The sequence below is a fragment of the Brachybacterium alimentarium genome, assembly GCF_002332425.1.
Lineage (GTDB): Bacteria > Actinomycetota > Actinomycetes > Actinomycetales > Dermabacteraceae > Brachybacterium > Brachybacterium alimentarium.
On the sequence record NZ_NRGS01000017.1, the window covers coordinates 1 to 56,193 of the forward strand.

General features: G+C 70.7%; 51 protein-coding genes and 1 tRNA gene (1 of these 52 only partly in view). 22 read left to right on the forward strand and 30 right to left on the reverse strand.

Annotated elements, in window-relative coordinates:
• From CIK71_RS10175 to CIK71_RS10190, 4 genes are all read left to right on the forward strand, one after another.
• Positions 1 to 1,388: GMC oxidoreductase (locus CIK71_RS10175; RefSeq protein WP_096165478.1), on the forward strand; the 1,388-nt coding region annotated here is incomplete at its 5' end.
• Positions 1,389 to 1,533: 145 nt separating this feature from the next.
• On the forward strand, positions 1,534 to 3,105 hold the full coding sequence (locus CIK71_RS10180; protein WP_096165480.1) for a DHA2 family efflux MFS transporter permease subunit: 1,572 nt from the start codon (positions 1,534 to 1,536) through the stop codon (positions 3,103 to 3,105).
• 241 nt (positions 3,106 to 3,346) lie between these two features.
• Positions 3,347 to 5,242 (forward strand): DNA helicase RecQ, encoded by a 1,896-nt coding sequence (gene recQ / locus CIK71_RS10185; RefSeq protein WP_096165482.1) that lies wholly within the window; start codon positions 3,347 to 3,349, stop codon positions 5,240 to 5,242.
• A gap of 147 nt (positions 5,243 to 5,389) precedes the next feature.
• Positions 5,390 to 6,475 carry a hypothetical protein gene (locus CIK71_RS10190; RefSeq protein WP_141393714.1) on the forward strand — a complete coding sequence of 362 codons (1,086 nt, stop codon included), beginning with the start codon at positions 5,390 to 5,392 and terminating at the stop codon, positions 6,473 to 6,475.
• Between the two features lie 190 nt (positions 6,476 to 6,665).
• Here the strand turns inward: CIK71_RS10190 and CIK71_RS10195 are convergent, their stop codons facing one another.
• From CIK71_RS10195 to CIK71_RS10230, 8 genes are all read right to left on the reverse strand, one after another.
• The gene (locus CIK71_RS10195) at positions 6,666 to 8,030 is read right to left on the reverse strand and encodes an RNA polymerase sigma factor (RefSeq protein WP_096165486.1); all 1,365 of its coding nucleotides are present in this window, start codon (positions 8,028 to 8,030) and stop codon (positions 6,666 to 6,668) included.
• On the reverse strand, positions 8,027 to 8,395 hold the full coding sequence (locus tag CIK71_RS10200) for a YciI family protein (RefSeq protein WP_096165718.1): 369 nt from the start codon (positions 8,393 to 8,395) through the stop codon (positions 8,027 to 8,029). The genes CIK71_RS10195 and CIK71_RS10200 overlap by 4 nt, the downstream gene beginning before the upstream one ends.
• 174 nt (positions 8,396 to 8,569) lie before the next feature.
• The gene (locus tag CIK71_RS10205; RefSeq protein WP_096165489.1) at positions 8,570 to 9,715 is read right to left on the reverse strand and encodes a metallophosphoesterase family protein; all 1,146 of its coding nucleotides are present in this window, start codon (positions 9,713 to 9,715) and stop codon (positions 8,570 to 8,572) included.
• Between the two features lie 30 nt (positions 9,716 to 9,745).
• Positions 9,746 to 10,969, reverse strand: a complete 1,224-nt coding sequence (locus CIK71_RS10210) for a heparan-alpha-glucosaminide N-acetyltransferase domain-containing protein (protein WP_096165491.1) — start codon at positions 10,967 to 10,969, stop codon at positions 9,746 to 9,748.
• Between the two features lie 162 nt (positions 10,970 to 11,131).
• Positions 11,132 to 12,850 (reverse strand): ABC transporter ATP-binding protein, encoded by a 1,719-nt coding sequence (locus CIK71_RS10215; RefSeq protein ID WP_096165493.1) that lies wholly within the window; start codon positions 12,848 to 12,850, stop codon positions 11,132 to 11,134.
• The gene (locus tag CIK71_RS10220) at positions 12,847 to 13,872 is read right to left on the reverse strand and encodes an ABC transporter permease (RefSeq protein WP_096165495.1); all 1,026 of its coding nucleotides are present in this window, start codon (positions 13,870 to 13,872) and stop codon (positions 12,847 to 12,849) included. The genes CIK71_RS10215 and CIK71_RS10220 overlap by 4 nt, the downstream gene beginning before the upstream one ends.
• Position 13,873: 1 nt before the next feature.
• Positions 13,874 to 14,968, reverse strand: a complete 1,095-nt coding sequence (locus tag CIK71_RS10225) for an ABC transporter permease (protein WP_096165498.1) — start codon at positions 14,966 to 14,968, stop codon at positions 13,874 to 13,876.
• Positions 14,965 to 16,608 (reverse strand): ABC transporter substrate-binding protein, encoded by a 1,644-nt coding sequence (locus CIK71_RS10230; RefSeq protein ID WP_096165499.1) that lies wholly within the window; start codon positions 16,606 to 16,608, stop codon positions 14,965 to 14,967. The genes CIK71_RS10225 and CIK71_RS10230 overlap by 4 nt, the downstream gene beginning before the upstream one ends.
• 215 nt (positions 16,609 to 16,823) lie before the next feature.
• Here CIK71_RS10230 and CIK71_RS10235 point away from each other — a divergent pair, with 215 nt between their 5' ends.
• Positions 16,824 to 17,783 carry an SMP-30/gluconolactonase/LRE family protein gene (locus tag CIK71_RS10235; protein ID WP_096165501.1) on the forward strand — a complete coding sequence of 320 codons (960 nt, stop codon included), beginning with the start codon at positions 16,824 to 16,826 and terminating at the stop codon, positions 17,781 to 17,783.
• 54 nt (positions 17,784 to 17,837) lie between these two features.
• Here the strand turns inward: CIK71_RS10235 and CIK71_RS10240 are convergent, their stop codons facing one another.
• The 3 genes from CIK71_RS10240 to CIK71_RS10250 all read right to left on the reverse strand — a co-directional run bounded on the left by CIK71_RS10240 (position 17,838) and on the right by CIK71_RS10250 (position 20,422).
• Positions 17,838 to 18,797 (reverse strand): prenyltransferase/squalene oxidase repeat-containing protein, encoded by a 960-nt coding sequence (locus CIK71_RS10240; protein ID WP_096165502.1) that lies wholly within the window; start codon positions 18,795 to 18,797, stop codon positions 17,838 to 17,840.
• Positions 18,798 to 18,892: 95 nt separating this feature from the next.
• Positions 18,893 to 19,267, reverse strand: coding sequence for a DoxX family protein (locus CIK71_RS10245; RefSeq protein ID WP_096165504.1), 375 nt, complete (start codon positions 19,265 to 19,267; stop codon positions 18,893 to 18,895).
• Between the two features lie 174 nt (positions 19,268 to 19,441).
• Complete coding sequence (locus CIK71_RS10250; protein ID WP_096165506.1) at positions 19,442 to 20,422, reverse strand: NYN domain-containing protein; 981 nt, start codon at positions 20,420 to 20,422, stop codon at positions 19,442 to 19,444.
• 619 nt (positions 20,423 to 21,041) lie between these two features.
• Between CIK71_RS10250 and CIK71_RS10255 the strand changes: the two genes are divergently transcribed.
• Complete coding sequence (locus CIK71_RS10255) at positions 21,042 to 22,643, forward strand: HNH endonuclease signature motif containing protein (RefSeq protein WP_158541988.1); 1,602 nt, start codon at positions 21,042 to 21,044, stop codon at positions 22,641 to 22,643.
• A 10-nt stretch (positions 22,644 to 22,653) separates the two neighbouring features.
• On the opposite strand, the gene CIK71_RS10260 is transcribed toward CIK71_RS10255, so the two are convergent.
• Positions 22,654 to 23,010 carry a cupin domain-containing protein gene (locus tag CIK71_RS10260; protein WP_096165508.1) on the reverse strand — a complete coding sequence of 119 codons (357 nt, stop codon included), beginning with the start codon at positions 23,008 to 23,010 and terminating at the stop codon, positions 22,654 to 22,656.
• Between the two features lie 59 nt (positions 23,011 to 23,069).
• A complete protein-coding gene (locus tag CIK71_RS10265) occupies positions 23,070 to 24,005 on the reverse strand; it encodes a LysR substrate-binding domain-containing protein (RefSeq protein WP_096165509.1) in 936 nt (311 codons plus the stop codon).
• Positions 24,006 to 24,016: 11 nt separating this feature from the next.
• On the opposite strand from CIK71_RS10265, the gene CIK71_RS10270 reads away from it, so the two are divergent.
• The 7 genes from CIK71_RS10270 to CIK71_RS10300 are packed head-to-tail and all read left to right on the forward strand — an operon-like array spanning position 24,017 to position 29,779.
• Positions 24,017 to 25,090, forward strand: coding sequence for a YeiH family protein (locus tag CIK71_RS10270; protein ID WP_096165511.1), 1,074 nt, complete (start codon positions 24,017 to 24,019; stop codon positions 25,088 to 25,090).
• Positions 25,091 to 25,125: 35 nt separating this feature from the next.
• Positions 25,126 to 25,572, forward strand: a complete 447-nt coding sequence (locus tag CIK71_RS10275; protein WP_096165512.1) for a TOBE domain-containing protein — start codon at positions 25,126 to 25,128, stop codon at positions 25,570 to 25,572.
• Positions 25,569 to 26,369 carry a molybdate ABC transporter substrate-binding protein gene (modA, locus tag CIK71_RS10280; protein WP_096165514.1) on the forward strand — a complete coding sequence of 267 codons (801 nt, stop codon included), beginning with the start codon at positions 25,569 to 25,571 and terminating at the stop codon, positions 26,367 to 26,369. Before CIK71_RS10275 ends, modA begins: the two co-directional genes overlap by 4 nt.
• Positions 26,366 to 27,136 carry an ABC transporter permease gene (locus CIK71_RS10285; RefSeq protein ID WP_096165515.1) on the forward strand — a complete coding sequence of 257 codons (771 nt, stop codon included), beginning with the start codon at positions 26,366 to 26,368 and terminating at the stop codon, positions 27,134 to 27,136. Before modA ends, CIK71_RS10285 begins: the two co-directional genes overlap by 4 nt.
• Complete coding sequence (locus CIK71_RS10290; protein WP_096165517.1) at positions 27,133 to 28,191, forward strand: sulfate/molybdate ABC transporter ATP-binding protein; 1,059 nt, start codon at positions 27,133 to 27,135, stop codon at positions 28,189 to 28,191. The genes CIK71_RS10285 and CIK71_RS10290 overlap by 4 nt, the downstream gene beginning before the upstream one ends.
• A gap of 27 nt (positions 28,192 to 28,218) precedes the next feature.
• Positions 28,219 to 29,166: a cation diffusion facilitator family transporter gene (locus CIK71_RS10295; protein ID WP_096165520.1), complete on the forward strand. Its 948-nt coding sequence runs from the start codon at positions 28,219 to 28,221 to the stop codon at positions 29,164 to 29,166.
• The gene (locus tag CIK71_RS10300) at positions 29,159 to 29,779 is read left to right on the forward strand and encodes an endonuclease III domain-containing protein (RefSeq protein ID WP_096165522.1); all 621 of its coding nucleotides are present in this window, start codon (positions 29,159 to 29,161) and stop codon (positions 29,777 to 29,779) included. The genes CIK71_RS10295 and CIK71_RS10300 overlap by 8 nt, the downstream gene beginning before the upstream one ends.
• On the opposite strand, the gene CIK71_RS10305 is transcribed toward CIK71_RS10300, so the two are convergent.
• Complete coding sequence (locus CIK71_RS10305) at positions 29,774 to 30,610, reverse strand: alpha/beta fold hydrolase (RefSeq protein WP_199586349.1); 837 nt, start codon at positions 30,608 to 30,610, stop codon at positions 29,774 to 29,776. The two genes, CIK71_RS10300 and CIK71_RS10305, sit on opposite strands and share 6 nt — an antisense overlap.
• Before the next feature lie 81 nt (positions 30,611 to 30,691).
• Here CIK71_RS10305 and CIK71_RS10310 point away from each other — a divergent pair, with 81 nt between their 5' ends.
• Genes CIK71_RS10310 through CIK71_RS10320 form a run of 3 tightly spaced genes read left to right on the forward strand, consistent with a single transcriptional unit; the run spans position 30,692 to position 33,516 of the window.
• Complete coding sequence (locus tag CIK71_RS10310; protein WP_096165527.1) at positions 30,692 to 31,168, forward strand: MarR family winged helix-turn-helix transcriptional regulator; 477 nt, start codon at positions 30,692 to 30,694, stop codon at positions 31,166 to 31,168.
• Between the two features lie 24 nt (positions 31,169 to 31,192).
• The gene (locus CIK71_RS10315; RefSeq protein ID WP_096165529.1) at positions 31,193 to 32,497 is read left to right on the forward strand and encodes an acyltransferase family protein; all 1,305 of its coding nucleotides are present in this window, start codon (positions 31,193 to 31,195) and stop codon (positions 32,495 to 32,497) included.
• Positions 32,494 to 33,516, forward strand: coding sequence for an NAD(P)H-dependent flavin oxidoreductase (locus CIK71_RS10320; RefSeq protein WP_096165530.1), 1,023 nt, complete (start codon positions 32,494 to 32,496; stop codon positions 33,514 to 33,516). Before CIK71_RS10315 ends, CIK71_RS10320 begins: the two co-directional genes overlap by 4 nt.
• Here CIK71_RS10320 and CIK71_RS10325 read toward each other — a convergent pair.
• Positions 33,491 to 34,366, reverse strand: a complete 876-nt coding sequence (locus tag CIK71_RS10325; RefSeq protein ID WP_176485610.1) for a helix-turn-helix transcriptional regulator — start codon at positions 34,364 to 34,366, stop codon at positions 33,491 to 33,493. The genes CIK71_RS10320 and CIK71_RS10325 overlap by 26 nt on opposite strands.
• 101 nt (positions 34,367 to 34,467) lie before the next feature.
• On the opposite strand from CIK71_RS10325, the gene CIK71_RS10330 reads away from it, so the two are divergent.
• Positions 34,468 to 35,508, forward strand: coding sequence for an aldo/keto reductase (locus tag CIK71_RS10330; protein WP_096165532.1), 1,041 nt, complete (start codon positions 34,468 to 34,470; stop codon positions 35,506 to 35,508).
• Positions 35,509 to 35,595: 87 nt separating this feature from the next.
• Here CIK71_RS10330 and CIK71_RS10335 read toward each other — a convergent pair.
• From CIK71_RS10335 to CIK71_RS10390, 12 genes are all read right to left on the reverse strand, one after another.
• Positions 35,596 to 35,668 (reverse strand) — tRNA-Ala (locus CIK71_RS10335).
• A gap of 54 nt (positions 35,669 to 35,722) precedes the next feature.
• Positions 35,723 to 36,376 (reverse strand): histidine phosphatase family protein, encoded by a 654-nt coding sequence (locus tag CIK71_RS10340; protein ID WP_096165534.1) that lies wholly within the window; start codon positions 36,374 to 36,376, stop codon positions 35,723 to 35,725.
• The gene (gene rsfS, locus CIK71_RS10345) at positions 36,373 to 36,750 is read right to left on the reverse strand and encodes a ribosome silencing factor (RefSeq protein WP_096165536.1); all 378 of its coding nucleotides are present in this window, start codon (positions 36,748 to 36,750) and stop codon (positions 36,373 to 36,375) included. The genes CIK71_RS10340 and rsfS overlap by 4 nt, the downstream gene beginning before the upstream one ends.
• Entirely contained in the window at positions 36,747 to 37,448 is a 702-nt protein-coding gene (locus CIK71_RS10350) for a hypothetical protein (protein WP_096165538.1), read from the reverse strand. Before CIK71_RS10350 ends, rsfS begins: the two co-directional genes overlap by 4 nt.
• Positions 37,441 to 38,049 carry a nicotinate-nucleotide adenylyltransferase gene (nadD, locus tag CIK71_RS10355; protein ID WP_096165540.1) on the reverse strand — a complete coding sequence of 203 codons (609 nt, stop codon included), beginning with the start codon at positions 38,047 to 38,049 and terminating at the stop codon, positions 37,441 to 37,443. The genes CIK71_RS10350 and nadD overlap by 8 nt, the downstream gene beginning before the upstream one ends.
• A 5-nt stretch (positions 38,050 to 38,054) precedes the next feature.
• The gene (locus CIK71_RS10360; protein ID WP_096165542.1) at positions 38,055 to 38,240 is read right to left on the reverse strand and encodes a hypothetical protein; all 186 of its coding nucleotides are present in this window, start codon (positions 38,238 to 38,240) and stop codon (positions 38,055 to 38,057) included.
• An 88-nt stretch (positions 38,241 to 38,328) separates the two neighbouring features.
• On the reverse strand, positions 38,329 to 39,600 hold the full coding sequence (locus CIK71_RS10365; RefSeq protein WP_096165543.1) for a glutamate-5-semialdehyde dehydrogenase: 1,272 nt from the start codon (positions 39,598 to 39,600) through the stop codon (positions 38,329 to 38,331).
• A gap of 43 nt (positions 39,601 to 39,643) precedes the next feature.
• On the reverse strand, positions 39,644 to 40,807 hold the full coding sequence (gene proB, locus CIK71_RS10370) for a glutamate 5-kinase (RefSeq protein ID WP_096165545.1): 1,164 nt from the start codon (positions 40,805 to 40,807) through the stop codon (positions 39,644 to 39,646).
• Positions 40,808 to 40,809: 2 nt separating this feature from the next.
• Positions 40,810 to 42,345 (reverse strand): GTPase ObgE, encoded by a 1,536-nt coding sequence (gene obgE, locus CIK71_RS10375; RefSeq protein WP_096165547.1) that lies wholly within the window; start codon positions 42,343 to 42,345, stop codon positions 40,810 to 40,812.
• Between the two features lie 98 nt (positions 42,346 to 42,443).
• Positions 42,444 to 42,698 (reverse strand): 50S ribosomal protein L27, encoded by a 255-nt coding sequence (gene rpmA, locus CIK71_RS10380; protein WP_096165549.1) that lies wholly within the window; start codon positions 42,696 to 42,698, stop codon positions 42,444 to 42,446.
• Between the two features lie 36 nt (positions 42,699 to 42,734).
• Positions 42,735 to 43,043, reverse strand: a complete 309-nt coding sequence (gene rplU, locus CIK71_RS10385) for a 50S ribosomal protein L21 (RefSeq protein WP_096165551.1) — start codon at positions 43,041 to 43,043, stop codon at positions 42,735 to 42,737.
• 259 nt (positions 43,044 to 43,302) lie between these two features.
• Positions 43,303 to 46,443, reverse strand: a complete 3,141-nt coding sequence (locus CIK71_RS10390; protein WP_096165553.1) for an Rne/Rng family ribonuclease — start codon at positions 46,441 to 46,443, stop codon at positions 43,303 to 43,305.
• 377 nt (positions 46,444 to 46,820) lie between these two features.
• Here CIK71_RS10390 and CIK71_RS10395 point away from each other — a divergent pair, with 377 nt between their 5' ends.
• The 5 genes from CIK71_RS10395 to CIK71_RS10415 are packed head-to-tail and all read left to right on the forward strand — an operon-like array spanning position 46,821 to position 54,147.
• Positions 46,821 to 48,377, forward strand: coding sequence for a cytochrome ubiquinol oxidase subunit I (locus CIK71_RS10395; protein ID WP_096165555.1), 1,557 nt, complete (start codon positions 46,821 to 46,823; stop codon positions 48,375 to 48,377).
• A gap of 19 nt (positions 48,378 to 48,396) precedes the next feature.
• The gene (gene cydB, locus CIK71_RS10400; protein ID WP_158541987.1) at positions 48,397 to 49,479 is read left to right on the forward strand and encodes a cytochrome d ubiquinol oxidase subunit II; all 1,083 of its coding nucleotides are present in this window, start codon (positions 48,397 to 48,399) and stop codon (positions 49,477 to 49,479) included.
• Between the two features lie 5 nt (positions 49,480 to 49,484).
• Positions 49,485 to 51,194 carry a thiol reductant ABC exporter subunit CydD gene (gene cydD, locus CIK71_RS10405; protein WP_096165557.1) on the forward strand — a complete coding sequence of 570 codons (1,710 nt, stop codon included), beginning with the start codon at positions 49,485 to 49,487 and terminating at the stop codon, positions 51,192 to 51,194.
• A complete protein-coding gene (gene cydC, locus CIK71_RS10410) occupies positions 51,191 to 52,987 on the forward strand; it encodes a thiol reductant ABC exporter subunit CydC (RefSeq protein WP_096165560.1) in 1,797 nt (598 codons plus the stop codon). The genes cydD and cydC overlap by 4 nt, the downstream gene beginning before the upstream one ends.
• Positions 52,987 to 54,147, forward strand: a complete 1,161-nt coding sequence (locus CIK71_RS10415; protein ID WP_096165562.1) for a sensor histidine kinase — start codon at positions 52,987 to 52,989, stop codon at positions 54,145 to 54,147. Before cydC ends, CIK71_RS10415 begins: the two co-directional genes overlap by 1 nt.
• Before the next feature lie 142 nt (positions 54,148 to 54,289).
• On the opposite strand, the gene CIK71_RS10420 is transcribed toward CIK71_RS10415, so the two are convergent.
• The 3 genes in view from CIK71_RS10420 to rnc are tightly spaced (at most 41 nt apart) and all read right to left on the reverse strand, a layout consistent with a single transcriptional unit that may run on beyond the window.
• Positions 54,290 to 54,877, reverse strand: a complete 588-nt coding sequence (locus CIK71_RS10420) for a response regulator transcription factor (RefSeq protein ID WP_096165722.1) — start codon at positions 54,875 to 54,877, stop codon at positions 54,290 to 54,292.
• A gap of 41 nt (positions 54,878 to 54,918) precedes the next feature.
• Complete coding sequence (mutM, locus tag CIK71_RS10425; protein ID WP_096165563.1) at positions 54,919 to 55,893, reverse strand: bifunctional DNA-formamidopyrimidine glycosylase/DNA-(apurinic or apyrimidinic site) lyase; 975 nt, start codon at positions 55,891 to 55,893, stop codon at positions 54,919 to 54,921.
• A gap of 3 nt (positions 55,894 to 55,896) precedes the next feature.
• A protein-coding gene (gene rnc, locus CIK71_RS10430) for a ribonuclease III (protein ID WP_096165565.1) crosses the window boundary here: on the reverse strand, positions 55,897 to 56,193 show its end. The gene runs 456 nt beyond the window's last position; 297 of the gene's 753 nt are visible here — the last part of the coding sequence; its start codon lies off the right edge, out of view; it ends in the stop codon at positions 55,897 to 55,899.

The following is a 56,193-nucleotide window of genomic DNA, read 5'->3' on the forward strand; positions in this document are numbered from 1 at the left end:
GAATGATTCCTTCCCCCGGCAGCGGCGGCACCCGCATGTACGGGGCGCAGGCCTGGCGCTTCGGCCCCAAGGATCTGGCGATGGCCAGCACCTACGGCGTCCCCGAGGGCAGTTCGCTCGCGGACTGGCCGATCACGTACGACGAGCTCGAGCCGTTCTACACGCGTGTGGAGCAGATGCTCGGGGTGAGCGGGGGCCCGTCGACCGACCCGTGGGAGGGCGCGCGCAGCGAGCAGCTGCCCATGGGGCCGCTGTCCCGCTCGCCGCTGGGGTCCCTGCTCGCTGCGGCGGCCGAACGCCTGGGTCTGGGCACCCAGCCGGTTCCGCTGCTGATCAACACGCGGCGCCGCGGCGGTCGAGCGGCCTGCCTCCGCTGCGCCCAGTGCGTCGGCTTCGACTGCCCCGTCGGTGCCCGCGCCGGGAGCCACAACACCACGCTCCCCTCGGCCCTCGCGACGGGGAACGCCACCCTCCTCGGCGACGCCCAGGCCTCCCGCATCGACGTCGGGCCCGACGGTCGCGCACGCTCTGTGGAGCTCGTCGGCGAGCGCGACGGCCGCCGCTGGCACCGCACCGTGCGGGCTGATCTGGTGGTCCTCGCCGCCGGGACGATCGAGAGCGCCCGCCTGCTCCTGGACAGCGCCACCGACCAGCACCCCGCCGGCCTCGGCAATGCCGCCGACCAGGTGGGCCGTCACCTGCAGGGCCATGTCTACGGCGGTGCCAGCGCCCTGTTCGCTGAGCGGGTGGTGGACCTGCGTGGTCCTGGTGTCGACATCTCCACCGCGGACTTCCGCCACGGCAACGAGGGCATCATCGGCGGCGGGATCCTGGCCGACGAGTTCGTGCCCACCCCCTCGAGCACGCAGCGCTACCTGCGCGAGACCGGCCTGGTCGCCGCCGATGCGCCCGTCGGCTCCCCCGAGATGGAACGGGCGATGCTGCGCCTGGGAAAGGTCGTCGGCCCCGTCCAGGAGGTCACCAGCGCTGACTCCCGCGTGCAGGTGAACAGGTCCCGTCGGGACCGCTTCGGCCGGGCGATCGTGCGCCTGTCCGGGAGCCTCCATCGTGAGGATCTTCGGGGCCGGGACCTGCTCTCGTCGCGCGCCGCGGACTGGCTGGCTGAAGCCGGGGCGGTCGACGTGCGGCCGATGAGCCCGATGCGTCTGCCCACGCCGCCCAGCGGCGGACAGCACCAGGCGGGCACCTGTCGCATGGGCACAGATTCGGCGACCTCGGTGGTCGGTCCGGACGGGCGGCTATGGGAGCACCCGAACATCGTGGTGGCCGACGGGTCCACGCACGTCACCAACGGTGGAGCGAACCCCGTGCTGACGATCTATGCGAACGCGCTGCGGATCGCCGAGGGGGTGGTGCGGGCAGGCTGACCGGGTCACGCGGACGCACTACCGCGGACTCATCTCACCGTCCACTGTCCTGCGTGTCACGTCGGGCTCGGTGCCGTGCGCAGCCCGGCGTACCCTTCCCTCGGCGCACCCACCGGAGCGCCGCCCCTCGCGTCGAAGGCCCTCCATGTCATCCACTGAGCACACTGTTCCCGCCGATCCCTCCGCGACCGGCCGTGACCCGCGCCTGGACCGTCCGTGGCCGGCGCTGTGGTCGATCGTCCTGGGCTTCTTCATGATCCTCGTGGACACCACGATCGTCACCGTCGCGATCCCCCGCATGCAGTCCGATCTCGACACCGATCTCACGAATCTGCTGTGGGTGACGAGCGCATATCTGCTGGCCTATGCCGTGCCGCTGCTGATCACGGGGCGACTCGGTGATCGCTTCGGGTTGAAGACGATGTACGTGGCCGGCCTGTTCGTGTTCACCGCCTCGAGCCTGTGGTGCGGACTCTCCGGGAGCGTCGAGATGCTGATCGTGGCCCGCGTGGTGCAGGGACTCGGTGCCGGCATGATGACCCCGCAGACGATGTCCATGATCACCCGCTTGTTCGCCCCGAAGGATCGCGGCCAGGCGATGGCCCTGTGGGGCGCGACCGCGGGCGTCGCCACCCTGGTGGGTCCCATCGTGGGCGGCCTGCTGGTGGACGGGCCCGGCTGGGAGTGGATCTTCTTCGTCAACATCCCGGTCGGCGTGCTCGCGCTGGTGCTGGCCTGGAGGAATGTCCCTCGCTTCTCGCGCCGCGCCCACTCCTTCGACTGGCTGGGCGTGGTGCTCTCCGCAGCGGGCCTGTTCCTGCTGGTCTTCGGGATCCAGGAGGGCAACACCTATGACTGGGGCACGGTCACCGACTCCCTGCAGATCGGCTCCTGGGACACCGGTCTCCCGCTCAGCGTGCCCGGTCTGATCATCGCCGGCGCACTCATCATGGTCGGATTCATCGGCTGGCAGGCGCTGACCCGGAGCGAGCCCCTGGTGCCCCTGTCGCTGTTCAGGGATCGCAACTTCTCGGTCGCCAACGTCGCGATCGCGATGATGGGCGCGGTCGTGCTGACCCTGTCCTTCCCCATCACCCTGTACTTCCAGCGGGTGATGGACATGTCCCCCACCGAGGCCGCGCTGATGACGACGCCGATGGCGCTCGTCTCGCTCGGCCTCGCCCCGTTCGTCGGCCGATGGATGATCACCCACAACCCGCGCTGGATGGCGCTGGGCGGATTCGTGTCCCTCGCCGTCGGGCTCCTCTGGCTCTCCCGGATCATGGAGCCCGGAGCGTCGATCGTGCTGCTCCTGCTGCCCTTCGTGCTCGTGGGGCTGGGCAACGCATTCATCTGGGGGCCGCTGTCGCTCACCGCGACCCGGAACCTGCCGCCGTCACTCGCGGGCGCCGGCTCAGGGGTCTACAACGAGACCCGTCAGATCGGCTCCGTGCTCGGCTCCGCTGCGATCGCGACGCTCATGAACGACCGCATCGCCGCCCGCATCTCCGACACCGTCGGCGAGGCCGGAGGGCAGGTGCCCTCCGGCGGCGAGGGCTCCATGGGTGGCACCCTGCCCGAGTTCCTCCACGCTCCCTTCGCCTCTGCCATGGCCGATGCGTTGCTCCTGCCGGTGGTGCTGTCCCTGGTGGGCGTGGTCGCCGCGTTCTTCATCGGGAAGCCGGTGGACACCGGGGCGTGGGCGAAGGACGAGTGAGCTCCGGCAGGAGCTCACGCCTGCGATGGTCGTGGTGCGTGACCACCGGATCAGCGGTCCTCCTTCGAGCGGGAGACGATCTTCTGCAGACGGGTCGGGATCCGCACTGCACGCTGTGAGCGATCGGTCGCCTCCGACCGCGGTCCGCCCGCCGGCCCCTTGTCCTCCCCTGCCGGCTGACCGTCCACACACCGCCCGCCGATGGTCACGCTCCGTCGGCCGTCCTCCTAGAGTGGGCACCATGGAATCCCTGCGCGCCGCCGACCCGATCTCCGCTCTCCGTGAGGGCGATGCCGAGCAGACGGATGCCGCCCTCCAGATCCTCTCCACCGTCTTCGGATACGACTCCTTCCGGGGCGAGCAGGCCCAGATCATCGAGCAGGTCGCGGGCGGCGGGGACGCCGTGGTGCTGATGCCCACCGGAGGCGGCAAGTCGCTGTGCTACCAGATCCCGGCGCTGCTGCGGAAGGGCACCGGCATCGTCGTCTCCCCGCTGATCGCGCTGATGTCCGATCAGGTCGCCGCGCTCGAGGCCGTCGGCATCCGTGCCGCGTTCCTGAACTCCACGCTCGAGCGCCACGAGGCGCAGGCCGTCGAGCAGCAGCTGCTGGCCGGCGAGATCGACCTGCTCTACATGGCGCCGGAGCGCCTGGTCCTGCCGCGCACCATCGACCTGCTCCAGCGCGCCGAGCTCGCGCTCTTCGCGATCGACGAGGCCCACTGCGTCTCCCAGTGGGGCCACGACTTCCGCCCCGATTACATGGGCCTGTCGGTGCTGGCGGACGCCTTCCCGACGGTGCCGCGGATGGCGCTGACGGCGACCGCCACCGAAGCCACTCACCGCGAGCTCACCGAGCGCCTGCGGATGGAGGGCGCGAAGCATTTCGTCTCCAGCTTCGACCGCCCCAACATCCAGTACCGGATCGAGCCGAAGGCCTCCCCGCGTGAGCAGCTGCTGCGGCTCATCACCGCCGAGCACGAGGGCGAGTCCGGCATCGTCTACTGCCTCTCCCGCAAGAGCGTCGAGACCACCGCGAGCTGGCTGAACGACCGCGGCATCCCGGCGCTGCCGTATCACGCTGGGCTCGACGCCCGAGTCCGCCAGGATCACCAGGAGAGGTTCCTGCGCGCCGAGGGTCTCATCATCGTCGCGACCATCGCCTTCGGCATGGGGATCGACAAGCCTGACGTGCGCTTCGTGGCCCACCTGGACCTGCCCAAGTCCATCGAGGGGTACTACCAGGAGACCGGCCGCGCCGGCCGAGACGGTCAGCCCTCCACCGCGTGGCTGGCCTACGGGATGGGGGACGTGGTCAGCCAGCGGAGGTTCATCGATTCGGGCGAGGGCAACGAGCAGTTCAAGCGCAATGCCCGCTCCCATCTGGACGCGATGCTCGGCCTGTGCGAAACGGTCTCCTGCCGCCGTGTGCAGCTGCTGCGCTACTTCGGTCAGGAACTGGGCACGCCGGCCTGCGGCAACTGCGACATCTGCCTGAACCCGCCGCGGACCTGGGATGCGACCGTTCCCGCGCAGAAGCTGCTCTCGGCCCTGATCCGGCTGGACCGCGAGCGCGGCCAGAAGTTCGGCTCCGGGCAGATCATCGACGTGCTGCTGGGGCGGGAGAACGATCGCTCGCGGCAGTCCCGGCACGACGAGCTCAGCGTGTGGGGCATCGGTGACGAGCTGAGCGAGAAGGAGTGGCGTTCGGTGATGCGCCAGCTGCTGGCGCGCGGCATCGTCGACGCAGAGGGCGAGTACGGAGTGCTGATCCCCGGCACGCAGGCGGGCCCCGTGCTGCGCAGCGAGGAGACCGTCGATCTCGCCGTGGACCGCACTCCGGCCAAGTCGGCCCGGTCCCGCCCGCGGCCGTCCCGGGGCGAGAGCGGCGGCGGTTCCCGTGCCGCTGAGGGGCTGGAGATCGCCGAGCGCGAGCGCTTCGAGGCTCTTCGCGCCTGGCGCACCTCGGTGGCGAAGGACAAGCAGATCCCGCCGTACATGGTGTTCTCCGATGCCACGCTGGTCGCGATCGTCCAGTCGCGCCCGGAGTCCGTCGACGCCCTCAGCGGTATCAGCGGCGTCGGCGCGAAGAAGCTCGCCGAGTACGGCGACGCGGTGCTGGAGGCCCTCGGCCAGTAGCGCGTCGGGCACGCACCGGTCTCGATCCGGCATCGACGGCCCTCCCCGTCCGCGATCCGGATATTCTGGGCACTTCTGTCAGCGAAGTCCCAGGAGCTCCTCGTGTCCCAGCCTCCCGCGTCCCCCATGCCCCAGTACGGTGGCCCGGTGTCGCCCCAGCCACCGTCGCCGACACCGCCGAAGAAGAACCGCACGGGCCTGATCATCGGCATCGTGGCGGGGGCCGCGCTCCTGTTCATCGCCGTGCTCGTGGTGATCGGCCTGATCATCTTCTTCGCCATGCGCGGCGGCGCAGCCAGCACGGACGGCGGCGAGAACGGGGGCGGGGACACGGCCGCCGGCCCGGAGGAGCAGGCCACGACCCTGGTCACCGACTACATGGACGCGCTGGTCGCCGGGGACTCCGCTGCAGCCTTCGACCTCAGCGCCAAGAGCTCGAGCGACATCGAGATGCTGCCGGCCGAGGCGTACGACGCGGCGCTCGCGGCGGCACCGGTGGCTGACGTCTCCGTGGGGGCGCCGGTGATGGACCCTGCAGGGATCGACGGCACCGTGCCGACCACGTTCACCGTGGACGGCGAGGAGGTCTCCTACGATTTCACGGTGAGCGACTACGACTCCGACGAGAGCTTCGAGCTCGACGCTCCTCGCTGGTCCGTCTACGGACCGGACGCCCTGGCCGGTCTCGGCGCCACGATCAACGGCTCCGAGCTGCCCACCGATTCCGGCACCCGCATCGCGATGCTTCCGGGCTCCTACGAGATCGCGTTGGGTGTGGACGGCTTCGCCCCGTCCGAGACCGACCCGCTGGTGTACTCGGACTTCGAGTCGGACCTCGAATGGCCCGAGGCGACCCTGACCGATGACGGTCTGGCCAGCTTCCGTGCCGCCGTGCAGAAGGCCGTGGACACGTGCATCGACCAGGACACCCTCGAGGCGGGCTGCGGTATCGGTGAGCTCCCGGCCGAGACGTCCGACGGCTACACGCTCACCGACGGCACGGTGAAGCGGAGTCTTCCCGAGGACGCTCAGCGCACGATCGACAAGATGTCCGCGACGCCGAGCTACGACGAGCCCACCTATGTCGAGGGTGAGTACATCGGCACCATCGATACGACGATGGACTGCACCAAGGGAGACCAGAAGGGCACCTGCGAGATGTTCATGGGCGGGGGCCTTGGCACTCCGAGCGTGGACATGGCCGATCCCGATCTGCCCGTCACCTGGAGCTGATCGCCGACCCGCACAGCTCGATCTCCCGAGCGGACCAGCACCACGTGCTGGTCCGCTCCGCTGTTCGTGCCTGCATCCGCCAGCATCCCGCAGCATCCCGCAGGGGCATCCCGCAGGGCATCCTCCGTGTCATCGTCGACGGCCCCGCCCCGAGGTTCGGCCGGGCCTGGCACCGTCGGGCCGCCTCCGGTCACCTCACGCGGAGCATCTCGCGCAGCACCTCGGACTCCCCTGCACTGCCCTGCCGGTCCAGCGCCGTCCGGACGGCCGACGCCGCGGCCTCATGCGCACCCAGACGGCCGAGCAGCTCGCCGCGGATGACATGGAACGAGCGATGGGCGTCGAGCTCATCGGCGAGCGGCTCGAGATGGTCGAAGGCGACGGCAGCGCCCTCGGCCTCCGAGACCGCGACGACCCTCCCGAGCTGCACGAGGGCTGTGGGCCAGTGCATCAGCAGCGCGTCGTAGAGCTCGACCACCTCGCACCAGTCGATGTCCTCGTGTCGGGCAGGGACGGCGACGGCGGCCGAGATCGCGGCCTGCACCAGGTACGGGCCGCGCCCGCCCCGGGCGAGGGAACCGATCACCAGGTGATCGGCGCGCTCGATCAGCTCGCGGTCCCAGGCCGTCCGATCCTGCTCCGCCAGCGCGACAGGACGGCCCCGCTCATCGATCCGAGTGCTCGCCCGTGCCTGCAGCAGCAGTGCCTGTGCCAGGAGTCCGCGCGGCTCCGAGTGGTGCGGCAGGAGGTCCCCGAGCACCTGGAGCGTGTGCACCGTGGAGTCGAGCACTGCGGCCTGGGCGTCGGTCGTCCTCGTGGTCTCCCCGTCGCCCGCTGCTCGCGGTCCGGCGTCGCCCCCGGCCTCAGCTTTTCCGCGCATTCCCACGGCCAGGAGCACCGAGAGCACATCGAGGACGTCGAGGACGTCGACCAGCCGACCATCGAGCTCAGCGGCTCCCGGGACCCGGCAGGGAATCCTGCTGAGGCGTATGCGCTTCTTCGCCCGCGTGAGCCGCGCCGCCATCGTCGCCGTCGGGAGGTGGAACGCGGCAGCGATCTGCTCGGTGCTCAGTCCGCTCACCAGACGCAGGGTGAGGGCGATCCGGGAGGTCGGGGCCAGCGCAGGATGCGCCGCGAGGAAGATCAGCCGCAGCCGCTCATCGAGCACCACGGGCGCTGCCTCGTCCTCGATCCGTCGGACCGTCGCTGGCCCGTCGTCGGCCATGGTGCCGGCCATGGCATCGTCTCTGTGGCCCTCCGCGTCCCACACCAGCAGCGGAAGCTTGCGCTGGAGCGTCTGGGAGCGCCGGATCGCGTCGAGCGCGCGGCGCCGGGCCGCCGTGGTCAGCCAGCCGGCCCGATTCTCCGGGATGCCTTCGCGGGTCCAGGCCCTCAGCGCCTGGACGCAGGCCTCCTGGACGCTGTCCTCGGCGAGGTCCAGGTCGCGGGTGAGCGCGACCGTCGCCGCGAGCACCGTGCCCCAGTGGTCACGGTGCGCGGCGGCGACGGCCGCAGCGACGTCATCGGGGACGTCCGCGCGCAGGGCGTCGGTCACGCAGGGACGCTCCCGTGCACGCCCGCCTCGCCGACCGTCATCGGTCGCACCTCGACGCCGCCGCCCTGGTGGATGATCGGGTTGCGCCGTGCCACCGCGATCGCGGCGTCCAGATCGGGCACCTCGATCACGTAGAAGCCCACGATCACCTCGTCCACCTCCACGAATGGTCCGTCCACGAGGCTGTCCGCCCGGATCGAGGTGGTCGCGTCATGATCCTCGAGCGGGCTGCCGAAGATCATCACCCCCTCGTCCAGCAGCTCCTTGCCGTGGGCATCGTGCTCGGCCATCTCGGCCTGCAGCTGCTCGGGATCGGTCGTGGCCTGGCTGGTGGGGTGGTACAGGAACACGGTGTAGCGAGCCATCGGGATCATCCTCCTCAAGGGACGGCGTCTCTCGCCGTCCTCATCCTGATGTCGAACGGGATCGACAGGATCGACAGGACCAGCAGGACCGGCAGGACCAGCAGGACCGGCAGGACCAGCAGGGCCTGAAGGACCAGCAGGACCGGCAGAATCTGAAGGGCCCTGCGGAGGGCCTCAGTGCACCCCGGCCGGGAAGTCCGCCGGCTCGCCGGGCTGCCCGCCCTCGGAGAGGTCGATGCCGTAGTCCGCGGCGAAGCGCAGCTCGGTGCCCGCATAGACCTCCTCGACGCTCTGATCGAGGTGGAAGACGCGAGCTCCGCGCAGGCGGTGGTCCTCGGCGCCGCCCAGTCCGTAGGCCCCGAACCCGGTGCCGGGACCGTAGCCGAGCTGGATGCCGTAGTAGTCGCCCACGTAGGTGTTGATGTGGTCATGCCCCACGAACAGGCCCTTCACGTCGCCGCGCTGCAGCAGAGCGGCGAACATGCCGGAGTTGAAGGGCCCCGTACACTCGTCCTCGTTGCGCTCCCCCACCAGGGAATGCTTCGCGACGGCGCGGTCATGATCGTCCGGCGTACGCGAATCGACGCTCGCGAACCACATGAAGCGGTGCTCCCACAGGGCGATGTGCTGGAACACGAGCCCCGGCACGCGCGCGGCATTCCTGCGCTCAAGCTCCTCGGACGCACGCACGTACCACTGCACCTGATCCGGGCGCAGCCAGTCCCAGGACGGGTAGCCCTCGAAGTCCTGGCCGGCGATGGTCTCGGGCGCGTAGCGGCCGGAATCCAGCAGCCAGAGGGCGAAGGCGTCGCGGGTGCCGTCCGCTGAGCGCACCGGCAGCACCTGGTTGCCGGTTCCGGTCACGTCCCGTGCGCCGACGGTGTTCACGTTGTGCGGATACTGCTGCACGAAGGTCAGGTAAGCGGCCTCGTCCAGGCCGGTGGCCGCGCTCGAATCCTCGTCGTGGTTCCCGAAGGTGAGCGCCCACGCGATCCCGCGGTCCTCCATCGGTCGCACGACGTTGTTGATCGCCTGCTTCGCCTCGAGCGCGGTGGTGGGCGACCCGTCGATGACGTCGCCGTTGATGACCACCACGTCGGGCCGCACGTCGTCCAGCACGGCCTCCTGCAGGGCGATGGTCCGCTGGTCGGTGCGATGGCCGTCCTGGGTGTCGTTGAACTGGACGACGGTGAAGGTGCCGTCGTCATGGAAGGAGAGCTGATTGCGCACGATGCCTTCGCTCGGTCGAGGGGGCCGCTCCGGTGGGGCCGCCGGGGCGGGATCGGCCCCGGCGGTGCCCATCATGCCTGCTGCGGTCATCCCTGTCGCGGTGAAGTCCGCGACGCTGCCTCATGCGGGCACCACCCGTCGGCCGATGCGGGCCAGCAGCGCTTCCAGCGGTCCGCGGCTCCCTCGCCGGGCGAGCACCGCCCCGACTGCGACGACGAGCAGCAGGTGCACGCCGAGCACTCCCATGCCCGCGACGTACCAGGGCATCGTGGTCAGCTCCCCTCCGGAGAGGACGACTGCGGCGATCAGGCCGACGGAGGTGAGCAGCACGTGGAGCACGTACAGGCTCAGCGGCGCGGCCCCGGCGCTGCGCAGGATGCGCGCGGAGCGCCTCACGAAATGCCGTCCCGGAGGCAGCAGCCAGATCGCCGAGGCGATCAGGGCGACGGCGACACCGCCGGTGGCGAGCATGTCTCCCAGCGTCCCGGTGTGGGGCGCCGCCATGTACCAGGCACCCTGGGTGGACGCACCGAGCATCCGGGCGACCAGCGGAAGAGCGTGGCCGAGCAGCGCTGCCAGGACCCCGATCGCGGCGATCCGCCGGGCGGAGCACCGCACCTGCCCGGTCTGCTGGGCGTGCAGGAGACGGCGCATCAGCATCATCCCGAGCACGAGGTACGGCACCCAGGTGATCAGCGGGTACTGGCCGGTCAGAATGATGCCACGCAGCACCCCGATCGGGTCGTCGAGGCTGAGCAGGGTCACGGTGCCGAACTCGACAGGTCCCGGCACGCTCTGCGCCAGGGGATGACCTGCTGCCGCGAGCAGCACCAGGGGCGCCACGAGCGCTCGGCTGGGCACCAGGAGCAGGGGTGCCGTGAGCATCATCGCCAGCCCGAACGGCACCAGCACCACCATCACGGACGAGGGCAGCAGCTCCAGCAGCAGGCCGATCGCCACCACGCAGGCACCGCGCACCAGGACCGAGAGGACGGCCCCACGACGGTCACCGATCTCCAGCCGACGCCGGGTCGCGAGCACGAGGCTGCAGCCTCCGATCACGGCGAACAGGGTCGAGGAGGTGCCCTCGGTGAGCACGTGCGCGACCTGGGCGAGCAGTGCCTGGATCCCGTCGGCGTCGGGCACGAGCGCCAACGGCGCCAGCAGGTGCGCGGTCATCATGCCGACGATCGCGAGCAGACGCACCAGATCGAGGGCTTCGATCCGGGTCGCCGCGCGCTCGTGGGCAGGCTGGTGGTCGGGTGCGCGGGCGGAGTCGCGGACCGGCGCGAGCGCGGTCGCGGAGCCGCCGCGAGGAGCAGGAACGGGCGAGTTCGATGTCATGCCCCCAGCGTTCCGCTGCGGGCGATCCAGCGCGTCGGCGCACGGGTCGATCCTCTGTCCCCCTGCAGGGGGAGAGCGCGGCCCCCTACCAGGTCATACCGCAGTGGGAGCGGAGCGGAATCGATGTTGCCGTCGGCGTCGCGGCCGCCGCCCCGCCCCCGGTCAATCCGTCGCCCCGCGTCCCCACTCGCGCTGGAACGCCTCGCGACGCTTCGCCTGCTCCACCGGGTCCGGTACCGGCAGCGAGGCGATGAGTCGGCGGGTGTAGTCGTGCTGCGGGCGCTGCAGGACGTCGGGCCCGTGACCGTCCTCGACCAGCTCGCCGCGCAGCAGCACCCCGATCCGGTGGGCGAGCGAGTCCACCACGGCCAGATCGTGGCTGATGAACAGCGCCGCAAAGCCCAGGCGCGCCTGCAGGTCTCGGAACAGGTCGAGCACCGTGGACTGGACCGACACGTCCAGGGCGCTGGTCGGCTCGTCGGCGATCAGCAGCTCCGGATCCAGCACCAGGGCGCGGGCGAGGGAGATGCGCTGGCGCTGACCGCCCGAGAGCTCGTGCGGGTACCTCGTCGCGTACGCGGACGGCAGCTCGACGGACTCCAGCAGGGAGCGCACCTGCTGCGAACGCTGAGTCGTCGTCTGGCCCGGCTCGTGCACGACGAGCGGCTCGGCGATGCACTCCTCGATCGTCAGGTGCGGGTTGAACGAGGTGGCCGGGTCCTGGAACACGAACCCGATCCGCCGACGCACGGGCTTGAAGTCCTTCTCCCGCACCCCGTTCATCTGGTGCCCGAGCACCTGGAGGCTCCCTCCAGTGGCCCGCTCGAGACCGGCGATGGTGCGGCCGATGGTGGTCTTGCCGGAGCCGGACTCCCCCACCAGCCCGTACACCTCACCGGCGCGGATGGAGAAGTCCACTCCTTTGACGGCACGGAACGGAGCGCGTCCCAGGCGACCCGGATACTCGATGACCAGGTCCTTCGCGACCACGACCGGGGCAGCGTCCTCGATCTCCTGCTGCTGCTGCGTGCTCAGCGCCGTCCAGGCCGATCGGCGCCCCAGGTGCGGCACCGCGGCGAGCAGCTTCTGCGTGTACTCCTGGCGAGGATTCGCGAACAGCTCCTGCACCCCGGCGCGCTCGATGATCGACCCGCGGTACATGACCGCCACCGAATCGGCGAGGTCGGCGACCACGCCCATGTTGTGGGTGATGAGGATGACCGAGGTGCCGAAACGGTCGCGCACATCGCGCAGCAGCTCGAGGATCTCGGCCTGCACGGTGACGTCCAGGGCGGTGGTGGGCTCATCGGCGACGATCAGCTCCGCCCCCAGCGCGAGCGCCATCGCGATCATGATGCGCTGCTTCTGCCCGCCGGAGAACTCGTGCGGGTAGCGGTCGATGCGCTCTGCCGGATCGGGGATGCCCACGGACTCGAGCGCCGTGATCGCCTCGGCCCGGATCTCCTTCCGGGTGATCTTGGGGCGGTGGGCCTTCAGCCCCTCCCCGATCTGCCACCAGATGGGGAAGACGGGATTCATGGCGCTCGAGGGCTCTTGGAAGATCATCGAGACGTCCTCGCCCCGGAGCTCCCGGAGGCGCCTGCCGCTGAGTCCCACCACATCGGTGCCGGAGACCAGGATCGCTCCGGAATCCTCCGCCGTCTCGGGCAGCAGCCCGAGGATCGAGCGGGCGGTGACGGACTTGCCGGAGCCGGATTCTCCGACGATCGCCAGGATCTCCCCGGGGGCGACGCTGAGGCTCACCCCGTCGACCGCGTGGACGTCGCCGCCGTCCGTCGCGAAGTGGATGTCGAGATCGGTGATCTCCAGGCGGGCCGTGCCCGGTTCCGGGCTGCGGATGTCGCTGCGCGTCGCGCTCATGCCGCCACCTTCTTCTGCGCGCGCGAGCGCTTCTTGCGGGTGCGCAGGCGCGGATCGTTGAGATCGTTGATGGATTCGCCGACGAGGGTCACGCCGAGCACGGCGGCGACGATCGCGAGGCCCGGGAACATCCCGGTCCACCAGATCCCGCTGGTCGCGTCGCTCATGGCGCGGTTGAGGTCGTAGCCCCACTCGGAGGCGCTGGTCGGTTCGATGCCGAAGCCCAGGAACCCGAGGGCGGCCAGCGTGAGGATCGCCTCGGAGGAGTTCAGCGTGAAGATCAGCGGCAGAGTGCGGGTGGAGTTGCGCAGCAGGTGCGTGCCCATGACGCGCCGATGCCCGGTGCCGATCACCTTCGCGGCCTCCACGAACGGCTCGGCCTTCAGCCGCACCACCTCCGCGCGGATCACCCGGAAGTACTGCGGGACGAACACGACGGTGATGGAGATGGCGGCGGCGAGGATGCCGCCCCAGGCGCCGGACTGGCCGCCGGAGATCACGATCGACATGACGATCGCGAGCAGCAGCGAGGGGAAGGCGTAGATCGCGTCGGCCAGCATCACCAGCACGCGGTCCAGCCAGCCGCCCACGTAGCCGGACAGCAGGCCCAGCGCGACCCCGAGGAACAGGGAGGCCACGACGGCGCACACCATCACGGCGACCGCTGTGCGGGTCCCCCAGATCACGCGCGAGAGCACGTCGAAGCCGGTCACCGTGGTGCCCAGCAGGTGCTCGGCCGACGGCGGCTGCTGCCCGCCGAACTTCACGCCGTCGACCCCGGTGTCCGCGAAGCCGTAGGGCGCGAGCAACGGGGCGAACAGGGCTGTGAGCAGCAGGCCGATCACGAGGACGAGCCCCGTGACGAGCATGCCGCGCTGCAGGCCGACGCTGCGGCGCAGGTGGCTGACCACGGGCAGCCGCAGGTACCACGGAGAGCGCGCGGTGGCCGCGACGGTCGCCGATTCGACGGAGAGGTCGTCGGCGCCGCCCTCGCCGGGAGGAACAGGGTTCGAGAGCGTCATGTCAGTACCTCACTCGGGGGTCGATGAGGGCGGCGACCACGTCGACCACGAAGTTCGACAGGGCGACGATGACCGCGAGCATCATGACGATGCCCTGCACGGCCACGTAGTCGCGGGCCTTCATGTACTCCGCGAGCATGTAGCCCAGTCCGTTCCACTCGAAGGTGGTCTCGGTGAGCACGGCTCCGCCCAGCATCATGGCGATCTGCATGCCCATCACGGTGACGATCGGGATCAGTGCCGGTCGCAGGGCGTGGCGGGTGGTCAGGCGGGCTTCGGAGACGCCCCGGGAGCGCGCGGAGTCGATGTACTGCATCTCCAGCGTGCCGATCATGTTGGTGCGCACCAGGCGCAGGAAGATGCCCCCGGTGAGCACGCCGAGCGCGATCGCCGGCAGCACGGCATGGCCGGCCACGTCCATCAGCACGTCCATCCGGCCCAGGCGCAGCGCATCGAGCAGGTAGAACGGCGAGGGGTTGAGGATCGTGCCCATCGTGAGCTCGCCGCGGGTCGAGATCCTCCCTGCCACCGGCAGCCATCCCAGGCCCACGGAGAACACGAGCTTCAGCAGCAGGCCCACGAAGAACACGGGTGTCGCATAACCGAGGATCGCGACCACGCGCAGCACGGCGTCCGGCCACCGGTCACGGGTGCGCGCGGCGATCATGCCCAGAGGCACACCGGCGACCAGTGCGACCACCACGGCGTAGACGACCAGCTCGAAGGTGGCGCCGCCATAGGTCGTGAGGATCTCCGAGACCGGGGTGCGGTCGGTGTAGGACATGCCGAAGTCGCCGTGCAGCACGCCGCCGAGGTAGTCGAAATACTGCACGATCAGCGGCCGGTCGTAGCCGGCCTCGGCGCGTCGCTGCGCGAGCTGATCAGGGGTGAGGCGGCCGCCGAGGGCCGCCGTGATCGGGTCGCCGGTGATCCTCATCAGGAAGAACACGACCGTCATCAGGATGAACACGGTCGGGATGATGAGGAGGAAGCGGACCAGGATGTAGCGGCCGAGACCCCCGCCGGCCCGTCGGCGTGGACGCGCCGCGGGGCTGGCGGGGGTGTTCTCGACCTCGGTGTCGAGACCCGTGGTCACTTGCTGAGCGGCGAGAGACGGAACTTGAACGAGGAGTCCAGGGTGACTCCCTGCACGTCGGCCGTGGAGACGGCGATCTGCGCGCCCTGCAGCAGCGGCAGGGTCGAGATCTCGTCGGACACGATGTCCTGGATCTTCACGAACAGCGCTTCGCGCTCATCGGGGTCCTCGGTGCCGCGCTGCTGGGCGACCAGTTCGTTGACCTCATCGCTGCTGTAGTGGTTCACCAGGAAGTTGTCCGTGACGAAGAACGGCGTGAGGTAGTTGTCCGCGTCCGAGTAGTCGGGGAACCAGCCCAGCTGGTAAGCGGGATACACGTCGGTGGTGCGGTCGGTGGAGTACTGGACCCACTCGGTGGACTGGAGATCCACGATGAACAGCTCGTCGGCCTCGAGCTGGGACTTCACCGCCGCGTACTCGTCGCCTGAGGAGTTCCCGTAGTGATCGGGGTTGTACTGCAGGCTCAGCTTCACCGGGATCTCGACGCCCGCGTCCTCGAGCCGCTTCTTGGCCTTGGCGGCGTCGGGCCCGCCCTCGCCGTCGCCGTAGAGGTCCTGGAACTGGGTGCCGTTGCCGGGAAGGCCCTCGGGGATGTACGAGAACAGCGGGGTGTAGGTGTCCTTGTAGACCGAGGTCGCGATGGCCTGACGGTCGATGAGGTCGGCGGCGGCCTGGCGCACGGCCTTGGACTTCGCCGGGTCGGCGTCCTCCGTCTTCGCGCCATAGGGCATCGTGTCGAAGTTGAACACGATGTAGCGGATCTCGCCGCCGGGTCCGTCATGGACCGCCACGGCGTCGTCCCCGGAGAGGTCCTCGATGTCGGTCGCGGACAGCGAGCGCCAGACGCAGTCGATGTTGCCCTGCTGGATGTCCAGCTTCATGTTGTTCTGGTCGGCGTAGTAGGACATCGACACCTTGGAGGTGGCGGGCGTGCCGAACAGCCCCTTGTAACCCTCGAAGGCCTCATACGAGACCAGCTCGTTGAGCTTCCAGCTGGTGATCTGGTACGGACCGCAGAACGCCTTCCCGGAGACGATCTCGCCATCGGGGAGCACCTCGTCGGCCGGGAAGACCTCGGCGTCGACGATGGGCCCGGCCGGGCTGCACAGGACGTACGGGAAGGTCTGGTCGTTGGGCTCCTTGAGGTGGAACTCGACGGTCAGGTCGTCGACGGCCTCCACCTTCTCGAGATTCCCCAGCAGGCTCGAGGGGCCGTTGGGGTCGGCGATCGCGAGCTGGCGATCGAAGGTGTGCTTGACGTCCTCGCTGGTGAGCTCGTTGCCGTTGGCGAAGGTCAGCCCCTCTTGGAGCGTCACGGTGTAGACGTTCTCGCTCGTGAACTCGGCGGACTCGGCGAGGTCGGGCTCGGGCTTGCCGTCCTCGGAGCCGATCTTCGTGTTCATGAGGTAGCCGTAGACCTGGGTCCATACGGTCGAGGAGCCGTTGTCGTAGGCGGCTGCCGGGTCCAGGGCGGTGGCCTTGTCGGTGGTGCCGACGGTCAGGGCCCCGTCGGCACCGCCTCCGCCGCCGCCCGAGCCGCCGTCGTCCGTGGTCTGGGCGCAGGCCGACAGCAGGACGGGGACCCCGGCGAGCGACAGGAGCATCGTGCGTCGCTTGGGGGTGAACGCGGCATCGAACATGGGTTCCTCCAGGGGAATGGGACTGTCCGCGGGGATCACGGCACTGTGAAGCTGGGACGCCGCCGTGTGTGAGGCAGCGCACCGAGGCGTGCTCAGCAAGGTACCAGCGACACCGAGCCACGTCGCCCTCCACGACGGAAAACGCGATCCCGTCATGGAACCGTGACGTGAGCGGGGGTAGCATCGCTGATCCGCGAGCGATCGAAGGAGATCCCATGCCCGAGCATCCGTCGGCCCCGCACCACCTGGTGGAGGAGGGCGCACGGCTCGAGCGCGTCGCCACGGGCGCCACCTGGGCCGAAGGGCCCGTCTGGCTGCCGCGCCGTCGTGCCGTGCGCTTCAGCGACATCCACACCAACCGGATCCTGGAGTACTCGGAGGAGACCGGAGAGCTCACCGTGGTCAGCGACGACGCGGAGTACACCAACGGCCGCACGCTCGATCTGGACGGGCACGTCGTGGAGTGCTCGCACGGCCGGCGCGCGGTCCAGCGCGATACCGCCGTCGGCCCCGGGGACGCGCACCGCCCGATCACTCTCGTCGAGCGCTTCGGCCGCGCGCGCCTGAACTCCCCCAACGATGTCGTGGTGGCATCCGACGGGGCGATCTGGTTCACCGACCCCGCCTACGGCATCAAGCGCCCCGTCGAGGGCCACGCCGGGGACGAGGAGTACGGGGATCGCTATGTGTTCCGCTATGACGAGGAGGCCGACGTCCTCACTCCCGTCGTGATCGACGTGGAGGCGCCCAACGGCCTCGCCTTCTCCCCCGACGAGTCCCTGCTCTACGTCGCCGACTCCTCACTCTCCCCTGCTGATCCCGACACCACCGATACGGCGCGACCGCGCGACCACTCGATCCACGTGTACGACGTCGTCGAGGGCCGGCACGCGAAGAACGGGCGGCCCCTGGTCGAGGTCTCCCCCGGGCTCCCCGACGGGATCCGGGTCGACGTGGAAGGACGGATCTGGAGCTCGAGCCTGTCCGGCGTGCAGGTGTTCACCCCGGACGGCGAGCGCCTGCTGGACCTCGCCGTGCCCGAGAAGACCGCGAACCTGTGCTTCGGCGGGGACGACGGCCGCACCCTCTACATCGCGGCGTCCTCGAGCCTGTACCGGATCCGCACCACCACGACGGATGCCAGCACGGCCGCACGGGGCAGGGCGAGCCGCTGACCGGGAGGCTCGGCCCTTCCCGGAACTCGTGGGGTGCCTGGCGTCCCTGGGGTATCAGCCCTCGTTCCACCAGCGCAGCACGCGCAGCGCCTCGAGGGTGATCCACTTCGACGGCTCGCCCTCGGGCACGTCGACGTCGAACCACACCTCTCCGGGCAGGACCTTCTGCTGGAGCCACGTGCCGTCGCTCTGCTGCGCCTCGCGCACCATGGAGACCGCCTCCTCCATCCGGGGATCACGACGGCCCGCCAGACGGAAGTGCTCCAGTGCCCGCAGTGCCGAGTAGATGTGGCGCGGCGGGTACAGGAAGTGGTCGACCCACGGGCCCAGCAGCTCCTGGGTGCTGAGCCTCCAGGCGAGATGCCGCTCCAGCAGGTACTCCTCGCCGGAGGCGCGTGCGGCCCGGGTGGCCTTCGTGCCCCCGGTGGTCTGCTCATGGATCAGCAGCGCCCGCAGGGAGTTCAACGTGGAGTGCACGCTCGAGCGCACCGATCCGCTCTCCCATTCGCAGTTCCAGCCGCCGTCCTCCATGCGGTGCTCGACGAACCAGGTCGCGAGCGGCTCGACGTCCGCTCCCAGCCACAGACCGTTGGCGAGGGTCATCGCGTTGATGCAGCAGTCGACCTCGCCCGCCCAGTAGGGCAGCGAACGGTCGTACTCCCAGTGGGAGTTCTCCGCCAGGAGCTCAGCGGTGCCGCGCTCGATCAGCGGCGCAGGATCCATGCCCCATTCGCGCAGCGTGGTCAGCGTCCACGTGGTCGCGGTCCACGGCTGGCCCGGGAGGTTCTGGTTCGCGGGGTCGTCGAAGAAGCCGGCCGGGAAGAACGCCCCGCCCGCCCACTGGCCATCCGGATCCTGCTTCGCCAGCAGTGCAGCACCGAATCCCTCGACGGGGATGCGTGCTCGGGTGGCCTCCCACTGGGATGGCGGGGCATCCAGCAGATCCCGCTCGACCTGCCAGCGCAGCGCGGGGTCGGAATCGAGCAGCCAGGAGATCACATCGGTGGGTGACATACAGCGATCCTGCCTCACCATCGTGCGCGTGGCCAGGATCCGACCGGACGTCCCGATCAGGGGAGATCAGCGCGGATCAGGGGGATCAGAGCGGATCAGACGGGGAACGGTCCGAACCGGGACCACGCGACGAACACGGAGCAGATCGCGAGGAGGATCGAGGGCAGTGCCGCCTTCGGACCGTCGCCGCGACGGATGTGCACGAGCGCGGCGAACACCATCGTGATCGCGAGACCGGCCGCGGCGAGCGGGACGAGGATCGGGGCGACCCCGGACAGTGCCGGCAGCACGAGGCCGAGCGCGCCGAGGATCTCCAGCACCCCGATGCCGCGGATCATCCAGTGCGGGAAGTCCTCGACATATGGCGTGCGCTGGATCTGATCGTCGCGAGCGGTGAGCAGCTTGGCCGCCCCAGAGCCGACGAAGACGGCAGCGAGGGCGAAGGCGAGGATCCACAGAAGCATGTTCATCGGGGCGTCTCCTTCATCGGGGTCTCAAGTATCCCCCGTCCGCTGCGTGCTGTCAGGTGAAGCGACAGGCGGACCAGAGATCAGCCGGACCAGAGATCGGGCAGACCAGAGACCGTGCGGACCAGAGAGCGGGCTCATCGGCCGTGTGGGGCGACGCAGTCCCGTCCGCTGCAGTCAGTCGCGGGCGCGCACCAGCCGCTCGTGGCCGGTCTCCTCGAGCACTGCGATGTCGGAGTTCGCCTTGAGGAACTCGGAGAACGTGCGGTATCCGAGGGTCTTCTCGCTGAACGAGGGGTCCATGCGTCGCATGTGCGACTTCACCGCGGAGCTGTGCAGCCATTCGCTGTCCCCGCGGCCGCCGAGCTGCAGAGCGCGCTCGAGCAGGCGGGTCGCGGCCTCCTGCGGATCCTCGATCTCGTCGTAGCCCTCGTCCTCCACCTCGTCGGCGACGTCCGAGGCGGTCCGTGCGGTGGTCTCCGCCTCCGCGGTGCCGTCGGCGCCCTTCCCCTTGGAGCGTCCCCCGTTCCCGCTGGCTGCCTGCCCGCCGCCCTGACCACGGCGGGTGCGGGTGCGGGTGGGGGCGTCAGGGCGCTCGACGCCCGGGAGGTTGTCATAGGCCTCGAACTCGTCGCAGGCTGCGGCCAGGGACTTCGCGGTGGAGCCCGCGACGCCCATCGCGATCACGTATCGACCCAGCCGCCGGCAGCGCTGCGCGAGGGGCACGAAATCGGAGTCGCCGGCGACGATCACGACGTGGGTGAGATCGGGGGTGCGGAACATGTCCTCGACGGTGTCCACCGCGAGGCGGATGTCAGCGCCGTTCTTGGCGTAGGCGGCCGCGGGGAAGAGCTGGACGAGGTCCACGGCACGGGCCACTAGCTGCGAGCGGTACTCGGCATTGACCGGCGAGGACCAGTCAGCATAAGCACGAGTGAGCATGAGGGATCCGAACGAGGCGGCGTAGTCGATGATCGCGCCCACGTCGACCGTCGCCTTGGCCAGGCGCTCGGCGATCTCCGGCTCGGTGGGGTCGTTCATGATGCGCTGGCGGTCACGGCTGTACGCATTGCGTCCGTGCACGCGGTCGTACCAGGACATGACGATGTTGTCGAAGTCGAGATAGACGGCGACGCGGGGATCAGAGTGTTCGGCCATGGGGCCAGTCTGCCTGGTGTGGCACCCCCGAGGCGACGACAGCGCGCGCGGGCCGGCGGTTGTGGGAAGAGGAACGCGCGAGGAGGAACGACCTGGCCTGGGCTGACGGACTCAGGGAGCCCGGAGGCGGTCGTCGGCGAAAGCCGGCCGTCGTCGGCACACGCGGGAACGACCCACTGAATGCACGACCGTTCACGAATTTCTTCCTTCGCCGCATATCGGGCATGCGTTGTACGGAGAATTATTGACACATTCCCCTTCGGCCTCGGCCGACCTTCATGAATTCGCACCGGGTCACAGTGCTGGAAAGACCCACCGGGGCCACCCTGGACTGCACAAAACGGCGCACTGCACAGAACTCAGTCGGCAGCAGCGCGAGGACTGTGGAGGATCCGTCACACAACCCTTCCTCCACACGCCCCACCTCTCCTCCACATACCGTCGTTTTCCACAGCACCTCCTCCACATTCTGCGGATACCGCTCGGGAACTTTTTCGAGTTGTCCACAGACCTTTCATCACGCGTTTTCTCGCAGTAGTCTCGAGATATTCAGAGAGGTGGGTGCCGGGCGCGGGGCGGTCGGTGTCAGTGAACGGACGGGGGTCAGGGAATGAGCGCGGTGAAGTGCCTCCCGTCATGGGATGACGACGAGGACGACGCGACAGAGCAGCGCTTCCTGAACTCGCTCCCGCTCCGGCTGCGCATCGTGAACGCGCGGTCTCCGTTCACCCGGGACGGACTGCCGCAACGTGCGGACTGCGCGGATGACCCCACGCTGAGCGCCGCCGCGCGACGTGTCTGGGATGCCGAGAACGGCAGCGCGACCGCCCTCGCAGAAAGGTTCCGGGCACTTGCAGAGCTTGTCACCTGCGAAGTCGGCGAGGTCCCCGAGGAGAGCGACCTCGAGGCCGCTCGGGCGTCGATCACCCTGCGCGTCACGCAGGGAGTCGCCCGGTGGGAACTGCTCTCGGCTCACCGTGCAGTGCATCATCTGCCCCGAACGCTGGACCTCCTCTCCGCCGGCGACCTTCCCTCCTGGTGGTTCCAGCGCATGCTGCGCGAATCCGAGAACCTCTCCGACGAGTCCCGTCGTCTGCTGGACATCGCTGTCGCCACGTGGTCGACCGACATCCCCGTCGACCGCTTCATCACTCTGCTCCGCGCTTTGGTCGGCCTCCTCGCTCGCCGGGAAGAGGAGGACCTTGAGGCAGCGCCGCCTCCGCCACGCGAGGTCACGATCGCGCCCGACTCGACGAGCGGCGTCGGCTCCATGACCGCACGGGGTCCGATCCCCGAGATCCTCGCCTACTGGAAGAGACTCGACGAGACCGCCAGGGCGATCCAGGCAGCGCAGCGAAAGGCTCTTCGGGAGGGCACCGAGATCCCGTACGACGTGGATGAACTGGTGACGACGTCCGGCCGTCCGCTCCCGCTGGATCGACTGCGCTACGAGCTCCAGCTCCACGCCGAGTTCGATACCGAGGGGATCAGCGTGCCCACGCAGCGCTTCCGCCTCCACGTCACGGTTCCCGCCCTCACTCTCCTGGGCGCCTCCGATGCGCCCGGTCTGCTCGAGGGCACCACACCGATCCCGCCGGAGATGGCGCGCGAGCTCGCCGGGCGGGAGGGGACCTGGTTCAGGGTGCTCACCGATCCGTGCTCCGGCGCCTTCCTCCCTCTGCCCGCCGATCGTTACCAGCCCACGCCGGCGATGCTCGAACACCTGCGACTGCGCAACGCGACCTGTGCCGTGCCCGGCTGCACGCGGCCCGCGTCCTGGGCTTCCGAGTGCGACCACATCGAGGAGTTCGATCACGAGAACCCCGCGCAGGGCGGTCGCACGGAGCTCGAGAACCTGCACATGCTGTGCTGGCAGCACCACCAGGACAAGACCGCAGGGCTGCTCGATCCCACCAGGATCCCCACCGGCACGCGCGAGGCGGGGCGCACCCGGTGGCGGATCGGACGCGACGGTGACCAGGTCATCGTCGCGGACGATATCGACCTCGCCACCCGGATCGCGGTCGAACAGCTCGAGACGGCCTGGCGGGTCCACCAGTCGCGGCGGAAGTCAGCAGCATCATCGACGCAGGATCCGCCTCCGCACCGGCTCGCCTCGCGGACGTCACCACCCGACTCGCCGGCTCCCCCACCGCCCATCCCGCTCAGACCCGGGATTCCCCCGGGGGACTGGGACCCGAATGACCCGCCTCCGTTCTGAGCAAGCCCGCTCAGCCATCGGTTCCGGTCGCACGGCCTCCGATCTGCAACGCCTTCCTCCGGCGGTGAACGGTCAGATACTCGAGGCCCTCGCCGCCTGCCTGGAAACCACGCACGGTGCGCCGCGACAGCAGGGCGATGTCGCCGGTGCGCAAGGGCTCCTCGCCGCCCTCCGTGAGGAGCACGCCGTCGCCGCGCACCACATGGATGAGGGTGTCGACCTCCGCACCGACATGGGCGGGGATGCTCTCGCCGGCCGGAAGCCGGATCACATTCGAGTCCAGCTCTCGGCCGGGCTCGGCGATGGACCAGGCGGCGCCGCGACGGGGCTCGTCAGGCAGCTCGGAGGTGTTCGTGAGGAGGGGCATGGGTGGGCTCCTTGTCGTGGAGGGATAGTCGTCGAGGACCTGCGAAGGTTCTTCTCTGGTCAACCGTCTGCTGCGGTGGAGGTCGTGGAGACGGTGGCGGCGGTAGTGGCAGTGGCAGCGGCGACGAGATCCGCCGCCGGGCCGCCCAGCCGTCTCGGACCCTTCCACACGGCCGTCAGCGGACGACGCAGCCGAGCACCTGCCACCGGCACCCGGACCAGCTGGCCCGCCTCCAGCTGCGTGCGCACGGCGAGCATGCTCAGCACGGCCGGGCCGGCACCGGATGCCACCGCGATCCGGACCGCGCCGTTGCTGCTGAGCTGCTGCACCGGCGGGGTCGACGCGGCCTGCGGCACCAGCTCCTCGAAGGCATCGCGTGTCCCAGAACCGCCCTCCCGCACCACGAGGGCGGTCGTGGCGAGCTCCTGGATGCTCACCGGCTCCGTGCGTCGGGCCCAGGGATGGTGCGAGGCGACCACCAGGACGAGCTCGTCCTGGCGCAACGACAGCGCGTGCACCCAGCGCGGCACGTGAGGAGTCTCGATGAAGCCGAGCTGGAGCTCGCCGCTGCGGACCTGCTCCAGCACCTGCGTGGAGTTGAGCACGTTCAGATCCACCCGCACACGAGGGCTCGACCGTCGCAGATCGGTGAGCCAGGCGGGCATGAGGTTCTCCGCGATCGTCATGGACGCCCCGACCCGGAGGTCCAGCGTGTCCTCGTCGCGACTGTGCCGCAGCCACGCCGAGAAGTCGCCGGCCGCCTCGAGGAGCTCACGAGCGTGGGCAGCATACAGAAGACCGGCCGACGTCGGCCGGGCACCCCGCGGACTGCGATCCAGCAGGGGCACCCCCGCCTGGGTCTCCAGCTGGCCGATCATCCGGCTGGCATTGGGCTGATACATACCGAGCTTCCGGGCGCCCGCGCCGAGCCCGCCCTCGTCGACGACCGCGACGAAGAGCGAGAGAGCCTGAAGATTCGGAAGCTGATCGGGCATATCAGAAGGATATGCCCTACTCGACTATTGCCGTCTACCAGTGGGGACGCAGCGATGACACCGTTCTTCTCATGGCCCAGACCCTCACCGACGCTCCCCCGTCACTCCGCTCCTCCCTCCTGCCCGGACTCGCACTCAGCATCGGGGTCGCCGTCGTCGCACAGGTGATCGCCCCGTTCATCCCCGGGGTGAGCGCACTGATCATCGCGATCGTCGTGGGCGTGACCCTCGCCAACACCGTCTCCGTGCCCCAGTCCTTCGCGCCGGGCACGGACTTCGCGGCGAAGAAGCTGCTGCGGGCGGGGATCGTGCTGCTGGGCCTCCAGCTCGTGCTCGGCGACATCCTGGCGCTCGGGGCACCCATGCTGCTGGTGGTGGTCTGCGTCGTCGGAGGCGGCATCTTCGGCACCATCGCGCTCGGGAAGCTGCTCAAGGTGGACCCGCGCCTCAGCGTGCTGATCGCCTGCGGCTTCTCGATCTGCGGCGCGGCCGCGGTGGCAGCAGCCGCCGGGGTCACCGACCCTGAGGACGAGCACGAGGAGAACACGATCACCGCGGTGGCTCTCGTGGTCATCTTCGGCACCCTCATGATCGCCGCACTGCCCGCGGCCGCCCTGCTGCTGGGCCTGTCGGACCACGACGCCGGACTATGGGCCGGCGCGTCGATCCACGAGATCGCCCAGGTGGTCGCCGCCGGTGGCGTGCTCGGCGGCGGCGCGCTGACCGTCGCGGTGATCGTGAAGCTCGCCCGCATCCTCATGCTCGCACCGGTGATGGCGGTGCTCGGTGCCCGGGAGCGTTCGCGCGGTGCGGCCGACGCGAAACGCCCGCCCCTGGTCCCGCTGTTCGTGATCGGCTTCCTCGCCCTGGTGCTGGTGCGCTCCGTCGTGCCGCTGCCCGAGCTGATGCTCGATGCCGGCTCGATCCTGCAGACCACCCTGCTCTCCGCGGCGATGTTCGCGCTCGGCACCGGGGTGAAGGTGCGCAAGCTGCTCCATGTCGGGGCCCGCCCCTTCGTCCTGGCGGCGCTCGCCACACTCCTCGTGGCGGCCATCGCAGTGGGAGGCGTGCTGCTGATCGCCTGACTTTCCGCCGCATCTGCGGGCCTACACTGACTGTCATGACGCAGATACGGGTGCGGGATGCAGGAATGTTCCTCGGGGTCAGCGACGACACCGTCCGTCGCTGGATCGAGAAAGGGACACTGGAGGCCGCGGCGGACGCCCGCGGCAGAACGGTCATCGAGGGGACCGAAGTGGCACGAATGGCCCGCGAGCTGGCGGTGACTCCAGAGCTCGCGGGTGGGGCGAGGTCCTCGGCACGCAATCGCTTCGTGGGCATCGTGACGAACGTCGTGATGGACACGGTCATGGCCCAGGTCCAGCTGCAGTGCGGACCGTTCCGCGTCGTCTCGCTCATGAGCAGCGAAGCGGCCCGCGAGCTCGGTCTGGAGCCGGGGAAGATCGCCAGCGCCGTCATCAAGGCGACCCACGTGGTCATCGAGGCGGAACCCGCCGCTGCACCGACCGGCCCGAGCACCCCGAGCACTCCGGAGGGCGCAGCATGAGGGCGCCCCGTCATCGCGCCCGTCCTGGTCATCTCGTCCGTCCCGCTGCGGCGGCGCTGCTCGGCCTCCTCGTCACGGTCGGCGCCTCCGGCTGCGGCACCGGTGACGTGGACGCCGCCGAATCCTCGACACTGGTGGTCTACGCGGCCGCCTCGCTCCAAGAACCCTTCGAGGAGCTCGGCGAGCAGTTCGAGGCCGCCCATGAGGACGTCGAGGTGGAGTTCGACTTCGCCGGTTCCTCCACCCTTGTCGAGCAGATCCAGCAGGGCGCACCGGCCGATGTCTTCGCCTCGGCCGACGAGCCGAACATGGACACGCTCGTCGACGCCGATCTCCAGGCGGCAGATCCGGTCCCCTTCGCCACCAACACCCTGATGATCGCCGTGCCCACAGGGAACCCGGCCGACGTCACCGACCTCGCCTCGCTCACGCACGATGGCGTCAACCTCGTCGTCTGCGCGAAGGCGGTGCCGTGCGGTGCGGCGACCGGACGGGTCGAGGAGTCCGCCGGGGTCGAGTTCGCGCCGGTCAGCGAGGAGCAGTCGGTGACCGATGTGCTGAACAAGGTCACCACCGGAGAGGCCGACGCGGGCCTCGTCTACGTCACCGATGTGAAGAAGGCCGGCGACGAGGTCGAGGGGATCGACTTCCCCGAGTCAGACAGTGCGGTGAACACCTACCCGATCACCGCGATCAGCGACTCCGCACAGCAGGAACTCGGCCAGGAGTTCGTCGACCTGGTCACGAGCGAGAGCGGCCAGCGCGTCCTCGACGGATACGGCTTCGGTCGGCCATGAGGGCCCTCCCCCGCTGGGTGCTGATCCCCGGCCTGCTCGGCGCGCTGTTCGTGCTGCTGCCGCTGGTCGCGATGGCCGCGCGCGTGGAGTGGACCGAGTTCGGACGGCTGATCACGAGCGAATCCTCGCTGGCAGCGCTGCGGCTGAGCCTGCAGACCTCCTTGACCAGCGCCGCGGTCTGCGTGGTGCTCGGCGTGCCGCTGGCCCTGCTGCTCGCCCGCTCGAGCTTCCCGGGGCTGTCGATCCTGCGCTCCCTGGTGCTCATCCCGCTGGTGCTGCCTCCCGTCGTGGGCGGCATCGCCCTGCTCTACACCTTCGGGCGGCAGGGCCTGGTGGGCCGGCACCTAGAGGTCCTGGGAGTGCAGATCGCGTTCTCCACCACCGCCGTGGTGCTCGCCCAGACCTTCGTGGCGCTCCCGTTCCTGGTGATCAGCCTCGAAGGTGCGCTGCGCACGGCCGGCACCCGGTACGAAGCGGCGGCGGCCTCCCTCGGGGCGCGCCCCACCCGGGTGCTCACGCACGTCACCCTGCCCCTCGTGCTGCCCGCGCTCGTCTCCGGCACGGTGCTGTGCTTCGCCCGGGCGCTCGGCGAGTTCGGGGCCACCATCACCTTCGCGGGCAGCCTCCAGGGCAGCACCCGCACTCTGCCGCTGGAGATCTACCTCCAGCGCGAGAGCGACCCGCAGGCCGCGGTCGCGCTGTCCTTCCTGCTCATGATCGTCGCGATCCTCATCATCGCGCTCGCCCGGCGGAGGGTGCCGGCATGAGCCTCTCGCTGCAGGCCGTGGTCCCCGAGCGCGGGATCGAGGTCGAGCTCGAGGTCGCCACCGGCGAGACCCTCGCCCTCGTCGGCCCCAACGGCGCCGGGAAGTCCACGATCCTGTCCCTGATCGCCGGTTCGCTGCGCCCCGCCGACGGGCGGATTGTCCTCGGCGACCGTGTGCTCACCGCCACCGCCACCCGCACCTGGGTGCCTCCGCACGCGCGGGGCGTCACGACCCTCGCGCAGGACGCCGTGCTGTTCCCGCACCTCACCGTGCTCGGCAACATCATGTTCGGCCTGCGCTCCCAGGGGAGGTCCCGCGCCGCCGCCCGCAGCGAGGCGATGCGGTGGCTGCGGGAGGTGGGCCTCTCCGAGCTCGCCGGTCGCCGACCCGCCCAGCTCTCCGGCGGGCAGGCGCAACGGATCGCGATCGCCCGCGCCCTCGCGTCGGACCCTCGCCTGCTGCTGCTGGATGAGCCGATGGCGGCGCTGGACATCGACGTGGCGCCCGCGCTGCGCGAGCTGCTGCGGCGCTTCCTCGGCGAGCGCACCGCAGTGGTGGCCAGCCATGACGTGCTGGATGCGGTGACCCTCGCCGATCGTCTCGCGGTGCTCGAGAACGGGGCGATCGTGGAGCAGGGGCCGACGCTCGACGTGCTCGCCCGCCCCCGCAGCCCTTTCGCCGCACGCTTCGCCGGGCTGAACCTGCTGCGGGGCACCTGGGACGGCGAGGACGCCGTCCTGCCGAGCGGCGAACGCGTCCCGGCCACGTGCGATGGCGCGGTGCCCGAGGGCTGCGAGGTGCATCTCGCGGTGCGCCCGTCGGCCGTCTCGATCCTCACCTCCGAGGCAGAAGGCGCCGTTCCCGGCCCGCGGCTGCGCCGGCAGATCCTCTCGCTCGAACCTCTCGGAGACCTGGTGCGGGTGCGCGCCGACGGGATCGCGGCCGACGTGCCGCCCCAGCAGATCGCCCAGCAGCAGCTGCGTCCGGGACGGACGATCGCGATGGTGGTCACCGAGGACGGCGCCTCCGCATATCCCGTGCGTCCCGTGCGGTGAGGTGCTGACGCGGCGCACAATGGCCCGATGAGCGACTCCTCCTCGGGCAGCGGCCTCACCGTCGTCCTCGCCTTCACCGCCAACCTCCTCATCGCGATCGCCAAGACGATCGTGGCTGTCCTGACAGGCTCCGCCTCGATGCTCGCCGAGGCGGTGCACTCCTGGGCGGACGCCGGCAACGAGGTGTTCCTGCTGATCGGCGAGCGCCGTCAGCAGCGCGTGCCCGATGCGAGCCACCCGATGGGGTACGGACGGGTGGGGTACGTGTGGGCGATGTTCGCCGCGATCGGGCTGTTCGCCGTCGGCGCCGGGGTGTCCGTGTGGCACGGGATCCAGTCCCTGACCGCCGAGGCGGAGGACGGCACCAGCTACACCTGGGCGTATGTGGTGCTGGCGATCGCCTTCGTGCTCGAGGGCATCTCGTTCCTGCAGGCGCTGCGCCAGGCCCGCAGCGGTGCCCGCACCCGCCGCATCGGGGCGCTGCGGCACGTGAGCACCACCTCGGACCCGATGCTCCGCGCGGTCTTCGCCGAGGACGCCTGCGCGCTGATCGGCCTGGTCATCGCGGCATCAGGCCTCGCACTGCACCAGGTGACCGGTGATCCCGTCTGGGATGCGATCGGCTCGATCCTGGTCGGCCTGCTGCTGGGCGTGGTGGCCCTGATCCTCATCTCCCGCAATGCCGCGTTCCTCTCGGGTGAGGGCGGGTCGCCGCGGACGCGCAACCACCTGCTCCGCGTGCTCAGCGAGCATCCCGACATCGAACGGGTCACCTTCCTGCACACCGAATGGGTCGGCGCGGACCGGCTGTTCGTGGTGGCCTCGGTGGACCTGGTCGGAGACCTCGGCGAATCGGCGCTCCAGGAGCGGGTCCAGGCGGTCGAGGACCTCCTGGAGGAGGAGCCGGGAGTGACACGGGCGCTGCTCACCCTCGCCCGTCCGGACAGCACCGAGCAGCTGGTCCCCGATGCATGACCTGCGTTCGCTGCAGCGGGAGCTCCTGCACCGCCACGGGCCCCAGGGCTGGTGGTGGCCCGGCGAGGAGCCCTTCGAGATCGCGGTCGGGGCCGTGCTGGTCCAGCGCAGCCGATGGGAGCAGGCGGCGATCTCGATCCGGAACCTCACCTCGGCGGGTCTGCTCGCACCCGGCCCGCTCGCCGCGGCCGACGAGGAGCACGTGCGCGAGCTGGTGCGCGGCTCGGGCTTCCCCACCGCCAAGCCGCGACGGGTGCAGGCCCTCGCCCGCTGGGTCGCGGAACGCGCCGAGCACGCCCGCGCCCTGGGCGACGCGGCGTTGCGGTCGGAGCTGCTGTCCGTGGAGGGGATCGGCGCGGAGACCGCCGACGTGATCAGCCTGTACTGCTTCGGCCGGCCCGCATTCATCTGCGACGAGTACGCCCGACGGGTGCTTCGCGCGCGCGGCGCTCAGGTCCCCGGCTCCTATCCCGCGTTCCGACGGGCCGTCGCCCCGGCCCTCGAGCGGGGCGCGTTCAGCGTCGCCGAGCTGGCGGAGCTGCACGGGCTGCTGGTCGAGGAGGGGAAGCTGGCATCGCGAGCCGCGGCGAGGGCGCGACCGGGCCCCTCATGACCCGCTGGAGGACAGGAACGCGCGCACGGCGTGGTCGAAAGCGCCCGGGTTCTCAAGGTTCGGATAGTGGGCGGCTCCAGGGACCTCGACGAAGCGGCCGTCGGGGACCGCACCCGCCAGCCGCCTGGCGTTGCGGCGGTGATCCTCGCCGTCCAGGGCGCCGCACACTGCGAGCACCGGGGTCTCCACGGTGGGCAGCCGTTCCCAGGTCCTGCCGACGGGCGTGGGCGGATGCGGCGGGAGCGGGGTGCCGTCCTCCGCGAGACGGAGATGGTTCATGACGGTGTCCCGGGCCATGGTCCCGATCAGCTCCACCACGTCGGGGGCGACCTGATCCAGGGTGCGACGGGGCCCGGCGGTGAAGCGCTGGAGCACGTCGATCCAGGCCTGCAGGTCTCCGCCCTGCTCGGCGGCCCGCCAGTCCGCGAAGGCCTGCACCGCCCAGGGGTCGGAGAACTGCGGCTCGCTGGTGCCGGTGCCGCTGACCACGATCCCGGCGACCCGGTCCGGATGCTCGAGAGCGAGGTCGCAGGCGGTCCCTCCGCCCATGGAGATGCCGATCGCGACGACCTGCTCGATCCCGAGCGCGTCCAGGAAGGCGCACACGTCATCCACCAGGCGGTACGGCCCTTCGGCGTCCGAGGAGCCGCCGTGCCCGCGGGCATCGGGAACCAGGATGCGTCGGCCGGGGAAGGCTTCGAGCTGAGGGTGCCACATGCGCTTGTCCACCGCGCCGCCGTGAAGAAGCACCAGCGGTGGCGCGCTCGAGGACCGCTCCCCCGCATCGACATAGGCGATGCGCTGATCGGTCAGGTCGAGATGATGCTCCACACGATGATGCTCCATAGGACTCATGACACCCAGGTTGTCATATCTCACGCACGTAGACAACCGGGTTGTCATAATGGCGGGATGAGCACTCCCCTGCCGCCCGACGACCTGGCCGATCGACTCGCGGAGGTCTATGTGGCGCTGGGTCCCGTCTACCGCCGCGTCGCCCGGATCGTCGAGCACGACGAGCACAGCAGCGGACTGGCCGTCGGCGTGCGCAACGTGCTGGACCAGCTGCGCCGCACCGGCGAGCGCACCGTGCCCCAGCTCGCGCGCGCTCAGGATCTCAGCAGGCAGTTCGTCCAGCGCATGGTCCATGAGGCACGGGATCGCGGCTTCGTGGAGCTAGTGGACAACCCCGCCCACCGGCGTTCGTCCCTGGTGAGGATCACCTCCACCGGACTGCTCGCCATCGAGGCGGTCACCGAGCGCGAGCACGAGCTGATGGGACGCGTCGGAGGGGATCTCACCGGCGCCGAGCTCGACGCGACGCTTCGGGTGCTCCACCACATGGAGGCGGCGCTGATCGAGATCGAGACGGCGCGCGGAGCGCGCTGAGCGGTCGATGAGAAGATGTGACCTGTGACGACGACACTGCGCGCCCGGGCCGAGAAGGTCGATGCCGCCACTCCTGAGTCCCGCAACCGGGTGGTCGACTTCCTGCGCGCCGCCGCGATCACCGTGGTGGTGCTCGGGCACTGGACGATCGTCGCGGTGGATGCCGGTGGCGGGATCTCCCCGCACGGCGTTCTCGACACCGCCCGCTGGACCCATCCCCTGACCTGGGTCTTCCAGGTGATGCCGATCTTCTTCCTGGTGGGCGGATACTCCAACGCCCTGTCCTGGCGCTCGGCCCGGCGCAAGCAGATCGGATACGCCCAGTGGCTGCGCGCCCGACTGCGCCGGCTCGGCATCCCGCTGCTGCCGCTGCTGGTGACCTGGCTGCTGATCAGCGTGATCGCCCTGGCGGCCGGCGCTCCGACCGCGGCGCTGCAGCTCGCCACCCAGATGGCGCTCGTGCCCACCTGGTTCCTCGCCGCCTACCTGCTCGTGATCGTGGTGGCCCCGCCGCTGCTCGTGCTGTGGGAGCGCTTCGGCTGGTGGTCGCTCATCGGCGGGATCGTGCTGGCCGGACTGGTGGATGCCGTGAGCATCTCCCTGGACCGGCCGCTGCTGGGCTACCCCAACTACGTGCTGGTGTGGGCGACCTTCCACCAGGTCGGTTTCGCCTGGCTCGACGGCCGTCTCTCCGGGGCGGGGCGCCGTCTCGCCCTCGTCGCGATCGGTGCCGTGGGGCTCGCCCTGCTCGTGGGCCTGGGGCCGTACCCCGTCTCCATGATCACGTCGGGGGCGGACGAGATCAGCAACTCCAGCCCCACCCGCGTGACCATGGCGTTCCTGGGCATGCTCCAGGCGGGTCTGGTGCTCCTGCTGGAACGGCCGCTCACGGCCTGGCTGGCCCGACCCTGGCCGTGGTTCGTCACGGTGCTCGTGAACCAGCGGATCATGACCTGGTTCCTGTGGCATCTCACCGCTCTGGTGGGGCTCGCGCATCTGCTGCTCGCGCTCGGCGGCCCCGGGCTGGGGCCGACGCCGCTCAGCGGCCTGTGGTGGGCGACCAGGCCGCTGTGGGCGCTGGTGCTGCTGGGCGTCACTGCCCTGCTGGTGCTGCTGTTCGGCCGCTTCGAGGATCCGCGGACGGACGACCGCCACGCGCCGCCGCTGTGGCAGCCGCTCCTCGCCGCCGTGCTGGTGTGCTCCGGTCTCGCGGTGATGGCCGACGCCGGCATGGTCGGACCCGACGGGCTCCACTGGATCTGGCCGGTGCTGCCGCTGGTCGGCATGCTGGCAGGGGGCGTGGTGGGCCTGAGAAGATCGACGACATGATGCGTCCCCTGCTGCGATCCCGTCTCCCTCTCGTCGCCGCGCCGATGGCCGGCGGGCCCTCGACCGTCGCGCTCGCCCGGGCGGTCTCGAGCGCCGGCGCCTTCCCGTTCCTCGCGGGCGGGAACACGACGGCCGACGCGCTGGGTGCGGAGATCGATGAGGCGCGCCGGCTCGACGCGGACTTCGGGGTGAACCTCTTCGCCCTGCCGCCGCGCCCGATCGACGAGGCGGCGTTCACGGCCTACGCCGCAGAGCTCGCGGAGGAGGCGGCAGCCCTCGGCGTCACCCTGGAGCCGGCGCCCCGCACCGATGACGACTCCTTCGACGAGAAGCTGGAGCTGCTCACCCGCAGCCCCGTTCCCGTCGTCTCCTTCACCTTCGCGCTGCCCCTCCCCGAGCACGTCGCCGCCCTGCAGGCGGTGCGCTCGACCGTGCTCGCGAGCGTCACGACGCCCCAGGAAGCCCGCGCCGCCGCCGAGATCGGCGTCGACGGTCTCGTGGTCCAAGGGCCGGATGCGGGCGGTCACAGCGCCACTCACGACCCCTCCCGCACCCCTGCACCGATCTCGACGCCCGAGCTGGTGCGCCAGGTGGTCACCGCGGTGGACCTGCCGGTGATCGGCGCCGGCGGGTTGGACGGGCCGGTCGCGGTGCACCGGATCCTCGCCGCGGGCGCCCAGGGCGTGGCCGTCGGCACCCTGCTGCTGCGCACCGACGAGGCCGGCACCTCCCCGACGCACCGGGCGGCGCTCGCGGACGCCTCGTTCACCTCGACATCGTTGACCCGCGCCTTCACCGGCAGGCCCGCCCGCTCTCTGCACAACGCGTTCCTCGAGCGCCACGACGCGTCCGCACCGACCGGCTATCCCGCGATCCATCACCTCACGCGGGAGCTGCGCCGGGCGGCGGGCAGGGCCGGGGACGCCGACCGTCTGCACCTGTGGGCCGGGACCGGCTGGCGGCACGCGCCGGAGGGCTCCGCGGCCGACGTGATCAGGTGGCTCGCCAAGGGCGTCTGACGCGCTGCGCCTCAGGGTCCTGCAGCACCTGGGTGCCGATGACGCCCAGCAGCTCGAGCTTCTCGGCGGCGTCCGTGCCCTCGAGCGGGAAGAAGGCGTGCATCGACACGTCCTCGTCGGGCGTGAGCAGCACCTCGCAGCGCAGCTCGATCGCGCCCACCTCGGGATGCAGGAACACCTTCAGATCGCTCTGCCGCTGCGTGACGTCGTGCAGCGCCCACAGCCGGGAGAACTCGGCGCTGCGCTCCTGCAGTGCGTGGACCAGCGCGGAGACCTCCGCGTCTCCGCCGCGGCGGGCGGACGCGGCACGCAGGTCGCTCACGTGGGCAGCGGAGATGCGCTCCCAGTGCTCCGACGGCATCGGTCGGGCCGACGGCTCGGTGAACCAGCGCCAGAGGATGTTCCGCGCCTGGGAGCTCGTCCCCAGCAGTCCCCCGACCAGCGCCTGGCCGAGCGGGTTGGTCCAGAGCACCTCGCCCAGATCCGTCAGGACGACCACCGGCAGATCCGTCAGCCGATTGCCCAGGGCGATCAGACCCGGCCGCACGTGATGGCCCGCCCGACGCGGCGGCGGCGCGTGACCGCTGAGCCGCAGCAGATGATCGCGCTGCTCCCGGTCGCAGTGCAGCGCCTGCGCGATGGCGGCCACCACGCTCGCCGAGGGCGCAGAGCCCCGTGCCTGCTCGAGACGGGTGTAGTGGTCGACGGAGACCCCGGCGAGCATCGCGACCTCCTCGCGGCGCAGACCGGGGGTGCGGCGACGGGGACCCGCGGGCAGCCCCGCATCGACCGGACGCAGCTGCTCGCGTCGGCGGCGCAGGAAGTCGGCAAGTCCCCGGCGATCGATCATCGCCCCATCCTGCTCCGTCCGCGGGGCACTATCCAGGGACGGCCGCTCCCCGGATGCACCGGGCCTCGTGCCGAGCGCCAGGGACCTCCAGGCTGTCGGACATGACCACCACAGGAAACACCACTTCAGCCACTCCAGCCGCTCCAGCAGCTCCAGAGTCGTTCGGCACCACCACCCGTCGCCTCGGCGCGACGGGGCCCTCCGTCTCCTCGCCGGGGCTCGGCGCCATGAGCCTGTCCGGCGTCTACGGACCGACCGACGACGCCGAGAGCCTGCGCGTGCTTCACGCGTACCTCGACGCGGGCGGCACCCTCCTCGACACCGCCGACTTCTACGGGGCCGGCCACAACGAGATGCTCATCGGCCGCGCGCTGCGGGAGCGCTCGCGGGAGGACGCCGTGCTCTCCGTGAAGTTCGGGGCGACGATCGCGCCGAGCGGCATGCCGGTCGGCTTCGACGGGCGTCCCGAGCACGTGGCCACGTCGCTGGCGTACTCGCTGCGCCGGCTCGACGTCGACCATGTCGATGTCTACCGGCCCGCCCGCCTCGATCCCGAGGTCCCGATCGAGGAGACCGTCGGGGCGATCCAGGAGCAGGTCGACGCCGGGTACGTCCGTCATATCGGCCTCAGCGAGGTCGGAGCGGACACGATCCGGCGTGCCGCCGCCGTCGCCCCGATCAGCGATCTGCAGATCGAGTACTCGCTGCTGACCCGTGAGATCGAGACCAACGGGATCCTGGACGCCTGCCGCGAGCTCGGCATCTCGGTGACGGCCTACGGCGTCCTCGCCAAGGGGCTGGTGGCCGGACGCAGCGGCGGATCCCGGGACATGTTCCCGCGGTTCCAGGGCGAGAACCTCGCGCGCAACCGGGCGCTGCTCGAGCAGATCCAGGGGATCGCCGCCGCGAAGGGCGCCTCCATGGCACAGCTCGCGATCGCCTGGGTCGCGGCCCGCGGTGAGGACATCGTGCCCCTCGTCGGGGCCCGGCGCCTCGACCAGGTCACCTCGATGCTCGGCAGCACCGCGGTGCGGCTGGACGAGGACGACCTCGCGATGATCGACGCGGCCCTTCCCGTCGGAGCGGCCCAGGGCGATCGCTATCCCACCGCGTTCATGGACCAGCTCGACAGCGAGCGCTGAGGCGCCACCGACGCCGCAGCGACAGCAGAAGGGCCCCACCTCACGGCGGGGCCCTTCTGACGAGTCACTGTCTCACGGTTTCTCGAGTGGAGCTAAGGGGATTCGAACCCCTGACCTCTTCCATGCCATGGAAGCGCGCTACCAACTGCGCCATAGCCCCGTATCGGGTGTCCCCCTCATCGGGCGACTGCTCAAGATTACCCCGATCTGCGGTTCAGATGAAATCCGGAGCCAGGTTGTGTGACACCAACCTCATCCTCTGACCAGTGGTGTCGGAGACGAGCGGCTCGAGCACCGAACGATGGCAGTTCTCCAGGCCGGCGATGCCGCGGAACCCGTCCGGGTCCAGGCCCAGCAGCGCCGTGATGCCCAGCGTGATGGCTGCGCCATGAGCGACGACCATCACCGTGCGGCCGGTGTTCTCGGCGGCCAGGCGGCGGCACGCCTCAGCGACGCGAGCGGCCACCTCGGGGCGGTCCTCGAGATCCAGGCCCGCGACCGGGCGGTGGGCGCGCCAGTCGGCGTGCTCCTCCGGCCAATGGCGTCGGATCTCCTCACCGCGCAGGCCTTCCCACTGCCCGAAGCTGCGTTCCAGGAAGGCCTCATCCGTGGTCACGTCGAGCTCACAGGCCTGCCCCACGATGCGTGCCGTGTCCCGGGCGCGCTCGAGCGGCGAGGAGACGATGAGGTCCGGAGGATTCTCGGCGATGGCGGCGGCGAGCACCGCGGCCTGCCGAGCCCCGGTCTCGTTCAGCGGGATGTCGACCTGTCCCTGCAGGCGACCCTCACGGTTGAACTCCGTCTGCCCATGGCGCACGAGCACCAGGCGGGTGCGCACGGCGCCCCCGGTGGAATGCGAGGACTTCACTCCGAGCGGTCCGTATCGATCTGCAGGTCGATGACGGGCGCATCGCGCCACAGCCGCTCGAGCGCATAGAAGGCGCGGTCCTCGGCATGCTGGACGTGCACGACGATGTCGCCGTAGTCCAACAGCACCCAGCGGGCGTCCCGTTCGCCCTCGCGGCGCAGCGGCTTGCGACGTCGTTCCTTCTGCAGGGCCTCCTCGATGCCGCCGACGACCGCGGCGACCTGGCGCTCGGTGTCCCCGCTGCACACCAGGAACACGTCGGTGATCACGACCTGCTCGGAGACGTCGAGAGCGATGACCTCCTCGGCGAGCTTGTCGGCGGCGGCTTGGCCGGCCACACGGGCGAGGTCGAGGGATTCTTCGGGAGCGCTCACGCGGCTGCCACCTCCAGGGCGTCATGGATGTCGAGAAGTTCGGGGGTCGAAGCACCCAGGGCGGATGCCTCGGTGGGGCCGAGGACCCCGGTCAGGAGAAGGGCGACCAGCACGATGAGCGCGATTGCGATGAGGGCCCACACCGCCCACACCAGAGGTCGGCTGGCGGAGGTCTCCGGGCGGTGCAGGACCTTGCCGTCGAAGCGGGGTGCCGGGCGCGGGGACGGCGCCTCGGTCACGGGCACCTCTCCGAGCTCGACCCCGTCGTGGTCGCGATCGATGACGGCGGACTCGGCGTGGCCCGAGGAGCCCTCGGGCGTCGCTGCGCCGGTGAGCGCCTCGACACCGCTGCCGTCCGTCCCGGCGGAGGCCGACGTCGTCGCGTCGTCGTCGGCGGCGGGATCGGAGTCGTGCTCCATGGCGTCGGCCGACTGCGGTTCGTCTGGGACCGGGCCCAGGACTGCGGTCGCCTCGGGATCGTCGCTGAGCTCGATGATGCGGGCGCGTCGCCCGAACTTGCGCAGGGTCGGCACAGGGCTGTCCGGTCCCGGAGGCGCGACGGCACCGCGCACGCCGGGCACCGGCGCCTGCTCCCCGGTGATCGCAGCAGCAGTGCGGGACTCCAGGGCAGCGCTCTCCTCGGGGCTCAGCGCGCGGGCGCGGCGGCCGCGCCGCGGAGTGGTGTCGGGCTCAGTCATCGCCGTCACCTCCTGTGTAGAGGGCGTACTTGTTGATGTATTGGACGACGCCGTCGGGCACGAGGTACCACACGGGTCCTCCGGCCGCGACGCGGGTGCGGCAGTCGGTCGAGCTGATCGCCATCGCCGGGACCTCGATCAGGCTCACGCCGTCGGCCGGAAGGCCCGAGGTGTCCAGCTCGTGGCCGGGGCGCGTGACCCCCACGAAGTGCGCGAGGGAGAAGATCTCCGCCGAGTCCTTCCAGGTGAGGATCGACTGCAGCGCGTCCGCCCCGGTGATGAAGAAGAGGTCCGCCTCCGGCTGCTGGCGGTGCAGGTCCCGGAGCGTGTCGATCGTGTACGTGGAGCCGGGGCGGTCGATGTCGACCCGCGAGACCGTGAACACGGGGTTCGCGGCCGTCGCCACCACCGTCATGAGGTAGCGGTGCTCCGGATCGGAGATGTACCGCTCAGCCTTCTGCCAGGGGCGTCCGGTCGGGACGAAGACGACCTCGTCCAAGCCGAACACGCTCTGGACCTCGCTGGCAGCGACGAGGTGGCCGTGATGGATGGGATCGAAGGTCCCGCCCATCACCCCGATCCGACGTCGCTGCTGCTCCACGAGGATCAGTGACCGCCGCGCTCGTCGTGCTCGTCGCGCTTGCGGCGGCGCTGGTTGGTGCCGCCGGTGAGGTAGGTGAAGCCGAGCAGGATCATCATGGTCACGAAGACGCCGATCCCGACCATCGGTGGGGTGACGCCGCCGGACGCGTGTTCGCCTGCTTCGGCGAGGATCATCAGCTGGTCGATCATGTTCTTGGGGGCCTTTCCACGAGTGACCGGCCCATCATCCCACAGGCCCGCCCGCGGTCATGCTCCCACGCGGGTGATGCGAGCGCGGTCACGGCCGGACATGGCCCTGGCCGACCACGAGCCACTTCCCCGTGGTCATCTCCACCAGGCCCATCGGACCGCGGGCGTGCAGCTTCTGGGTCGAGATGCCGATCTCCGCCCCGAAGCCGAACTCGCTCCCGTCGGAGAACCGCGTCGATGCGTTGGCCATGACGACGGCGGAGTCGACCTCCGCGAGGAATCGCTGCTGGGAGAGCAGATCACGGGTGAGGATCGACTCGGTGTGCCCGGTGGAGTGCGCCCGGACGTGGGCGAGCGCGTCGTCCAGGTCGGAGACCACCTTCACCGCGAGCTCGAGGCCCAGGTACTCGGTGTCCCAGTCCTCCTCGGTCGCCGGCACGATCTCGGCCGATGTCCCGGCCGCCGTCAGGATCCCGGCGGACTCCTCGTCCACGTGGAAGCGCACGCCGGCCTCCGCGAGCGGCGCGGCCAGGCGAGGGAGGGCCTCGGAGGCGACGTCGCGGTGCACGAGGAGGGTCTCCAGCGCATTGCAGACCCCGACGCGCTGGGTCTTGGCGTTGACGACGATCGCCTCGGCCTGGTCGAGGTCCGCACTCGCGTCGACCAGGATGTGGGTCTTCCCGGTGCCGGTCTCGATGACGGGGACCAGGGAGTTCTCCACGACCCTCCTGATCAGGCCGGCCCCGCCGCGCGGGATCAGCACGTCGATCAGGCCGCGGGCCCGCATCAGGGCGTCCACGCCGTCACGACCGTGCTCGTCGATCCCGACGATGAGGTCCTCGGGCAGGTCGTGCTCGGCGAGCACCGAGCGCAGCACCGCGATCAGCGCGGTGTTGGAGTGCAGGGCCGCGGAGCCGCCGCGCAGCACCACAGCGTTGCCGGACTTCAGCGCGAGGCCGGCGGCATCGACCGTGACGTTGGGGCGGGCCTCGTAGACCATGCCGATCACGCCGAGGGGCACCCGCACCTGGCGCAGCTCCAGGCCGTTGCGCAGCACGGAGCCGCGCATCACCTCACCGACCGGGTCGGGCAGCGCGGCGGCGTCGCGCAGCTGCTGGGCGATCGCGTCGACGCGCTGGGGGTCCAGGGCCAGGCGGTCGCGCAGACCGGCGGCCATTCCGGCGGCGTCGGCCGCCTCGAGGTCGCGGGCGTTCGCGGAGACGATCTCCTCGGCCCGCGCGACCAGGGCGTCGGCCATGGCCAGCAGGACGGCATCCTTCGTGTCGCGGTGCAGGCGCGCAAGGCTCGGCTGGGCCTCCCGAGCGGCCCGGGCGGCGTCGTGGACAGCATGAACGGTCATGACCGGATCCTAGGCGGCCGACCGGGCCGAGGGCAGGTCCGTCTCAGAGCACGACCAGCTGGTCACGGTGCACCGCGGGCCTGCGGAACCGCTCCCCCAGCACCTCGCGCAGCTCGTCCGTCCCCCGGCCCGTCATGGCCCGCAGCTCATCGCTGCTGAATCCGGTGAGTCCGCGCGCGACGATCTCGCCGTCGGGGGCGGCGAGATCCACCGGCACCCCGTCGGGGAAGGTGCCGCGCACCTCCGCGATGCCGACGGCGAGCAGGGACCGGCGACGGCTGCGCACGGCCTCGGCGGCGCCCTCGTCGAGCACCAGCGTGCCCGCGCCGCGGGTCGCGAAGCGCAGCCACACCAGTCGCGAGCGACGGCGACCATGGTGGCCGGGGAAGAACGTGCCGACGTCCGCGCCGTCGGCGGCGGCGGCGAACTGCGCGGCCGACGTCATCAGCACGGCGGTCCCGGTGGTCGAGGCGAGCTGGGCGGCCGAGAGCTTGGTGACCATGCCGCCGGTGCCGACCTTCGACCCGACGCTGCCGATGCTCACGCCGCTCAGGCGGGCGGCGTCCTCGACGTGGTCGATGCGCCGTGCGCCGGGCTCGCGGGGCGGGGCCGTGTACAGGGCATCGACGTCGGTGAGCAGGAACAGCGCATCCGCGCCGAGCAGTTGGGCGACGAGCGCGGCCAGGCGATCGTTGTCCCCGAAGCGGATCTCGTGGGTCGCGGTGGTGTCGTTCTCGTTGACCACCGGGAGGGTGCCCAGCTCGAGCAGGGACTCCAGGGCGCTGCGCACGTTGCGATAGGTCTGCGGCCGGATCACGTCCGACTCGGTGAGCAGCACCTGCCCGGTGATCCGTCCGTGGTCCGCGAAGGCGGTGGACCAGGCGGTGGCCAGCAGGGCCTGGCCGACGCTCGCGGCCGCCTGCTGCAGCGGCACCTCCGTCGGCCTCCGCTCCAGGCCCAGCGGGCCGAGCGCCGCCGCGATCGCGCCCGAGGAGACGATCACGACCTCCGTGCCACGGCTCGCGAGATGCGCGGCCGTGGTCGCGATCGCATGGACGTGCGACTGGTCGAGGCGACCGTTCTCGTCGGTGAGGCTCGAGGACCCGATCTTCACCACGATCCGCTCGGCGGCGCCCAGCTCCTCACGGGACGCGATCCGGGCCGGCTGGCGCAGCCCGGCCCCGTTCCCGGCGTTCGACGGGGCCACGCTCAGCGAGCCTCGTCGTCCGATGCGGGGTCGGCCCAGTGACCGGAGCGGCGCTCGGCGTCCATCGCCGCGATGCGGTTCATGCGAGCCTCCGTGCGGGCCCGCTGATCCGCACGCTTCTCGTCGCGGGTGGGGCGATGGGTGTCCTCGAGGCGCTTGTCCGTCCCGCGGCGGCCCAGCAGCAGCTCGGCGCCGCCCACCATCGTCGGCTCCCAGTCGAAGACGACCGCGTCGTCCCCGGGGCCGATCAGCACCGTCGATCCGGGGACGGCGCCGGCCTTGTACAGCTGGTCCTCGACGCCGAGCTTCGCGAGCCGGTCCGCGAGGTAGCCCACCGCCTCGTCGTTGGTGAAGTCGGTCTGGCGCACCCAGCGCTCGGGCTTGTCGCCCTGCACGCGGAAGGCGGTGCCGCCGTCGTACTGCTCCGTGACGACGCGGAAGCCCTTGTCGTCGACCGCCTTGGGGGTGAGCACTATGGGAGCGGGCTCGGGCTCGGGCAGCGCGGCGCGTGCCTGGTCGACCAGCTCGCCGAGCACGAAGGACAGCTCGCGCAGGCCCTTGTGGGAGATCGCCGAGACGTCGAGCACCGGCACGTCGCGGTCGGCGAGGCGCTCGCGCACCATGTCCGCCATCTCGGTGCCGTCGGGCAGGTCGGTCTTGTTCAGGACGATGACCGTGGGGCGCTCCATGAGGGGCACCCGGGTCTCGGCCTCCTCGTCGAGGCTGTCGGCGTAGATCGCCAGCTCGTTCTCGATCGTCTCGAGATCGCTCAGCGGGTCACGATCGGATTCGAGGGCCGCCGCGTCCAGGACATGGACCAGCACGTGGCAGCGCTCGATGTGGCGCAGGAACTCCAGTCCCAGTCCCTTGCCCTGGCTCGCGCCGGGGATCAGCCCCGGCACGTCCGCGACGGTGTAACGGAACTGGTCGGCCTCGACGACGCCGAGATTGGGCACGAGGGTGGTGAAGGGGTAGTCCGCGATCTTCGGACGCGCGGCACTCATCGCTGCGATGAGGGAGGACTTCCCGGCACTGGGGAAGCCCACCAGGGCGACGTCGGCCACGGTCTTCAGCTCGAGCACGAGATCGCGCTCCTGCCCCTCCTCGCCGAGCAGGGCGAAGCCGGGCGCCTTGCGCTGCGTGGAGGCCAGCGCCGCATTGCCGAGGCCGCCCGAGCCGCCGCGGGCGGCGACGAAACGGGTCCCGATGCCGATCATGTCCACGAGCACGGTGCCGTCCTCGTCCAGGACGACCGTGCCGTCGGGGACGGGCAGCACGAGGTCCTCGCCGCGGGCTCCGTGGCGCATGTCGCCCTTGCCGAAGCCGCCGCCGGTGGCCCGCTGATGGGGCCGGTGGTGGTACGCGAGGAGCGTGGTGGTGGAGGAGTTGACCTCGAGGATCACGTCACCGCCGCGGCCGCCGTTGGCGCCATCGGGGCCCGCGAGGGGTTTGAACTTCTCGCGACGGATGGAGGCGGCGCCGTGGCCGCCCGATCCGCCGGCGACCTGCAGCACGACACGATCGACGAACGTGGCCATGGGGATTCCTCCAAGAGCTCGAGAATTGCGTCGAGGGGCGGAGCGTTCTGCTCCGCCCCTCGAAGGCAGCTGGTGCCCCGTGATACGGGGCGGGTGGATCAGACCGTCTCGACGACGCTGACCACGCGACGGTCGCGCTTGCGGCCGAACTCGACGGTGCCCGCGGTCAGCGCGAACAGCGTGTCGTCGTTTCCGCGACCCACTCCGTCACCGGGGTGGATGCTGGTCCCGCGCTGACGCACGAGGATCTCGCCCGCGCCGACGACCTGGCCGCCGAAGCGCTTGACGCCGAGACGCTGAGCGTTGGAGTCACGCCCGTTCTTGGAGGAGCTGACGCCCTTCTTTGATGCCATCTGGAATCAATCCTTCTCTGTGTTCGAAGGGATCGCTCAGGCGATGCCCGTGATCTTCAGCCGGGTGAGCTCCTGGCGGTGGCCCTGGCGCTTCTTGTACCCGGTCTTGTTCTTGTAGCGGAGGATTCGGATCTTCTCACCGCGAAGGTCTTCGACCTTCTCGGCGGTGACCTTCACCTTGGCCAGCTCGGTCTGGGCGGAGGTGACCTTGTCACCGTCAACCAGCAGCACGGGAGCGAGATCGACGCTGTCGCCCGCCTCGCCTGCCACGCGGTTGATCACGATGGTGTCACCGACCGACACCTTCTCCTGACGACCGCCTGCGCGGACGATTGCGTACACCACGTCACTGCTCCATCTTGTGATTCGGATCTGCACTTGAGTCATGCGCCTTGCTCGGCAGGACCGCGGACCTGCGACCGTCAACCTGACCCTCATGCCCCGGACGGGGCTTCAGGCGGGAGATGCGGTCGCGCGATACCTACCGGGAAACACGACTGCGGCACGTTTTGCGCCAGGGAACAGCTTACGATCCCCAGCACTCCAGGTCAACCACCAGACGTGCTGCGACCTGCGAGAACGCGGTCACACCCTGTGGAACACGTCACGGCTCGGTCGAGCTGCCCTGATCTGTCGCCTGCTGCTGGTCCGCAGTGCTGCCCGCAGGTGCGCTCTGCGCGACGCCCGCGGTGCCTCCGCTGGCGTCGGCCCCACCGGTCTCGCCCGCACCACCAGCAGCGTCAGCGCTCGCGGCGCTGGTCGAGGCGGCGGCGATCGAGGCGATCGTCGCGCGGGCTGCGGCGCGGCTGTCGGCATCGTCCTCGAGGCGGTGCACGTCGCGCGAGTCCTCACCCGAGGAATCCTCCGAGGAGGAGTCCTCCTTGGCGGAGCCTCCGCGCGAGCGACGGTTGCGACGCTTCGAGGACTTCGAGGAGTCGTCCCCGCCGCCGTTGCCGCCGTTCCCATTGCCGCCATTGCCGCCGTTGCTGTGATCGTGACCGAGGTCGCCGTCGATGTCGACGACGAGGCCGCGCCCGTTGCAGTGCTCGCAGTTCGCGGAGAACGTCTCGACGAGACCCTGGCCCACCCGCTTGCGGGTCATCTGGACCAGTCCCAGCGACGTCACCTCGGCGACCTGGTGCTTGGTGCGGTCACGTCCCAGGCACTCGACCAGGCGACGCAGCACGAGGTCACGATTGGCCTCGAGCACCATGTCGATGAAATCGATGACGATGATGCCGCCGATGTCGCGCAGCCGCAGCTGGCGCACGATCTCCTCCGCGGCCTCGAGGTTGTTCTTGGTGACGGTCTCCTCGAGGGAGCCGCCGGAGCCGGTGAACTTGCCGGTGTTCACGTCCACCACAGTCATCGCTTCGGTCCGGTCGATGACCAGGGAGCCGCCGGAGGGCAGGTAGACCTTGCGGTCCATCGCCTTCAGCAGCTGCTCGTCGATGCGGTGCTTGGCGAACACGTCCTTGTCCGAGACGTGCTTGGTCACGCGCTCCAGCAGATCGGGCGCGACGTCGGAGACGTACTCGTGGACGTCGTCGTAGACCTTGCTGCCCTCGACGATCAGGGAGGTGAAGTCCTCGTTGAAGACGTCGCGCACCACCTTGATGGCGATGTCCGGCTCCTGCGAGAGCGCCACCGGTGCGGACTTGCTCTTCTGCGCCTTCTGGATCTTGTCCCACTGGGTGCGCAGACGCTCGACGTCGTGGGTCAGCTCCTGCTCGCTGGCGCCCTCGGCGGCGGTGCGCACGATGACGCCCGCGTCCTCGGGGATGATCTGGCGCATGATCTTCTTCAGCCGCGTGCGCTCGGTGTCGGGCAGCTTGCGGGAGATGCCGGTCATGGAGCCGCCGGGCACGAAGACGACGTAGCGGCCGGGCAGGGAGATCTGGCTGGTGAGCCGGGCGCCCTTGTGGCCGATCGGGTCCTTGGTGACCTGGACCAGCACCGGGTCGCCGCTCTTCAGCGCGAGCTCGATGCGGCGCGGCTGTCCCTCGAGTCCCACCGCGTCCCAGTTGACCTCGCCGGCGTACAGCACGGCGTTGCGGCCCTTGCCGATGTCGACGAAGGCGGCCTCCATCGACGGCAGCACGTTCTGGACCTTGCCCATGTAGACATTGCCGACCATCGAGGTCTGCGACTTCTGTGCGACATAGTGCTCGACCAGCACGTCGTCCTCGAGGACGGCGATCTGGGTGCGGCCGGGACGCTCGCGCACCACCATGGAGCGCTTGACGGACTCCCGGCGGGCGAGGAATTCCGCCTCGGTGATGACATTGCGCTTGCGGCCGTTGTCGCGACCCTCGCGGCGGCGCTGACGCTTGGCCTCCAGGCGGGTCGAGCCCTTGACAGCCTTGACCTCGTCCCGCGCCTCGCGGACCTTCACGACCGTGTTCGGCGGATCGTCCGTGGTGGAGGAGGACTCGTCGTGCCCGTTGCCGTTCCCGCCGCCCGAGCGGCGGCGACGACGGCGCCGGCGGGAGCTCGAGGAGCTCGAGGAGCCGTGGTCGGATCCCTCGCCGTGATCGCTCGAATCCGAGTCGCCAGTGCCACCGGTGTCGTCGGACTCGGCGCTGCCCGCGGAATGCCCACCGCGGCGGCTCCTGCCGTCGGCCCCTTCGGAGTCGCGGGAGTCGCGGGAATCGTGAGAACCGGAGTCCTGCTCGTCGTCGGACTCGTCCTCCTCCGCGCTGCTGTCGTCGTCCTCTCCGCGGCCGCGACCGCGTCGGCCCCGGCCCCCGCGGCGGCGACGACGGCGCGAGCTGCCCGCGGTCTCGTGGTCCTCGTCGGACTCCTCCTCGGAGGAGTCCTCGGTGCTGGTGTCCTCCTCGACGGTGTCGTCGGAACCGGTGCCGCGGCGCGAGGAGCGGCGCGTGCGGCCCCGGCGCGAGCGGGAGCGGCCGGAGGTGCCGGTCTCGTCCTGCTCGGAGCTGTCCGAGCGTCCCGATCCGTCCGCGTCGGTGTCGTCGTCCTGCGAGGAATCCTCGTCCGCGTCGGCGACGTGCTGCGTCTCCCCGCCCACGGGGGCGTCCCCGGCGCCGACGGTGGTGCGCGGCTGCGGGGTCGGGGCCTGGAACAGCAGCGAGGCGAAGTCCATCTGGACCTGCTCACGGCGGCGGGCGCGGTCGTCGACCTCGGGGTCCTTCGCGGTCCCGGAATCGTCGGCGGCGCCGCGCGACGTGGCCAGCGCCCGCAGATCGTCGACGACGGGGTGGTCCTCAGACTCCTCCGTCGATTCGGCGTCGGTGCTGAGCTCGTCGGTCTCGGCTGCGGGCTCGGTGGCCTCGGGCTCGGTGGGCTCGGTGGGCTCCGGCGCGGCGGCCCGGCGCTGAGTGCGGGTGCGGCGCGTGCGCTTCGGCTCGGTGCGCTCGGGCTGGGCCTCGGTGTCGGGCTGGGCCTCAGGAGCCTCGGGGGCGGCGTTCTCCGGCTCAGCGGTCGTGCTCTCCGGCTCAGCGATCGCGCTGTCCGGCTCAGCGGCCGGGATCACCGGTGCACCCGCGGGAGCGCCGGCTCGACGCCGGGGGCGCTTCGTCGGAGCCGACGGGGCGGGTTCGGCGGGGGCGTCGCTCTGCTGCGCGACGATCGTCCGGGGTGCTGCGGACTGCTCGGGAGCCTCCAGGGGCTCCGGGGTCACCGGGGCCGGAGCCCCTGCCGGCGCACCGGCGCGGCGGCGGCGCCGCGTGGTGGGCGTGGGATCCGACGAGTCGTTCTCGGGATTACGGGTGCTGTCAGCCATGCGGCCGTCTCCTTCTGAAGGAACCAGCGCACCCTGGTTCCGGATGGTCATCGTCCCTGAGGACGGAAGTCTCAAGCCCTCGCCGTCGCGCAGCTCCCTGGACGGAAGCGCTGCGATGCCGATCGCGGGAGCACAGCGGTCGCGGTAGGACGCGTTGCCGGTGCTCCGACGTGACGACGCCGGGAGGTTCCCCCACCCGGTACGGAGCAGGAGAGTGCCAGCGTCAGTATGGCACAGCCCTCTTCGCGCCCCGCGAGCGACATGCACGAACGCGCACGCCCTGGGCAGGAGCGCCGAAGGGGAGGACCATGGTCCTGCTGGACGCCCCCACGGAGCCATAGATTTCGTGATGGCGTATCGCACTCCCAGGAGGATCCATGGAAGCCCTGGACATCGCACGATGGCAGTTCGGCATCACGACCGTCTACCACTTCATCTTCGTCCCGCTCACGATCGGTCTGTCGCTGCTCGTGGCGGTCATGCAGACCACGTCGGTGCTGTCCAAGGACCCGGTGCGCAAGGACGCCTGGACCCGGATGACCAAGTTCTTCGGCTCCCTGCTGATCGTGAACTTCGGCATCGGGATCGCCACCGGCATCGTCCAGGAGTTCCAGTTCGGGATGAACTGGTCGGAGTACTCGCGGTTCGTCGGTGACGTGTTCGGGGCGCCTCTCGCGCTCGAGGGGCTCGCCGCCTTCTTCCTCGAATCCGTGTTCCTGGGACTGTGGATCTTCGGCTGGGGCAAGCTGCCCGAGAAGATCCATCTGCTCACCATCTGGGCGGTGGCGATCGGCTCGACGCTCTCGGCGTACTTCATCATCGCCGCGAACTCGTTCATGCAGCATCCCGTGGGCGCGATGCTGAACCCCGAGACCGGCCGTGCCGAGCTCGATCCCTCGCAGGGCTCGCTGTGGGCGGTGCTGACCAACGTGACCGCGATGGCCGCCTTCCCGCACGTCGTCTCCGGTGCCTGGCTGGTCGCGGGCGCCTTCGTCACCGGCGTCGCCTCCTGGCACATGGTCCGCCACCACAACAGGGCGCGCGACATCGGCCTGGAGACCCCCGAGGGCGAGGAGCACCACCACGCCGCCCGTGACCTCTACCGGCCGGTGGTGCGCTTCGGCGTGATCGCGATGTTCATCTCGGCGATCGTGCTGGTGGTCTCCGGCGACTTCCAGGCCCAGATCATGTTCAAGCAGCAGCCGATGAAGATGGCGTCGGCCGAGGCCCTGTGCGAGACCGAGACCGGCGCGAGCTTCTCGATCCTCACCGTCGGCGGCCCGAACGCCTTCAGCGAGAACTGCGACGACGTCACCCACCTCATCGAGGTCCCCTACGTGACCTCGTTCCTGGCCACCCACACCTTCGATGCGGAGCTGCAGGGCGTCAACGATCTCAGCGCCCAGTACCAGGAGCAGTTCGGCGAGACGGTCACCGATGTCCACGGCCAGGAGATCGCCGTCGACTACCGGCCCAACCTCTTCGTCACCTACTGGTCCTTCCGGCTCATGATGGGCCTGGCTGCCTTCAGCGGCATCCTCGCCTTCTGGGCGCTCTGGGTGACGCGGGGCAAGGGCGAGAACGCGCGCACCACCGGCTCGAAGCTGTTCCAGTGGTTCGCGGTGCTGTCGATCCCGATGCCGTTCTTCGCGAACTCCGCCGGCTGGGTGTTCACGGAGATGGGCCGGCAGCCCTGGGTGGTCCATCCCAATCCGGACGATCCCACGATCCGGCTGATGACCACCCAGGCCGTCTCCGGCAATCCCGGCTGGATGGTCGCGACCAGCCTGATCGCCTTCACCCTCGTCTACGGGGTGCTCGCCGTGATCTGGTTCCAGATGATGCGCAAGGCCGCTCTGAAGGGCGTTCCGCTGCCGAAGCGCGATCCGGACAGCGACGAGCTCGACACCCCCACCCTCTCCTTCGAGTACTGAGAAGGGAACCGCACAGATCATGGACACCATGCTCGATCCGACGGTCCTGCAGACCCTCTGGTTCGCCCTCATCGGCTTCTTCTTCCTCGCCTACTTCGTGCTCGAGGGCTTCGACTTCGGGGTGCAGATGAACGTGGGCGCGTTCTGGCGCCGCGGAGATGCCGCCCGCGGCACGGTCCTGAAGACCGTCGGCCCCGTCTGGGACGGCAACGAAGTCTTCCTGATCACCGGCGGCGCGCTGCTGTTCGCGGCGTTCCCGGAGTGGTACGCGTCCCTGTTCTCCGGCTTCTACCTCGCGCTGCTGCTGCTCCTGCTGGTGCTCATCGTGCGGGTGTGCGCCTTCAAGTGGCGCGGCAAGGTGGACAGCGCACGCTGGCGCACCTCGTGGGACATCGTCCACGTCCTCGGCGGCTTCGCCCCCGCGCTGCTGTGGGGCGTGGCCTTCTCGAACATCGTCGCCGGGGTGGCGATCGACGAGAACCGGTGGGTGACCACCTCCCTGGTCGGCCTCCTGAACCCCTTCGCCCTGCTGGGCGGCGTGGTGTTCGTGCTCCTGTTCTGGCTGCACGGCACCCTGTACCTCACGCTCAAGGTCACCGGCGAGCTGCGCGCCGCCGCGAACCGGCTCGCCGGGATCCTGGTGTGGCCGACGATCCTCGCCGGCGCCGCATACCTGCTGTGGTACCAGCTGGCGCACTCCCACGCCGGCTGGACCTGGGTCCCGCTGCTGATCGCCGCCGTGGCACTGGTGGCCGTGGTGCCGTTGAACCGTCTGCGCAGGGAGGGGCTCGCCTTCACGGCCACCGTCGCCGCGATCAGCGCCTCCGTGGTCACGCTGTTCGGCGGGCTGTTCCCCTACGTGCTGCCGGCGAGCAACACCCCGGCCCACTCGCTGACCGTCGCCAACGCCTCCTCCACCGAGCACACCCTCACCGTGATGCTCGTGGCGCTGTGCATCCTGCTGCCCCTGATCCTGGCCTACACGTTCTGGGCGTACCGAGTGTTCCGCCACCGCGTCACCGACGAGGAGTCGGACCTTCCCGGCTCGGCACTGCTGGAGAAGGCGAAGGCCGGCTACCGCGAGGCCTTCGAGCAGGAGTGACCCCGATGCCCCGTGAGCGTCGCGCCCGCCGCGCCCGTCGTGCACCGCTGGACCCCCGCCTGGTGCGGGAGGTCCGTGCGGCCCGGCACCACGTGATGCGCACGGTCGCCCTGGGCCTCGTGCAGTCGCTGTGCGTGATCGTCACCGCGCTGAGCGTCGCCCGGCTCGGCGCCCAGCTGCTCACCGAGCAGCGTCTGCCCCAGGATGCCCCGCTGCTGCTGACCGCGCTGCTGGCGGCCCTGGCCGTCCGCGCGGGTGCGGTCCTCCTCGAGCAGCGCACGGCGCACCACGCGGCGACCGCGGCGATCGGCGATCTGCGCGGGCGGCTGGTCGCGCACGCCGCGGCCCTCGGCCCTCGTCGCAGCGCTGGGCGCGGAGCGGACCTGACGTCGCTCGCGACCACCGGGGTCGAGAGGCTGCGCCCCTATCTGGTGGGCTACGTGCCCCAGCTGATGCTGTCGCTCACGGTGACCCCGCTGTGCCTGTTCACCATCGGGATCCTCGATCCGCTCAGCGCGGTCATCGCCTTGATCACCCTCCCGCTGGTGCCGCTGTTCATGATCCTGGTGGGCACCATGACCGTCGGCCGCTCCGAAGCGCTGCTGGCGGACATGCGCACGCTGTGGTCGCAGCTGCTGGACCTGGTCGACGGCCTGCCCACCCTGCGGGCCCTCGGCCGCGAGAGGGGCCCCGAGAAGATGGTCCGGGAGCTCGGCGACCGCCACCGCATCTCCGCAATGGGATCGCTGAAGTTCGCCTTCCTCTCCTCGATGGTGCTCGAGCTGCTCGCGACCCTATGCGTCGCCCTGGTCGCCGTGAGCATCGGGATGCGCCTGGTCTACGGGGAGATGGACCTCGCCCCGGCCCTCGCGGTGCTCGTCCTCGCACCCGAGATCTACCTGCCGCTGCGCAACGTCGGCTCCCAGTACCATTCCTCGACCGACGGGCTCGCCGCGGTCACCGCCGCGTTCGAGGTGCTCGACGAGCAGCCGCTGCCCGACGGCTCCGTCTCCTGCCCGGACCTCAGCACCGCGACCCTCGCCCTGCGCGGCGTCTCGGTGCGCTCGCGGGAAGGCCACGCCCCGCACGCGGCGGAGCTCGTGCTGCGTCCAGGCCGGGTGCTGGCGCTCGTCGGCCCCTCGGGCGCCGGCAAGACCACCGCCGTCCAGGTGCTGCTGGGACTGCTCGAGGCCGACGACGGGCGCGCCGAGGTGCGCGGCCCCGACGGCGTCGTCACGGACGTGCGCGAGCTCTCCCGGCGCAGCTACTGGGACCAGGTCGCCCTGCTCCCCCAGCGCCCCGTGCTCCCGCCCGGTTCGCTCCGCACGGTCCTCTCGGCGGTGCGGCCCGAGGCGACCCTTGAGGAGCTCGAGCAGGTCGCCGCCTCCACCGGCCTGGACGCCGTGATCGCCGCGCGCGGTTGGGACGCGGAGCTCGGGCGTGCGGGCCGAGGCCTCTCCCTGGGCGAACGGCAGCGCCTGTCGCTCGCGCGCGCTCTGCTCTCCCCCGCCCAGCTCGTCGTGCTCGACGAGCCGACCGCCCACCTCGACGGCGCGACCGAGACCATCGTGCTGGACCTCCTCCGCACCCTGCGCGCTCAGGGCCGCACCGTGCTCGTGATCGCCCATCGCTCGCGGCTGGTCGAGGTGGCCGACGACGTGGCCCGGGTCGACTCCCGGTCCCTGGTCGAGGACCGACCGGAGGTGCCCGCATGATCGCTGCGCTCGAGATCCCCCGCGGACGGCTGCTGGCCGCCGTGCTCGCCGCCTGCGCGACGCTCGGCTCCGCGTTCGCCCTCGCGGCCGTCTCCGCCTATCTGGTCACCCGCGCCTGGACCATGCCGCCGGTGCTGGACCTGACCGTCGCCGTGGTGATGGTCAGGGCGCTCGGCGTCTCCCGCGGCGTGTTCCGCTGGCTGGACCGGATGCTCACCCATGACGTCGCCTTCCGCGGCGTGGTCTCGCTGCGCACGAACCTGTTCACCGCGCTCGCCGCACGCCCGGACGACGCCGTGACCCGGCTGCGCCGCGGAGACCTGCTCGCCCGGCTCGGCGATGATGCCCAGGAGCTCGGCGACCACGTCATCAAGGCCGTGGTGCCCGCGCTCGTCGCCGGGGTGATGACAGTCGTGGTGCTGGTGACCTTCGCGCCGCTCTCGCTGCTCGCCACCGCGAGCATGCTGCTGTCCCTCGCGGTTGCGAGCGTGCTCGCTCCGCTGGCCGGTTACCGCGCCGCCCGCCTCGCCGAGCAGGCCGTGGTCTCCAGCCGCTCGACCGTGACCGCCCAGGCGCTCGAGGTGCTCGATGATGCGACCTCGCTGCGGGTCGACGGGCGGCTCGAGGTGGCGCTCGCGCAGCTCGATGCCCGCCAGCACGAGCACGACTCCGCGATCGATCGCGCCGCGCTCCCCTCTGCCGTGGCCTCCGCAGCGGTGCCACTGGCCTTGATCCTGGCGATGGCCGGCTCGCTGCTGGCCGCCGGCGCCGCCTGGACCACGGGCGGCGCCTCGGCCGGCCAGGTGGGCGTGCTCCTGCTGCTGCCGCTGTCCTCCTTCGAAGCGGCCACGGCCCTGCCGGCCGCCGCCTCGCAGTACGCACGCTCTCGCGCCGCCTCCGCCCGTCTCGCCGAGCTGGCCGGCCCGGGCGGGGCGCCCTCGCCGAGCCCGTCCCCCACCCACCGGGCCGCGTCCGCGGCACGCCCGTCCCCCACCCACCGGACAGCGCGCGCGGTGAGCTCCTCGCCCCCCGACCGCGCCGCGCCCGCAGAAATGTCCCCCGACGACCGATCCTCGACCGCGCATCGGTCCTCAGCGGACAAAACTCGACGCCTGGCACCGGACGGGGAGGTGCGGCTCCGAGCCACCGGTCTGAGCGCGGGGTGGGAGCCCGGCGCCGCCCGGGTGCGGGACCTGGACCTGGATCTGCCGGCGGGTTCGCGGCTCGCCGTCGTGGGCGGATCCGGCAGCGGCAAGACCACCCTGCTGGCCACCCTCGCCGGACTGCTGGAGCCGCTCGCCGGGACCGTCGAGCTGGAGGACGGCTCGCCGCTGCATCCGAACGTCGTGCTGTTCGCCGAGGACGCCCACGTCTTCGCCACCACGCTGCGGGAGAACCTGCGGGTGGTGCGCAGGGATCTCGAGGACGACACCGCCCTCGCGGCGCTCGAGGCCGTCGACCTCATGGACTGGGTGCGGACCCTCCCGCACGGCCTGGACACCATGCTCGGCCCGGACGGCACCACCGTCTCCGGCGGCGAGCGCCGACGCCTGCTGCTGGCCCGAGCGGTGATCCGGAGGGGCCCGGTGCTGCTGCTGGATGAGCCCACCGAGCATCTGGACACCGCCCGCGGCGACGCCCTCCTGCGCGCTCTGCTCGACCCCGCCGATGAGACCCTCGTCCCCGCCACCAGCACGGTCGTCGTGGTCACCCATCGGCCCGAGGCACTCCCCGAGGGCACGCCGATCCTGCGGATCGGGGAGAATGACGGGACCCGCACCCAGGAGAGCTGATGACCTCGATCGCCCCACCGCCCCGGCCCGACCGCCCTCGGGTGCAGGATCTCGCCGGCGCCGTGCTCGCCGGCGGAGACACCGAGGATCTGCTGGACCTGCTGGTGCACTCCGCCCGCACCGACCTCGGCGCGCGCAGCGCCGCCCTGGTGCTTCCCCTGGCCCCTGGGACCTGGACCTTCGAACTCGTCGACGGCCCGGACGCCGCCGATCTGCTGGGCCGCACGCTCACACCGCGATCTCCTGCCGGCGCCGCGCTCGAGGAGACGGATTCCGAGGCGCTCGAACGCATCGGCACCCTCCTCGTCGGGGAGCAGGACATTCCCGCGCTGCTCGCTGTGGTCGACGGCGCGGAGCACGGCTCCGGCTTTCTCGCCGTGCTGCGGGATCGCCCGGACGGTGCAGGCCCGGACGGTGCAGCCGATCCTGCCTTCACCCGGGCGGACCGCGAACGCCTCGATGCGCTGGCAGCCCTCGTGCTGCTCACCCTGCGGGTCCCCGCCCCGGGCGTCTCGGACGAGCTGGACGACGAGCGCAGCCGCATCGCGCGCGATCTGCACGATCTCGCGATCCAGGAGCTGTTCGCCGTCGGCATGGAGCTGGAAGCGCTCACCGATGCGCTGGCCGCTCCCGGTCAGCCGCCGTCCAACACCCGCATCCGCTCCTCCGTCGCCTCCTCGGTGCAGGGGCTGGAGAACGCGGTCGCCCAGATCCGGCAGATCGTGCAGTCCCTGCGGCGTGAGCGGCTCGAGGCGACGCTCACCGAGCAGCTGCGCCACGAGGTGGGCCTCGCCGCCGCCGGGCTCGGCTTCGTGCCGACCCTGCGACTTCCCCCGCATCCTGCAGCGATGGAGGCCGAGCTGCCCTCGGAGATCGCCGACGACGTGGTCGCCGTGGTGCGCGAGTGCCTGGCCAATGCGGCACGCCATGCGCATGCCAGCGCGGTCGCCGTCTCGGTGAGCCTGTTCTCCGAGGGCGTCGACCGCGTGGTGCAGGTGAACGTCTCGGACAACGGGCGCGGCATCGATCCGACGGTGCAGCGCCGCAGCGGCCTGGCGAACATGTCCAGCCGGGCTCGACGCCACTCCGGGTGGGTCGATGCGCTCTCCCTGGAACCCGGGACGATGATCTCCTGGCGGGTGACCCTGCCGGCGGCGTAAGAGTCGACGGCGTGAGAGTCGACCGGGTGACTGCCGACGGAGTATGAGCCGGCTGGTTGAGAGCCGACGGAGTGAGAGCCGTCCGGGTGAGAGTCGACCGGGTGAGTGCCGTGAGTGCCGTGAGTGCCGGCCGTGCGGCGGGCTACTTCCAGCCGGCGCGTCGTCGGGCCGCGACCATCGCGGCGACCTGGGTGCGTCGCTGCATGCCGAGCGACTGCAGGATGACCGTCACCCGGTTCTTCACGGTCTTCTCCGCGATGCCGAGCTCCTCGGCGATCTCGCGGTTGGAGTGCCCGTCGCCGATGAGGTCGACGATGCGCTGGTCGGAGACCGACAGTTCGTTCTGCTCCGGGGCGCGGTCTGCGGGCCACACGTGCTTGCCCTCCTGCACCGCACGGATCGCGGCGACGATCTCCTGCGAGCGCACCGATTTCAGGATGAGTCCTGCGGCCCCGGCGGAGCGGGACTCCTGCAGCGCGGAGTCGTCGTCGAAGCTGGTGAGCACGAGCATCGTCTGCTCGGGGTCGATCTCACGGGCCGCCCGCATCACGTCGATACCGGTGCCGTCGGGCAGCTGCAGGTCCACCACCAGCACGTCGGGGCGGATCGCCGGCAGGCGACGGTTCGCCTCCGCCACGGACGAGGCCTCCCCCGCCACGCTCAGATCGTTCTGCGCGTCGATCACTGTGACGATCCCGCGGCGCACCACTTCGTGGTCGTCGACCAGCATCACCCGGATCGTCGATCCCGGGGAGGGCTCCTGTCTCGTGGTCACCGGGCATCCCTCCTGGGTCGTGGCGCAGGGCGCTGGCAGCGGGGGCAGTAGTGACTGCTCCGTCCCTGGTGGAGCGCGCGTCTGAGCAGATTACCGCACCGCGGGCACGGCTCCCCCTCACGTCCGTAGACGGCCAGCGAGCGGGCGAAGTAGCCGCTGCGGCCGTCCACGTTGACGTACAGCGCGTCGAAGCTGGTGCCGCCCACCGCGAGCGCCCGCTCCATGACCTCGCCCGCCGCGCGGAGGATCGACAGGGCACGACGCTGGGAGAGCTCGGTGCCGGGAGTGTCGTAGCGGGTGCGGGCGGCCCACAGGGCCTCGTCCGCATAGATGTTGCCGATCCCGCTGACGATGCTCTGCGAGAGCAGCAGGGACTTCACGCCGGCGCGCCGGGTGCGCAGGGTGCGGGCGATCGAGGGAAGATCCGCCGCCGGGTCCAGCAGGTCGCGCGCGATGCCGGAGGCAGCTTCCGGGAGCAGGGTGTCCGGGCTGCCCAGCCCGGCGAGGCGGCCGTCGGCCGAGGGTTCGAGCGGGCTCGTCCACAGGCCGCCGAAGAGGCGCTGGTCGATGAGATCGATCGCCGTGCCGTCGTCGAGATGGAGGGTGAGGCGACGGTGGCGCAGCGGATCCGAGGCCGGGCCCTCCGAGTCGAGGGGCGGGGACATCGGGCCGGGGGTGCGCACGCGCAGCTGGCCGCTCATGCCGAGGTGGCCCATGAGGGCCTCGCCGGTGTCCGCACCGGCCCCCTCCGCCGCGTCGGGCCCGTCGGCCAGGCGCCACCACAGGAACTTGCCGCGACGCACCACCGCGGTCATCCGGGTGCCGACCAGTGCGCCCCGCAAGCGGTCCACGCCGCCCACCTGGCGGCGGATGATCCGCGAATCCAGCACCTCGACGGCCTCGATGGTGCGGCCGACGGTGCGCGGCGCGAGGCCGCGACGGACCACCTCGACCTCGGGGAGCTCGGGCATGTCTCAGCCCCTCGGGATGAGCGTCTCGCCGCGCTCGGCGAGCACGGCGCGCACCGCGCTCTGGGCGGCGGCGAGCTCCGCCTCCTTCTTGGAGGGTCCCTCACCGGTGGCGGTGACGACGCTGTCGATGGTGACCGTCGCGGAGAAGACCTTCTCGTGCTCCAGGCCCGTCTCGGTGATCCGGTAGGTGGGGCTGGTGCCGGCGGCGGCCGCGATCTCCTGCAGGCGCGACTTGAAGTCGTAGCTGGTCTCGAGGAACTCGTCGGAGTCCAGCAGGGGCCGCATCAGGTCCAGCACGAA

Excerpts from the sequence above, each read along its gene's own strand:
- CIK71_RS10180 (WP_096165480.1), top strand. The coding sequence starts at position 1,534 with ATGTCATCCACTGAGCACACTGTTCCCGCCGATCCCTCCGCGACCGGC.
- recQ (WP_096165482.1), top strand. The coding sequence starts at position 3,347 with ATGGAATCCCTGCGCGCCGCCGACCCGATCTCCGCTCTCCGTGAGGGC.
- CIK71_RS10200 (WP_096165718.1), bottom strand. The coding sequence starts at position 8,395 with ATGGCTCGCTACACCGTGTTCCTGTACCACCCCACCAGCCAGGCCACG.
- CIK71_RS10205 (WP_096165489.1), bottom strand. The coding sequence starts at position 9,715 with ATGACCGCAGCAGGCATGATGGGCACCGCCGGGGCCGATCCCGCCCCG.
- CIK71_RS10210 (WP_096165491.1), bottom strand. The coding sequence starts at position 10,969 with ATGACATCGAACTCGCCCGTTCCTGCTCCTCGCGGCGGCTCCGCGACC.
- CIK71_RS10215 (WP_096165493.1), bottom strand. The coding sequence starts at position 12,850 with ATGAGCGCGACGCGCAGCGACATCCGCAGCCCGGAACCGGGCACGGCC.
- CIK71_RS10220 (WP_096165495.1), bottom strand. The coding sequence starts at position 13,872 with ATGACGCTCTCGAACCCTGTTCCTCCCGGCGAGGGCGGCGCCGACGAC.
- CIK71_RS10230 (WP_096165499.1), bottom strand. The coding sequence starts at position 16,608 with ATGTTCGATGCCGCGTTCACCCCCAAGCGACGCACGATGCTCCTGTCG.
- CIK71_RS10235 (WP_096165501.1), top strand. The coding sequence starts at position 16,824 with ATGCCCGAGCATCCGTCGGCCCCGCACCACCTGGTGGAGGAGGGCGCA.
- CIK71_RS10240 (WP_096165502.1), bottom strand. The coding sequence starts at position 18,797 with ATGTCACCCACCGATGTGATCTCCTGGCTGCTCGATTCCGACCCCGCG.
- CIK71_RS10245 (WP_096165504.1), bottom strand. The coding sequence starts at position 19,267 with ATGAACATGCTTCTGTGGATCCTCGCCTTCGCCCTCGCTGCCGTCTTC.
- CIK71_RS10250 (WP_096165506.1), bottom strand. The coding sequence starts at position 20,422 with ATGGCCGAACACTCTGATCCCCGCGTCGCCGTCTATCTCGACTTCGAC.
- CIK71_RS10260 (WP_096165508.1), bottom strand. The coding sequence starts at position 23,010 with ATGCCCCTCCTCACGAACACCTCCGAGCTGCCTGACGAGCCCCGTCGC.
- CIK71_RS10265 (WP_096165509.1), bottom strand. The coding sequence starts at position 24,005 with ATGCCCGATCAGCTTCCGAATCTTCAGGCTCTCTCGCTCTTCGTCGCG.
- CIK71_RS10270 (WP_096165511.1), top strand. The coding sequence starts at position 24,017 with ATGCCCTACTCGACTATTGCCGTCTACCAGTGGGGACGCAGCGATGAC.
- CIK71_RS10275 (WP_096165512.1), top strand. The coding sequence starts at position 25,126 with ATGACGCAGATACGGGTGCGGGATGCAGGAATGTTCCTCGGGGTCAGC.
- modA (WP_096165514.1), top strand. The coding sequence starts at position 25,569 with ATGAGGGCGCCCCGTCATCGCGCCCGTCCTGGTCATCTCGTCCGTCCC.
- CIK71_RS10285 (WP_096165515.1), top strand. The coding sequence starts at position 26,366 with ATGAGGGCCCTCCCCCGCTGGGTGCTGATCCCCGGCCTGCTCGGCGCG.
- CIK71_RS10290 (WP_096165517.1), top strand. The coding sequence starts at position 27,133 with ATGAGCCTCTCGCTGCAGGCCGTGGTCCCCGAGCGCGGGATCGAGGTC.
- CIK71_RS10295 (WP_096165520.1), top strand. The coding sequence starts at position 28,219 with ATGAGCGACTCCTCCTCGGGCAGCGGCCTCACCGTCGTCCTCGCCTTC.
- CIK71_RS10300 (WP_096165522.1), top strand. The coding sequence starts at position 29,159 with ATGCATGACCTGCGTTCGCTGCAGCGGGAGCTCCTGCACCGCCACGGG.
- CIK71_RS10310 (WP_096165527.1), top strand. The coding sequence starts at position 30,692 with ATGAGCACTCCCCTGCCGCCCGACGACCTGGCCGATCGACTCGCGGAG.
- CIK71_RS10320 (WP_096165530.1), top strand. The coding sequence starts at position 32,494 with ATGATGCGTCCCCTGCTGCGATCCCGTCTCCCTCTCGTCGCCGCGCCG.
- CIK71_RS10325 (WP_176485610.1), bottom strand. The coding sequence starts at position 34,366 with ATGATCGATCGCCGGGGACTTGCCGACTTCCTGCGCCGCCGACGCGAG.
- CIK71_RS10330 (WP_096165532.1), top strand. The coding sequence starts at position 34,468 with ATGACCACCACAGGAAACACCACTTCAGCCACTCCAGCCGCTCCAGCA.
- CIK71_RS10350 (WP_096165538.1), bottom strand. The coding sequence starts at position 37,448 with ATGACTGAGCCCGACACCACTCCGCGGCGCGGCCGCCGCGCCCGCGCG.
- CIK71_RS10360 (WP_096165542.1), bottom strand. The coding sequence starts at position 38,240 with ATGATCGACCAGCTGATGATCCTCGCCGAAGCAGGCGAACACGCGTCC.
- CIK71_RS10365 (WP_096165543.1), bottom strand. The coding sequence starts at position 39,600 with ATGACCGTTCATGCTGTCCACGACGCCGCCCGGGCCGCTCGGGAGGCC.
- obgE (WP_096165547.1), bottom strand. The coding sequence starts at position 42,345 with ATGGCCACGTTCGTCGATCGTGTCGTGCTGCAGGTCGCCGGCGGATCG.
- rpmA (WP_096165549.1), bottom strand. The coding sequence starts at position 42,698 with ATGGCATCAAAGAAGGGCGTCAGCTCCTCCAAGAACGGGCGTGACTCC.
- CIK71_RS10390 (WP_096165553.1), bottom strand. The coding sequence starts at position 46,443 with ATGGCTGACAGCACCCGTAATCCCGAGAACGACTCGTCGGATCCCACG.
- CIK71_RS10395 (WP_096165555.1), top strand. The coding sequence starts at position 46,821 with ATGGAAGCCCTGGACATCGCACGATGGCAGTTCGGCATCACGACCGTC.
- cydB (WP_158541987.1), top strand. The coding sequence starts at position 48,397 with ATGGACACCATGCTCGATCCGACGGTCCTGCAGACCCTCTGGTTCGCC.
- cydD (WP_096165557.1), top strand. The coding sequence starts at position 49,485 with ATGCCCCGTGAGCGTCGCGCCCGCCGCGCCCGTCGTGCACCGCTGGAC.
- cydC (WP_096165560.1), top strand. The coding sequence starts at position 51,191 with ATGATCGCTGCGCTCGAGATCCCCCGCGGACGGCTGCTGGCCGCCGTG.
- CIK71_RS10415 (WP_096165562.1), top strand. The coding sequence starts at position 52,987 with ATGACCTCGATCGCCCCACCGCCCCGGCCCGACCGCCCTCGGGTGCAG.
- CIK71_RS10420 (WP_096165722.1), bottom strand. The coding sequence starts at position 54,877 with ATGCTGGTCGACGACCACGAAGTGGTGCGCCGCGGGATCGTCACAGTG.
- mutM (WP_096165563.1), bottom strand. The coding sequence starts at position 55,893 with ATGCCCGAGCTCCCCGAGGTCGAGGTGGTCCGTCGCGGCCTCGCGCCG.